Here is a 57,671-nt window from a genome sequence, read left to right on the forward strand (position 1 = left end):
AAAACATGAAAAAATCCAGCCTTAAATATTTCATGAAATTAAACTATATATTTTTTTCATAATCTTTTTTACCCTTGATATAAAAGGGTTTCTTCTATATTCAAGTTATGAAACAAGAAAATTTATAGCGGTATCATGTCCCTTTCTTGTTTCATAAATTCTCCTAAACCCCTTATATACCATACATTTATACAACATCTTCTCAAATTTCAGGGAATTATAAAACATGAAAATTCATAGCGGTATCATGTCCCTTTCTGTTTGAAAAGATGAATCACCCCAAGCGGTATCACGTTCCTTTTATAAATACCAAATTTCATATAAATCCCTTTAACATCAATGTTTATTGACGATTTTCATGTAAATTATAATAAATAGAAATATGAAAATCCACAGCCCTATCATGTCCCTTATATTTTTGTGAAAATAAGCTTCCAACCCCATTAGAACAACGTTTATTAGTATTTTACAACTCATTTTCTTATTTATTCGGAACATGAAAATCCATAGTGATATCATGTCCATAAAAAAAATAGAACAAAACCCGAAACCCCTTGGTATGAAAGGGATTAACGTACATTTCATTTTTTCATGTTAGCTCTTAAAGGGGCCCATTTCATCAACTTTTAATTTGCTATAATTAAAATCGGTATATTTTATATTGTACGGATATGTATATTTTAATTTGTATAGGAGGTGAAAAAGATGAGCAAATCATTTGTTATTCGTAATCAACGTAGTCTAGATGGACAATCTACTAATGCGGTTATAGTTACATTAAAATCTTGGCAAGCACTTGTTGATGCATTGGAAGGAAAATACTATAGCTATAAAGACACATACCTTGAAGATATTATTAATCAAATGTCGTATGAAGAACGTATTGCGGATATCGATGGATTTATTGCACAAGCAAAGCCATCTTTTTCACGTCATACTATTTCAAAGACAATGGAAAGAAAACATAAATTGTACGGTATTACAAATGCAGATCTTGAAGTATTCCTTTACCTTCATAAAAAATGCTATACGAATGGTATTATTCCAAACGTAACAGTACATATGCTTTGGGAAGACTATAAGCAATACAAAGAAGAATTGGCATGTATACAGCATTCTCAATTCTATATTGCATTAAAAAAATTAAGCCTACATAACATTATTACGATTGAAAATGAATTAGATAGTCGATACACAATTAAAATAACTCATTTTATGAATGAAGAAACAGAAAAAGCAAATCCTTATGTTTACATTAGTCCTGTAGTCTTTACAAAAGCTTTCTTTGAACTTTCAGTAGCATCTAAGAAGCTATTCTTAGATATTGCTATGCAACAGCATAGAGAAACTACATTAAAACGTTCTTTAGACAAACAGGATGAAAGAGGTAATAAGACTCACTTTGGTGGGATGTACCGCTTTCTACATAAGAAGTATCCACATCAAATTCGTGCAGTTATGAAAGAACTAACGACTGTATTGCCTTGTACAGGAACTCCACTATTCAAAATCTGTAAACTACAAAAAGGGGTTCAAAACAAGAAAAAATACACGACTTTATTTTTATCTATTCATTCAGACTTCTTATGTGGAAAAGAATCAGGCGAACTACAGTATCGTGATCCTTTTACTCCAAAGGTTACGTATGCCCGTAAAGCCCGATTTATTGAATCTACACTACAAGAAATGCATATTGGGGAATTTACACGAGACATGAATAAATTTATTCATGTACTTAAAAATACCTGTCATCGACAAATTCGTAGTGTAATACATAGTTTGCGTGACATGATTGATCGCACTGAAAAATATCCAAGTAAGTTAGTATATACACTGAAAAAATTATTGAATCAAACATCACAGTATCATATTCTTGATACCGCAGCTAAAGAAGGGGTTTATCCTCTTATTACACAGCACGTACCAGCGAAACAAAAAGAACAAGCTATATTTGATTTCGGATTGCATTTCTCTATGTACTCTCGCCGAAGCATCAAGAAGCTGTTCCGTAAAACATTTGAGTTATTAAAGAACAAATTTGCCGTACCTGTTACAGAGGAATCTTACCATCGTAATTATCTAAGATATCAAGAAGAAACATTATTTAGAAAATACGCTTATGAACAAGGTGCAAATCTAAATGCTTATATGGCTTTAGAAATAGAAATGCGTGAACTTCTAAAAATAAAAGGACATAAGGAACGCTTTATTCCTAGCGATGTACGTGAATTGTTCATTGAAAAGATAGATAAATTACCAAAAGAAAAGCTAAGGGTAATTGAAGTACCTGGTAGCATAAATTTAATTACCTTTATACGTGCCTTGGAACAGCTGATACGTGCTGGAATTCAAGTAACATCAACTGAACAGGTATTAAAAGTAATGGAAGAAATGTAATCATTTTCAGCTCTCTATATTTGAAAAAAATCAAAGTAGAGGGCTATTCGTGTTGGCTCTATCATTCAAAGTCTTTCTATTAGATACATTTATATACTTTTCTAAAAGATTCTATTGAAAATAGAGTCTTTTTTTATGCACTTCTATACAATAAAAGTTATTCATCATTGTTAATTTCCACAATAGTAACTTGCAAAGGCATCCAATACCTATATGAATAGAGACTTTACTCTACATAAAATCATAATAAAAATTAATTTTTTAGTGGATATGTTTATAAAAAGTATCAGTTGTGAATAAATATATCATACTATTGTTGCTATATAAGGGTTCTATAAGTAAATCTACTAAAATTCATCAAGTTTTATGTGATTAAATATGAATAACTGAATTAAGTGGATTAAATTATGATTATTGTGTATAGATTGTGTACAAATAACTACAAATTGGGGACAACTATCGAGAATATCTTCTTATTTACGGGTGAATAAATATACTTATCAATGAATTATTTTTCTTCATTTTTTATGTAGGAATAGTGGTAATATTTTATGATTTTATGTAGAAATGATAGTACAACAAAGTCTATCTTCACATTCCCATTACATACCATTTATGATTTTTTACAGTAGGGCATGTTAAAAATACTGTCATAGCAAGCTTTATTCTATATTTTATGAACCTATATAAGTTTTATCTTTATATTTTAAATATATATAAGATATATATTTATATAAGATTTTAAGAAGAGGGGGAATATTTTAGATAGGATGGGGACAACAAATATATTTTTATTTTAGGTAGCTGGTAAAAGTTACGGAAAACAAACGGAAGTTGTACCGGGTTGGTTACGTGAACAAGAAGAACAGGGGGCAATGCAGCAATCACAACAAACTCAAAACGATGAATCCGAAGACAATAAGAAACGTTTTGATGAAATATTAAAGGGGAGTAAGATATGAAAAATACAGGTGTTACAAGAAAAGTGGACGAGCTAGGGCGTGTAGTAATTCCGGTTGGGTTACGCAGAACTTTAGGGATTACTGAAGGTGCAACATTAGGTTTTCATGTTGAAGTGGAAAATGTTATTTTAAGAAAACATGAACATCATGCTTTGTAACAGGTTAAGTTGCTCATATTGTAAAAAAAGTTATTTTCCATAGCCATGGATTTGATTCGGCTCATTGTCCAGGAGAAGCAGAAGGGAACACACATAAATTCGCTTTAGAGCTAGGTGACATCTTGTACTACATTTCAATCTTAGCAACAAGATACCCAGAAAAATTTAGTCGAGAAGATAGTTAAAACGTACAGATGTGAAGTAAGAGCAAATTTTAATTTTATTAAAAAGAAGGAACGGAGGAATATGTAAAAGAGTTTGAAAGGTCCATAAAAAAAGAATTCAGTAAAACTCTGAATTCTTTTACACGTATTTTATTTGTTAATCCATTTAGAAATAATAGGATAATGAAAGTCTTTGTCCTGTAACACATATAAAATTCCTTTTATAGGTCCGAAAATCAACAAAAGAAACAGTATTAGATATAAAGGAGCTGTTCTGAAAATACTCAAAGCGTTATTTGAAATTAGGTCTAAATTAGACAAAGATAACATTAAGATTCTGATTATGAAAAGATTCCAAATCACTGTAATTATCCAAATGGACAGTTGGTATAAAACAGCTTCAAGGATATTTTTTCGAATGTCTTGTGATTTGCATATGAAATAAAAAATCAATGGTATATAAAAAATTGTGACGCTAAAGAAAATAAGAATAAAAAAAGATAATAAGGTAAGAAAATGCATAATTAATTTTATATTATTTTCTTTTCTTGAGTTAGGATCATTAAGGTCCTTCTATATAAATAAAATTTGTTGTACCTATAAAAATATAAGCTGTAGGTAATTATAACATAAAAATTAATTGTAATAGAATACTACATCGACAAGAAAACGGTTCTGAAAGTGAAATTAGCTTAGGAGATTTAACTTATTTTAAAGACGATACTATTCGATCAAGGAGGTGTTTACTTTATCCGAGGTGATTCTATACAAAGTTTTAATAGCAGATGTTCTTAACTATCACGAAATATCAGTAAATCAAAAACGTGGGCACATCAAAAAAGAGCATTATCGAAAGTGCTCTTAGAAAATACATTTTATATTCTGTTTTGAGCTACGATTTTAATATTCTCTGGTAGAATGATATCTTAAATTTTTTCTTTTAAATCTATTTGGAGCATTTCTTCAAGGTGTTCAAGTGAAACTTCAAAGTTTATATATTCCGCATTCGCAATGTTTAATAAAGAATAATTTTCATTTTTTTTAACAACAAGATATCGTGATTGTTCTGTTATTACTATACACCCTTGTTGAATTCCTAATTTGCGATTATCTTCAAAAGTCATAAATAAATCTCCTAACATTTTTATGTAAGAACTAAAATCAACAAAATCCTTATTTAAAAACAAGAAGCCCTAGAGTTAGGGCTCTAGGGCTTCTTGTTTTGGTATTCTCACATGGTTTCTCAAAAAGAATAGAACATACTGAAGATAACATGTGAATGTTTCATAAATGTATCGAAAAAGTGAACAAAATTGCTATTGCAGAAGAAGCAGAAATGAAGTTTCTAATATTTAAGTGTGCAAAAGGTATTATTTATAGTGTATAAAATGCACATGGGGCACCTAATCATTCTTTTACCGGAAGAAAAGAATATATTATGAACTTGGTTGAATGAAAAAATGAAAATTTTACTTTAAGCGAAGTTAATGAAATATATTTTGAAGGTTATATTAATGATTGTTATCTCGATGGACACCTTAACTTTATAAAAGTCCTAGAAGAAAAACACGATTATGAGGAATAGTAAGTTATAAAAGTGAACAAAATCGTTATTTAAATAAAAGAAACCCCGATTGTCTGCGGGGCTTCTAAGGGTAATCGTCAAGTAATGACGTACTCGACTAAATAACCATACCATGAATTTTTTGGTAGAAATACTGGTAAATGTGTCCATGTGGGTAAGGTCATCATTTTGAACAAAAACGGTATTTTAATAGAAAAAATTTAAAAAGAAGGACCCACATTGAGGGGGTGGGTCCTTTTAATAAGGCTAGGCATGTATACTAAACATATAGAGATTAACTATATATTACCAAAAGTGGATTGGGATTTCTATGTGTTAATTGTTGAGAAATATTTAATGGGAATTTCATTTTATAAAAAAGAGAAGCGCTTGACCAAAGCGCTCCTCCTAATACGATGCTAATACAAAATACCTATCCGATTACAATGTATATGCGTTATTTATTCAATGAGTGCTTTTATAATTAAAATTTGATTTTATAGAAAATCAACAAAATAAAACGAGCACTTGTGCCAGAGTGCTCGTTTTATAAGATGACGTCATTCATTATGTTATGTTTGTGAGTCATGAACAATTAAATGAGTCGAAAAGTAAGGTTCGAAATAGTGTATGTATCTGTTAATAAATAGGTGCTTGTACTAAAAAGCAGCTAGCAAAAGCTAACTGCTCAAAAACTTGTTGGAAGCTACCTAGGGAAGGTAGTCCAGTATTAGTATTGACAGGATATTGATTTTTATTCCGGGGGAGAGGAAAATGTTAATTAAACCAGATAAACAGCATGTATCACGGTTTTGGATACCGATTGATTTAGGTTTTGCTCGCACACTAGAAATGGTGGAAGGTTTATATATAGGGGAGCATAATGGAGTACATTTAGTAACTCATTTTAATGAGAAAACTTGTATGCATGTCGTATCGGAATTGACTACTGGATATGGGATAGCGAACTCATTTGAAAAGTGGTTTGCGATTGAGAAAGCAAAATGCAGAATTGATACGAATAAAAAACGTGTTCAACTATGGATAAAAGGAACTAATGCAAATATGGAGAGTTAAATGAATTAATTCCAACAAAATAATCCTTTTAAGTGGTATTTAAATATTTTTTGTAATTTTATAGCAAAAAATATTTTTATCGGAATTGGTAGGATGCCCTATTTTACTGTCGAAATGGTACATTAACAAGAAGGAGGCACAGTATATGCTATATCACTTAATAAAATTAGGGGAAACATTAGAATCTGAGGTAAAACAATCTAAAGGTAGATTATATTTTGATTCAGTTAATTTTGGAGTTTGGGTTTCAAAGAGCATTTTGTATATAAAAAATATCATAAAGATACTTTAATAGTAAATAAAATGAAGAAAAGTTATAAAGAAATAGACTATGCAAATAATTATAGATTTTACAAACTAATGTTCAGTATATTAAAAGTAATATAAGAGGAGGCAAATGAAGGAATAGAGGAAGTTAAAGCATAATAAATAATTAATTGAAGGGAAAGTAAGGAAATTATCTTGAGTAGAGGAATGGAGTACAGTCCGGCTAGAAAACTAGAGGACACCAATTTTTAGGACAGTAATAATGCTGTTTTAAGAAATGGTGTCCTCTTTCTTATTTTGTAAGGGAGATGGAGAAAATGAAAGCACTAAGAGATCCATTACGTGAATGGGGAAAACAAACTAAACAAACAAAGAAGAAAAAACAAAAGAGAATTTTAGCACGCGTAAAATAGAGGACTTAATGGGGATACATAAAGCTTGTTATGAGCGTAGACGTGGAGCCTTAAGAAAATAAAAGGAGTGGTCTGAAATGGCTAAGCAATTTGGAATGATACGTAAGGAAATGAAAGTCACACCTTCTTATGAAATGAGAGAACATGGACCTCCATATGCAGTTGGCAAACCGTTAGAAAATGTAGGAATCTCTAATATTTAACAAAGCAAACGTGAAGAATGGTTAGAGAAAATGGTATTTCGAGTTAAACAAGCATTAAGTCGATTTGGAAACAGTACAGCTGGGAAAAACCAGAGGGAAATTATAGTTAAACGATATTTAGAAGACGAAGGTGTATGTGATTATATGGTGTATAACGAAATTGGCATGATTGAGCGTACGTATCGACGTGTGAAAGCAAGGGCATTCTATAAGCTTTTGCTCTTAGATTAGAAGTTTATGAGATAGAGAAGCAATACGGGGGTGATGACCTGTGAATTTTGCCCAGCCCATACGTGATCCAGAGCAAATACAACAAATCAAAGAATATTTAAAAGAAAAGAATATACGTAATTATATCTTGTTTGTAATGGGGACTAATACAGGCCTACGCATTAGTGATATTTTAAAGCTGAAGGTTGGAGTTTTAAAGGGAAGCCATATCTCAATGCGTGAAATGAAGACAGGTAAGCAGAAACGAATTCAGATTACTGGAGCATTAAGAAGAGAATTGAAATGGTACATTGAAGAGATGGAAGATCATGAATATCTAATCAAGAGCAGACAAGGAAAGAATAGAACAATAGGAAGAAGTATGGTATATAAAATACTTAGTACTACAGCAGCAGAGTTTGACTTAAACGAGATTGGAACACATACACTACTAAAACATTCGGATACCATATGTACATGCAGACAAAAAATTATAGCCATTACTAATGGAGATATTTAATCATTCAAGTCAACAAGTATCATATACAATATATAGGAGTAAACAAAGATGCAATGGACAAAGCAATGACTAGGTTTAAAATCTAATCATTGCTTTTTTCTTTTTAATCCTATACAGTAACTCATTTTTATTGTGTTGTGTAACTCAAAAAAGAAAGTGTTATGAAGCTATGAATATCAAGGGCAGTAGCGTTTGGCTTAGTTACACAAAATAGAACATATGGGTAAGTCATTTGCTGGAATCATAGTATGAAATAGTGGATACAAATAAATGTAGAACATAAGGGGAGGAAATCTAATTCATGTTAAATGAAGAATTATTAGAGGCACTAATTAAATATTGAAGGTTTAAGGGGGAAAATCCTGATATCTTACAAGTAAATCGAAGGTATTTTAGAAGCCTTCTAGAAAAATTGAATTATCCAGAGTGGCTTATTAAAAAGAAAGAAAAAGAAACAGAAATGAAAACAAGTTTATTAGGAGTGGCAGTTGAGCTAACAGATGCAGTGGGAAAATTTGAACTGTGAAGAAAGTTGGCAGAGTCGTGACTGCTTTTTGGCAGGAGATGTGCCGGTTGTTTTGGAATTATCATGTTATATTTGTATTGTGAGAAGTGGCGGAAAACACAATTCACTATGTTGTTTCTAAAAATTTAAACGGTTCGTAATGACGGCACATAAAATCCGAAACCAGCAGATGGTACTGATTGAATGCTACCGTGATTAAGGAGAGCTTTTGCTCTTCTTAATCATGTTTGCTGTTTAGCTGAATATAATAACATTAGGTGAATGGAAGAAAAGCAAAATGTTTAATACCTTAAATAAAATGTTAGCAACTATGAATAAATGGTGATTTTATTGAAATCAAATTAGTGGAAAGGCAGGGATAGTATGAAATACTTAGAAGTTAGCATGAATGGTGGATATAAACATCAAGTTCATATGCCTCTAGAAGAGTTTGAAATTTGGATTACAGGTAAAGAGGGGTTGTTACTTAATAAATTAATTCTTGTTGGAGACGTTATGATTAATCCAACTAATATCTCTATGGTTAGAGAAAAAGTAAATGATAATTTTGAAGTTCCAGGGGTATACAAACCTAAATAATACGTAAAAAAGCATCCATCAGGGTGCTTTTAGTCAATTTATAGATTGTTTCCCTAATGAAGATATTGTTAATTCTGCTTACTTTAACATTGATGGAAAAGTTCCAATTGATAATGGTGTATTTATCGAGCTGGAACTTTGACAACCAAATAAAACACCCCGACTTTCAACTGCTAGAGAAAGAGTTCAAATCATTAACAATACTTGGATCAGAGCTATTTGTACAGCTAAAGCCCCGGCAGGAACTGGCTTTGTAAGGTTTCGACCATACGTACAAAGGAATGGTAGAGCTTGGTTCTGTATGACCATGCTGCAGCGAGGTAAAGTCGCCACAGAATTTTGGTTACATCCGAAAGATCAAAATGATGCTGATAAAATGATTGAAGATATTGCTAATAGAGTAGCTACTAAGGATTACGATAAAAAAGTAACAGAGTTAGAAAGAAGTATCAGAGCTACTGAAAAAGGCGTTTCAATTATTATTGGAAAACAAGAAACGTTTATAAATGAGACGTATAATGCCTATGTAAAGAAAACAGAATCTAGGTTAGAAGTGTTAGATGAAGGGAGTCTAGCACAGATTTTAAAGGATGGCATCATGACTTCTATCAATATGTCACCTGGTAAAATTACAATTGATGCTGAAAAACTTAATATTAATGCCGATACAATAGTAAATGGCTAATAGCAAAAGGAATCACCATTGATTTCATTAAAATCAGTGGTGATAAAGTAACAATTGATAAGAATGGTATTATAGCAAAAATGCATGAATTCTTTTTGAAGATGAGCGTGGGCAGAAATTTTCAGTAACACCAAGGAAGAATCTCATTCCAAATCATGACTTTTCACAAATTTCTTTTCAAACTTTTAATAATTATTTTTTGAAGATCGAATACAGTCCTACATAGACAATTATGTATAATCCATATATTGAAAACCAGTGGTTAATCCGATGCGGATAGATTTGTCAAATTGGATTCGATTTACATTATTTGAAGGGGTCAAACCGGGTAAGAAATACACATCGTCTGCTCATTTCAGAGCAACTACCAATGATAATCGTGTAAACATTACAAACAATCCAATCATGAGAGCGGTATTCGGTAAATATAACGGTGACATTCCTGTGGAGCTTGGACGAGCATCAAAAACTTATGATGCACCAAGCATTCAAACTGGGAAAATAGTAAGATATGCTTTAACCTTCAGTGTGCCGAGTAACCATGAAGAAGGAAATGGTTATGTTTATATTGATTTATTTGGCGAGGGTCTCATAAATAATATGCAAGCAATTGCTGTATCAGGTGTTCAGTTGGTGGAAGGTGACGTTCCTGCCGTGTATAACTGGGATACAACAAATGGACAAGTAATGAACGGTACACTTCCTTTTTCTACAATTGCACTTGGTACAAAAGATAATATTATTTGGCACAATTATGTGAACAAATGAAACTATACAAAATTCAAGCGTTCTTATGAAAAGTATGTAAAACTTTTAACGGGAATTTTAAAAGCTAGCAAGATATCTGTAGAAAAAGGATTGTGGACACATAGCGATGTAACACATCACCTTGGCAGTACAAATCATAAAGATCCAATTGATTACCTTAAGTCTCATGGTGTTTCAGAAGCTCAATTTAGAGCAGACGTACAACGAGTATACGACAGCAGTAACATATGGGATTGCCTATATTGAAGGTTACAACGTTAACTTACGTAAAGGACCAGGTACAAGCTATTCTAAGATTCTTCAATTAAACAAACCAAAACCTTATATTGTATGGGTTGAAAAGGGTGGTTGGTTAAATCTTGGTGGAGATCAGTGGATTAAGAACGACTCTTCTTATGTGAAGTTTAATAAGAAAAGCACAGTGGATTCTTCTATTGTAGGGAAGCGTGTTATTTCAAAAGTTAACAACCTACGTTTCTATGATGCTTCATCTTGGTAGGATAAAGACGTGGCGGGTTCTGTAGATGCAGGATTAGGATTTACAATTGATGCGAAATTAAATGTAAATAGTTCACAACAATATAAAATTCACAATAGTAAAGGCAAAACATAATATGTAACAATAAACGAAGCCTATGTGTATGTGAAGTAAAGTAAAAAGATGAAGTGACCCCTAAAAGTTAGACACGGTTATTTCATTAGGCAGCTTGATAAAAGTGAGTCCGGTATTGTACCGGGCTCATTTTTAATTTTGCCTTAATCCGTTTCGTATTATAATAATCTATATATTTTTCTAATTCTATTTTAAAGTGCTCTACATTTTCAAATTCTTTTATGTAGAGGAACTCCGACTTCATAATCCCAAAGAAATTTTCTATTACTGCGTTGTCGTAACAGTTGCCTTTTCGAGACATACTCTGGACGATAGCTCTTAATTCAAGTGTCCGGACGTACTGTCTCATTTGATAATGCCATCTTTGATCCGAATGCATCAGTAGCTGGTGGGTTTCAGGTAAACGTTCCAATGCTTTCTCTAACATGTCTGAAACAAGCGAATACGTCGGTCTAGAACCAATTGTATAGGTAATAATTTCATCATTATACAAATCTAATACAGGTGATACATACAGTTCTTCTCCAAACAATTTAAACTCGGTGATGTCTGTTACCCACTTTTGATTCGATGCATCTGTATGAAAATTACGCTCTAAAATATTAGGTGCAATTCTACCGACTTTTCCTTTATAGGATTTATATTTCTTCATACGCACAACACACTTTAACCCAAGCTCTTTCATAATGCGCTGAACCTTCTTGTGGTTCACTTTCTGGCCACGATTCGTTAATTCATCACGAATGCGACGGTAACCATAACGACCTTCATTTTCCTCATAAATCGCTTTAATCTCAGCTTTCAAATCGGCATCTACATCTGGACGATTCATTTTCTTTACTAAATCATAATACGTGCTTCGAGGAATAGTAGCTAGCTCCACGAGTGCCTTCACCGAATATTTATGCCTTAATTCATAGACTACTTGCGCTTTGTCTTGTTTTGTGATTTTTCCTTGTTTTGAACTAAGGCATTTAACTTTTTTAAGTACTCATTTTCCATCTCAAGCTGTTTAATGCGTGCTTCAAGTGCTTCGACTGACCCTTCAGTTAAAGGTTGTTTTAATTGTTTATTTGAATCTTTTTTCATGGACGGACGCCCCTTTTTCTTAGATTGAAGAGCATCAATTCCTTGTGTTTCGAGCTGTTTTTTCCAAACAGAAATCGTTGAAGGGGCAGGAATATTAAAGATAGCTGCCGTCTCAAATAAGGACATACCGTTTTCAATCATAAAGTTTAGTACGTCTAAGAAAAGCTTCCAGACCATTCTGTTTATATTGGTTTACCCAATTCAAAATGATTGTGTCACTTATACCGAGCGATCTACCCATTTCTCAATAACTTTCATTTCCGTTCAAATAACGTAGAACGATTTGTATTTTTTCATCAGCTGTAAATTTAGCCATAGAAAAACTGCACCCCAATTGTTAGACTGTGTCTAACAATTGGGGTGCAGTTCAGTGAGGAATGCTCTTTTTTACAGTATAAAGAAATATATCTCTAATTTGATTTGTCATTGTATTATATGTAGCACTCGGAAGTAATATGAACATGAAAAATAAAAAACCAGAGCACTTTTGACCGAGGAGCACTCGGGCTACATGGGATGCTTACTATACAAGAGGAACACTTGTAACTTTTCTATATATAATAGCATCATGCCAGGAACAATTTATTACATGTTATTAAAATTTCAATAAAATAAAAAAAGAGCATTCCTGGTTGGATGGGTGAACTGCACCCCAATTGTTAGACACAGTCTAACAATTGGAGGTGCAGTTTTTCTATGGCTAAATTTACAGCTGATGAAAAAATACAAATCGTTCTACGTTATTTGAACGGAAATGAAAGTTATCGAGAACTGGGTAGATCGCTCGGTATAAGTGACACAATCATTTTGAATTGGGTAAACCAATATAAACAGAATGGTCTGGAAGCTTTTCTAAAACGATGTACAAATTACACACAACAATTTAAACTAGACGTACTAAACTTTATGATTGAAAACGGTATGTCCTTATTTGAGACGGCAGCTATCTTTAATATTCCTGCCCCTTCAACGATTTCTGTTTGGAAAAAACAGCTCGAAACACAAGGAATTGATGCCCTTCAATCTAAGAAAAAGGGGCGTCCATCCATGAAAAAAGATTCAAATAAACAATTAAAACAACCTTTAGCTGAAGGGTCAGTCGAAGCACTTGAAGCACGCATTAAACAGCTTGAGATGGAAAATGAGTACTTAAAAAAGTTAAATGCCTTAGTTCAAAACAAGGAAAAATCACAAAACAAGACAAAGCGCAAGTAGTCTATGAATTAAGGCATAAATATTCGGTCAAAGCACTCGTGGAGCTAGCTACTATTCCTCGAAGCACGTATTATGATTTAGTAAAGAAAATGAATCGTCCAGATGTAGATGCCGATTTGAAAGCTGAGATTAAAGCGATTTATGAGGAAAATGAAGGTCGTTATGGTTACCGTCGCATTCGTGATGAATTAACGAATCGTGGCCAGAAAGTGAACCACAAGAAGGTTCAGCGCATTATGAAAGAGCTTGGGTTAAAGTGTGTTGTGCGTATGAAGAAATATAAATCCTATAAAGGAAAAGTCGGTAGAATTGCACCTAATATTTTAGAGCGTAATTTTCATACAGATGCACCGAATCAAAAGTGGGTAACAGACATCACAGAGTTTAAATTGTTTGGAGAAAAACTGTATGTATCACCTGTATTAGATTTGTATAATGGTGAAATTATTACCTATACAATTGGTTCTAGACCGACGTATTCGCTTGTTTCAGACATGTTAGAGAAAGCATTGGAACGTTTACCCGAAACCCACCAGCTACTGATGCATTCGGATCAAGGATGGCATTATCAAATGAGACAGTACGTCCGGACACTTGAATCAAGAGCTATCGTCCAGAGTATGTCTCGAAAAGGAAACTGTTACGACAACGCAGTAATAGAAAATTTCTTTGGGATTATGAAGTCGGAGTTCCTCTACATAAAAGAATTTGAAAATGTAGAGCACTTTAAAATAGAATTAGAAAAATATATAGATTATTATAATACGAAACGGATTAAGGCAAAATTAAAAATGAGCCCGGTACAATACCGGACTCACTTTTATCAAGCTGCCTAATGAAATAACCGTGTCTAACTTTTAGGGGTCACTTCAGGGAGGAATACTCTTTTTCTGTATTACAGTATCGGCATTTTAATTATATGAATCCACTATATACAATATGACTTAAAAATAATAAAGACACTTTCCCCAGCTGAAAGTGTCTCATGTGATGATTCTCTAGATGTATAAATAGTATATCCAATATTAGTGAAGGATAGAACTTATTATTGACCGATAAATGTATATGTTAACTATTTTTTTACAAAAGAATAGTTTTATTAAAATTTCCAATAAAAAACCAAAGCACTTTTGACCGAGAGGTACTTTGGTTACATAGGATGATTACTATATAAGAGGGAATCGTGTAATTTTATTTTATGTAGTAACATGATGAAATATGAGAAAAACACTCCTGATGTTGTCAATAGGAGTGTTTTTCTATATATAAAATGGCATCATGCCAGGAGCAATTTATTATATGCTTTTAAAGTTCTTAACATGTCATCAAAATAAAAAGACACCTTCTAAAGTTGAAGGCATCCCAAATGTGGTGGCTCTCTAGATGTATAAATAATATATGCAAAATAAGTCATTTTTATGTGAATTAAAATTTACTTTTAGATAGTGCCTTGGGTATGGGGTTAACTATTTTACTTAATAAACGGGATCCCTAAATATAGACTGAACAACCTTCATACAATCGTCCTCCTTTAAGTCAAGTGAATTATATGTCTTATCGGAAAGAGCATTTGAAGATCAATGTACACCAGCAAATCCGAAATTTCCATTGATTTTAGAATTGAAAGAAGTATATAAACAAGCATATAAAGGTGTGTAATAAGTTAAGTAGATATAACTTTTTTAGTTCATAGATTATATATTTGATATTTGTAAATATATTGTATATGGGTGTTAAGAGAAAATAAATCTTATAAACAGCTGTGTTCTAAATAGAACAACTAACAAAAACGCTGCCTAGATGACCTGTATGTAGGTGAGAAGGGAGTGTACAAAAACTATGTCTAAATTGTAAGAAGTTAGATCAAGTAATTGAAAAAAGGTGAATTAATATCGCTTTTTTAAGCAGTATGGATTCAATCATGAAAAGGTACTTTGTTATAGTAGAGAATTAGATTTATTACTTTATGATTTGATGAAATCTAATGAAAATAATAAATAAATCAAATTTATATAAAAAAGAAATTAAATATAAATATTTAAGATATATTTTAAATAAAAAGTGCTTTCCTATAAATAGGAGAGCGCTTTTTTATCTCAATTTCATCTATTTTGGTGAGAGATTTTTTATCTCCTGATAACTCACAAACTTAAACTGAAGTAGAAAAAGGAATGAAGTAATCTGATGGTAGTAATCACCTTAGTGATTTCAATGTATACATGACGAATCAGCTTGTATTTATTTCCTCGATAGGATTTTACATAATATTAATTTTTTGCGAAATATTAGTCTGTAATTAATTAGATTTAAATTATTATTCACACTAAATGACTACCTTTGTGTAGTTTATTTGATTTGTAAGATAGTTAAAAATACTAAATTAAAGCACAAAGACTCGTTATTGATTGATATTTTATAAAGTTGTATTTATATGTGTCATAAAATAACATCTAAATATAATTATAAATAGGATAGAGGGAGGACTATGTAAAAAGTAATAAATACAAGTTCATGAACTGTTTTAACTCGTAAGCACATGCTTAAAGAAACGAAATAAATTTATCAAGGAAATGAGAGGGAGATAATATGGGGAATAATTCAAAATATAAAACCAGAAAAATACTTGCAGCTACTGCTACAGTAACTATGCTTGCCACTGGAATGATTTCTTCTTCGGATGTCTTTGCAGAGGAAAGGCAGCAGCAAAAATTATCGAAATCACTGCAAGAAGAAAAATCAGTTAAATCAGAAAACAGGACATTTACAGTCCCAGGAAAAGGGGATGTTGAGGTACTAAAACAACAGGAAAGAAAAAGTATGGCATTTAGTCCATATGAACCAACTGGTTTATATGCAAAGCCAAATGAGCAAATAACAATTAATGTAGAAGGAAATCAAGATATTCAAGCATACATTGGAACGTATTCGTATGATGCTTCTTGGAGAGAAGATTCTAAGATAAAATCATTTACATTAAAACCTGGTATAAACACAATCCAATCTCCAAATGGGGGAATGATTTATTTTTATAATAAACAACAAGGTGGTACCATTCGAACAACAGTCACAACAGGTGGGACGACTACTCCTTTCTTCGAACTAGGAAAGCATACGAAACAAGATTTAATAAACATGCTGGACCAATATCCAAATGCACATGCAGTGGAGTTAAAAGGAGAACGTGTATTAATTACGGCTAGCCCTGCACGTGTTAAGAAATATTTGTTGGGTTCTAATACAGATCCTGTACAACTCTTAAAAAAGATGGATGAAGCTACTCAAATTCAAGACAAAGTAGCTGGATTATCTGAAGAACAAGTAGATAAACATTATGTTCATTACGTAGAAGAAAATCATTCTCCCGATTATTATATGTATGCATATCCTTATCGAACTGCTTATGTAGGAGATGCAATCCAATACGTGTTAGATATTAATAAATTTATAAAAGATGGCTGGGGTCCCTGGCATGAGGCAGGGCATTTGAGGCAGCAATCACCTTGGAAATTTTATGAAATGACAGAAGTACAAAATAATATATACAGCCTTGCAGTAGAAAAAGCATTTACATCTAATCAACCTTTTAGATTGCAACAAGAGGGTGCTTATACTAAGGCGTTTCAATACTTAGAACAATCTAATAAAAATTATGATGAAATTAGTGATGCTTTTGTTAAGCTTGTTATGCTTTGGCAACTACAGTTAGCATATGGAGAGGATTTCTATCCTAAATTGCATCAATTGTATAGAGACATGCCTTCAAATGAACTTCCACAAACTGATGAAAATAAAAAACAATTATTTATGATTTCAGCATCAAAAGTAGCCAAACAAAATTTGATTCCTTTCTTTGAGAAGTGGGGATTACGTCCAAATAACGATACCATTCAAAAAGTGAATGCATTAGGATATCCAATTTTGACAGCAGAGATTTGGAAAGGTACGGATTCTAACCCAATTAAACCAGATATGCCTAATGGAAATAATATTTTAGAAGGAAAACAGTTTGCATGGTCACTAAAAGGAATTAGTGATTTCGAATTTGCTAAAATCAATTTCAATAAGTCGACAGAAGAAATGCAAATCGACTTAAAAGCAGGCGTACCACATCATTATTTTAATGAAACATACGCGAGTATTAAAGTACAAAATGCATCGGGGAAAGTAGTATATAATAAAGGCATTTATGGAAACAAACAGCAAAATGCTGAATCACAAAAGGTACCAGTCAAAGTAGGGGATTATATCGAGTTAACACATCTAGAAGGTGTGCAAAGAGCAACTCTCACAAATGTAGATAATAGTAAACAAGAGAGCTTTGGAAAAAAAGCCATATACGAAATTACAAAAGAAGGTTTGAAAAAAGTAGAAAAAATGCCAGAAGCAACAATTTTGGATGGAAATCAATTTGCATGGTCGCTAAAAGGAATTAGTGATTTTGAGTTTGCTAAAATTAATTTCAATAAGTCGACAGAAGAAATGCAAGTTGATTTAAAAGCAGGTATACCACATCATTATTTTAATGAAACATATGCGAGCATTAAAGTACAAAATGCATCAGGGAAAGTAGTATATAATAAGGATATTTATGGAAATAAGCAACAAAATGCTGAATCGCAAAAAGTTTCAGTCAAAGTAGGAGATTATATCGAGTTAACACATCTAGAAGGTGTGCAAAGAGCAACTCTCACAAATGTAGATAATAGTAATCAAGAGAGTTTTGGAAAAAAAGCCATGTACGAAGTTACAAAAGAAGGCCTGAAGAAAGTAGAGAAAATGCCAGAAACAACAGTTTTAGATGGAAAACAATTTGCGTGGTCTTTAAAGGGATATAATGATCGAGAAATCGCAAAAGTAGAGTATAACAAAGCAACAGAAAAAATGCAGATTAAATTAGAGGCGGGAGTACCCCATTCCTATTTTACTAGTACGTATGCAAGCATTAAAGTCCAGAATTCATCCGGTAATATTTTGTACAATAAAGAAATTATAGGAAACAGACAACAAGCTGCTGAAAGCCAAACCGTTCCAGTCAAAGTAGGGGATTATATTGAGTTTACTCATATAGAGGGAGAAGCACAAAAGGAAAAGACACGCGCCACACTTACTAATCTTGAGAATAGTAAACAGGAATATATAGGAAAGAAAAGAATATATCAGGTTACCTCTATGGGATTATTAATAAAGTCATAGATTTCACTATAAAACTTAAATTATTGATTTATATAATATATATAAATCTTAACTATTATACGCATTAAAAAATGTTCAAGAGAAAATAGATTGGCGGGTATAGTATGAACATATTCAAAAGGTTTCTAATTTCATCAATTGCAATGACAACATTTGTAGGAACAGAGCTAATACTACAAAATGATAGAATTCATAATAAAGTTTACGCGGAATCTTATAATGTCACATACAAAGAAACAGATTCTAATAAAAGAGATTCACAGGACGAAAGATTAATTGTAAAGTTTAAAAATCAAATTGACTTACCTTATGAAGATGGTATTGAGAAACGAATAAAAAATGAGAATTATGATAACAATTTAAAGAAGTTATTTTCCGAAAATACGGAACTTACTTTGAATCGGTTGTTCTCATCTGTAAATCCGATAGATATTGAAAAGTTATCAGTACACTCTAAATCATTTGCTAATCAATCAGCTAATAATTTATTAAATTATTATATTGTACAAGCTCCTAATAACATAGATATAGAATTATTACTGAAAAAATTTGAAACATCTCCTCTCGTAGAGGAGGCTTATATACAAGAAAAACAAATTTTGACACCCCCTGAAATACAGTTACCGGATTTACCTGTTAATCCGTACGATGATCCTAGATTTAAAAATCAAGGATATCTTGAAGCGGCACCAAAGGGAATTAATGCCCCGCATGCTTGGAGCATTAAAGGTGGTGACGGTAAGGGTACTACTTTTGTGGATATGGAATATGGATGGTTATTGAACCATGAGGATTTATTCAATAAAAATATAAAGCTTATGTCTGGACAAAATATAAGTCAGCATAGAGCTCATGGTACTTCTGTATTAGGAATTGTTTCATCCGAAGATAATCAAATTGGAAATATTGGAATTGCACCAAGAGCAAATGTAAAAGTAATATCCCAAATCAGGGATAATGGAATTTATAATACAGCAGATGCCATTTTAAGCGCTGTACATAATCTACAAGCAGGAGATATTCTTTTATTAGAGGCACAAGCTTCGTATGATGGGTATGGGGATAAATATTTACCTGTAGAAGTACATCCAGATATTTTTGATGCGATTCGTGTTGGTACAGATAAAGGGATTATTATTATAGAAGCTGGCGCAAATGGTTCAAACGACTTAGATGATTTTAAAGATCGTAATGGAAAAAAAATCTTAAATCGAAATAGTCCAGACTTTAAGGATTCAGGTGCTATTATGGTTGGGGCGGGATCATCAACTGTTCCACATAAACGTTTATGGTTTTCAAATTATGGAAGTCGAGTAGATGTATATGGGTGGGGAGAAAATGTTGATACAACATCAGCAAATCCAAGTCAAAATACTACAAATTTATATACATCAACATTTAGTGGAACATCAAGTGCTTCACCAATTATTGCTGGAGCAGCAACTTCGATTCAAGGTATTGCTAAAGAACATCGAAGTTCTCCTTATACCCCAGCAGAATTAAGAAATATCTTAAGTAATCCAAATACAGGAACAAAATCTCAAGATCCGTGGAATGATAGAATAGGCGTCTTACCTGATCTAAAATCAATTTTAGATAACTTAGGTTTTAATTCAGATATACCGAATTCTTCTAATATTTTAGAAGGAAAGCAGTTTGCATGGTCACTAAAAGGAATTAGTGATTTTGAGTTTGCTAAAATCAATCTCAATAAGTCGACAGAAGAAGTGCAAGTCGATTTAAAGGCAGGCATACCACATCATTATTTTAATGAAACATACGCGAGTATTAAAGTACAAAATGCATCAGGGATAGTAGTATACAAGAAAGACATTTATGGAAACAAACAACAAAATGCTGAATCGCAAAAGGTTCCAGTCAAAGTAGGAGATTATATCGAGTTAACACATTTAGAAGGTGTGCATAGAGCTACTTTTACAAATGTCGATAATAGTAAACAAGAGAGTTTTGGAAAAAAAGCCATATACGAAGTTACAAAAGAAGGTCTGAAGAAAATAGAAAGAATGCCAGAAGCAACAATCTTAGATGGAAATCAATTTGCATGGTCATTAAAAGGATATAGTGATAGAGAAATTGCAAAAATAGATTATGATAAAACGGCAGAAAAGATGAAGGTAAAACTAGAAGCAGGTGTACCACATTCCTACTTTGCTAGTACGTACGCGAGTATTAAAGTCCAGAATTCTTCTGGAAATGTTCTGTATAATAAGGAAATCGTGGGAAATAAACAACAAAATGCTGAAAGCCAAATTGTTCCAGTCAAGGTAGGGGATTACATTGAATTTACCCATATAGAAGGAGATGCAACAAAGGAGAAAACGCGAGCAACTTTAACTAACTTTGAAAATAACAAAAATGAAACCATTGGAAAGACAGCAAGGTATCAAGTTACAAAAGAAGGCCTGAAGAAAGTAGAGAAAATGCCAGAAACAACAGTTTTAGATGGAAATCAATTTGCATGGTCTTTAAAGGGATATAATGATCGAGAAATCGTAAAAGTAGAGTATAACAAAGCAACAGAGAAAATGCAGATTAAATTAGAAGCGGGAGTACCCCATTCCTATTTTACTAGTACGTATGCAAGCATTAAAGTTCAAAACTCATTGGGCAATATCTTGTACAATAAAGAAATTGTAGGAAATAGACAACAAGCTGCTGAAAGCCAAACCGTTTCAGTCAAAGTAGGGGATTATATTGAGTTTACTCATATAGAGGGAGAAGCGCACAAGGAAAAGACACGCGCCACACTTGCTAATCTTGAGAATAGTAAACAGGAATTTATGGGTAAGAAAAGAACATATCAAGTTACTCCTACGGGATTATTAATAAAATAGATTAAAAAAGAGTTAACTATTGATAATGATGTATGATGAATTCTATAGGCACATTAGATATTATATATATATAGCTATTCAAAAAACAGGTTATAGATAATGTTCTAAGGATGGACACATCTATTTTTGTTTAATCACGTTATACTTTTCACAAATGAAATGCTACAACATCAAAATCTAGTTTTATGACATCCTTCTGTTGCCATAGTCTATAAAAGGTCAGTTCCATTGGGGGTGACTTTTTATAGTTTTAGTAGAAAGTTATAAACGTCCATAATTTTTGGTTCTGGTGCAAAAATAGTGGGATATGAAAGACGGGTAAAAGATTCCTAGCGGAATTGAACGTTATGCTGTTAAACCAAAGAGTCCATGGATAAGATATATCTGCCTTTGAACAGAATTTTCTCCTTGGAGAGTTTGTCCTTTTTTGATCATATGCATATCTTCTATTCCAGCAATCATTTTTGTAGCTGTATGCAATGATTTTAATCCAAGCATATTCCGAATCCACTTTTTGATAAACCAGTAATCTTGTTTATTGATATTGTTTAAATATTTTTTTACACGAACAGTGCATACCGTGTGGTATGCACTGTTCGTCTTTTAGTTCCCTTATCGCAACAGGATAGGCCTTATCTCCATCAACAGTTATAGAATGAGATTCTGTGGCATGACAAGAAACCAAAGCTTTCTTTAGAAAACGCTTGGCAGCTTTGGCATCTCGTTTACTTCTCAAATAAAAATCAATTGTGTTTCCTTCGGAATCTTGAATATTTAATATTTAATTATTTTGATCATCCCCTTTGTTCAATAAAATGACTGTTTCGTAATATAAATTTTGATATTTATTTTAAATATTTATATTAGATTGATTGTATTTTCAACACACATTATTTCTAAAAAAAAGGTGATTTAGATTAGCAATTATAGTAGATTAACTACTAGTTTTTTCGTTCAAAGTATGATTCTTTTTCTATATAAATCCACGTTATGTGGGGGTTAGCCCTCACATGACTAATTAGCCCTCAAATTCAAAAACAGAAGGGAAAATAAATACAATATTTAATTTTTTTGAATAGATTTTCTCCAATCATAAAAAGATGCTGGGAACCTAGAATTTCGACGTTGTTTTGTAATAGTGGTTTTTTTATTTGAATTCTTTTCTTCAAGAGATGTTAGTTTTAATTGTAATTTTCTTAACTGTGCTTTTAATTCTTGATGTTCTATTTTCAAATCTGTAAGTAAACGTAGTATCATATCTGATTTATTCATAAATAACCTCCTGATTAAGATAAAATAAAATATGTAGCTTACATATTTATTGTGACAGAAGACTACTCTGTAGTATTGGTACACCAAGGAGGAAATAATATACCTATACATACAAACGTATTTAATATGTATTTCATAACATATTAGGTATACATTCAATTCATTTGAAAAGTTGGTGAAAACATGGGTCAATTTAATAAGTTTAATAAGTGTAATAATTTTCCTTTTCCTTGTGCTTTCCCTCCTGCAGGAGAAGGACCAACAGGAGGGACAGGTCCAACAGGTCCAACAGGTCCAACAGGTCCCGGTGGAACAGGAATTGGTGTAACAGGTCCGACTGGCCCAACAGGCCCAACAGGACCCAGTGGAACGGGCATAGGTGTAACCGGCCCAACAGGACCTCAAGGAACTCAAGGACCTCCTGGAGAAGAAGGCCCGACAGGACCTCAAGGAGTACAAGGAATTCAAGGAGAACCAGGACCCCAAGGAGTTCAGGGAATTCAAGGAGAACCAGGACTAGAAGGCCCAACAGGACCCCAAGGAGTACAAGGAATTCAAGGAGAACCAGGACCAGAAGGCCCGACAGGACCCCAAGGAATTCAGGGAATTCAAGGAGAACCAGGACCAGAAGGCCCGACAGGACCCCAAGGAATTCAGGGAATTCAAGGAGAACCAGGTCCAACAGGTCCAACAGGTCCCGTAACTTTTGCAAATTTAAGTAGCTCTTCATCCCAAATCATTCCAAATCTAGGTGTTGTTACATTTAATACTACTATTCTTAGCAATGTTTTAATTAATGGAACAAATGATACCTTAACAATTGTTGATTCAGGTGTATATAAACTTGAATACTATCTTTCTACAGCTCCGGCTTCTATAGCACCAATTAGTTTTGTAATTTCTTTAAATGGTAGTACAGCGACTTTATTTAATATAATAGTTGCTACGAGTGGTGGTGAAATATCACTAGGAGCAATTGGAACTTTAAATAGTGGGGATACCCTTCAATTGGTGAATTTTAGTGACAATCCAACCACTTTACCTAACCTATCAGCTAGTGGTTTGGGTAGACAAAATGCAAGGTTTTTAATATATAAGATTTTTTAGTGAAGATAGTTTTGAAGAGTTTGTTAAAGGATTTTTCTTCAAAATTTTTAATAGAAAAAAAGTTTAATTAATTGCGATTAATCCTCTGAAACTATTGATATAGGGGGAGCAACACATTGCTATCAAGCTAAGGTTAGGAAAGGTTAGTTTCAGAAGAACTCTTCATCTTTTTCTAAAAAACTAGTATAGATCATTGGAAATTATGCATATCAAATAAACCCTAACGGATTTCATTTTTTTATTAGGCCGCTAGATTGTCCAACATAGTACAATTATATATGACACCTAATATATCAAAGAATGTTTTCTTTTCGTATCGATGCAATTTTCGTCCGTTTCGCTGTAGGAGGTTAAACAGACGAAGAAGAATCTTTGATAATTCTTGGGTGTCTTTTCTGACGATTAGTCAACCTGTATTTTTAGGTTTTTACTGGAGTAAATATCAGGAGGAACAAATACTTATTATCATGCATACCAAAGATCCCTAATATATACTCGTTTTTTTACTAGGGGTGAGATATGATATGATGAATGAAACTATGATATTAGGCCGTTAACCGATAATCATAGTTTATATCATGTGTAATAAGTTGAAAGAGGAGCTTCAAGAACTTGTTTACACATACAATGGACGCAACTTTATGACATTTGTTATAGGGTTGCGTTTTTAATTTATCGTAATACTCAACAATGTGATTTTGTTGGTAACGTCGTTGTTTAATCATGTTCTGAATGATGAGGAAAAGGAGCTTCCGCAAATGTTTATTTCCACGTTTATTGATTTTATCTTTAAAAAAGGTTTTACCTGATTGAAAACGGCGTATATCAATACCAGCAAATACATTAAGTTGCTTGTTATTGTTAAAGCGAGTAATATCTCCTATTTCAGCCATCAAGCGTACTGCAGTATTCGGTCCAATCCCAGGAAGACTGAGAATGATATTGTATTCTGCACGTTGCTTGGCTCTATATACCATCTTGTTAATACAGCATTCTTTTTGGTAAAGAAGCTCTTGATAGCGTCTTGCGTATAATTTGAGTTGATCACATAGAACATCGTTCTGAGAAACAGCAGGATAGGAAGTTTTCGCTATTTCCAGTATTTGAATCGCTTTTTTCTCCGCTGTAATATTTGATAATTTTTTATTGGTGTTGGCACGAATACGATTTTTTATAATGGTTTTTGAAAGACCTAAAATACAATCTGGGTGGGGGAATAGTTGAACAAAATTTAAAAACAAATCAGATTTACTGGTAAACATTCTCTCCAACTCAGGAAATGTTAATTGGATTACTTTATGCATACGACCACGAATTATCGATAATTCACTATCCAGTTCACTATATAATCTAGAAAGCGATTTTAGCTGGTAGAATAAATTATCAGTTCCGGTAAATACCCTTCGGGTAGCTGTAAAATGAGTGAGAGCTAATCGGTGTGCGTCGCTCCGATCGGTCTTATGAATCCGTAAGGAATCACATTGTAGCTTGGCTTCTAATGGGTTTAATAAACAATATGTATACTGATTATCTTGCATAAATCGTTCTAACTGCCTGGAATAGATACCTGTTGCTTCGAATACGATTTTAGGCAATTTACCGGTCTTATCTGTAAGCTCATGAATCTTTTCTTGTAGCTTTTTGAATTCAGGTTTGGAATGCTTGATTTCACTTTCAAATACACATTGTTTCTGTGCATTATAAATTCCCATATAACTTTTACCCATACTGATGTCAAACGCAATTACGTGTTTCATAAAGTTCCTCCTTAGGTGGAATTGAAGCCTTCAACTTACACTTATCGATTCTCATTTCTTATACACGATCTCGAAGACCAATATACTAAAAACTGATTCAAATAAGGTAAGTGAAGAAGATCAGTTTTGTATACGGATTCAGGATCCTAAGACACCCACGACCTTCTCTTCACTTCTACTATATAAAAAATAGTAGTGCGAACCAATGCCTTGGTCTGCACTACTAATCTTAGTATGTTTTGTATGTATCGAAACAGAAGTGAAAAATAATATTTAATCATATATATGGATTTATATTTACTCAGCTCTTGTTTCTTCTTTGTGAGAAGTAAATTCCGTATTTGAAACATAATAGAGGAACAGAGTAAAATGGCAATCAATTGTCCATATAATTGGTATTCCAATCGTTCTCGTTTTATCTTTTTACAATGATGAATGTGAAAGAATGACTTCCACGTTTTAAATAAAGTTTCGATTTGCCAACGTAAAGAATACTAATCATATACTTGTCCCATTGGGACAATATCCGTAGGGGTGTTTGTCATATATATATTGATACCACTGAGTCGTTTACTACGAGGAGAATACTTCATCCCTTTTTTCTCTTACAGTTTGATCTTGTAATCGTTTTTGTTGTTGCTCTTTTGTTAGCTAATGAACAATCAAGCGAGTTGGTACTTTATCAGTCATTCCTACAAAAGCATCGAATATTTTACATGTTTGTCCTGGTTGATGAGAGCTCATTAAGACCTCCATATCTATCTGTATATACTTTGTCCCTTTTTAATTCTTCCATCTTGAAAATAATCAGGGGTGGAATTTTTTTGATAAATACGTGTATTTGACTTAATAGGAGAGATATAGTAAGCCTTTTTATCTTGTATATATTGAAGGTCTTTCAAATGAAAATAACCTAAATCTCGAATACATAAATCATTCGCTGCCACAGTTGGGACACACAGAGAACCGCAGGTCCAATCATGTTGTCTCCCTGTACCTGGATAAACAGATGAAAATACATCCGGGAGTTGAAGTGCAGTTGAATCTAAAATACGGATACGCTTGAAAACAGAAGTGTATGGAGAAGAAATCGGCATAGATGCAGCCAATTTTTGGATTAGTTTTTCACCTACGCTGTAGTTATCTTTGCTAGTAATAGGGACACGTAAGATTTTATTTTGAGAGGCTAATTCCCACCAATTATTTTGATAAGAGAGTGCCTCCTCTTTTGTGTTAGTGTCAGCTACAACTAAATAATTATCATCTGCTGAAATAACATATCCAGTGAAAGGTATCTTGTATTGGTATTTGTTCTTTGTTCTTCGTTAATAGGAGTAGGGTTACTTATAGAATCTGCCGAAGTTGCGAAAACCAAGCTAAAGTAGGGAGTGTGGTGAGTAGTTCAAGAAAATTTCCTATTTGCATGATTACCGAATTTTTATGTACAATAAAGGAAAGAGAGTTTCTTAGACAGGAAGAGGAAAGTCATGACCAAGTCATTAGTAAATTTACGAATTGATTTTGCTTTTAAGCAATTATTTGGGACAAGTGGTAGTGAGGATATTCTTATCACATTTTTAAATGCCATGCTAAAGGATTCATTAGAATCACCTATTATGTCACTACAATTAGAGGATCCACATTTACATCGAGAACACGAGGATGATAAATTATCAATTTTAGATGTCTCAGCCACACTAGACACGGGTACTAAAGTAAACGTAGAAATTCAGTTGAATAATAATCACGACATGATTAAACGAAGTTTGTATTACTGGGGTAAATTATATACTTCACAGTTGCAAAAAGGGATGCCGTACAGCTCTCTTCGTAAAACAATCACTATTAATTTGTTAAACTTCGTACTTTTCCCCGAATATGAGGAATTTCATACAACGGGAAAGCTATGGAATATACAACAGCAAAAGCAATTTAGTGATGATATAGAGATTCATGTTATAGAGCTTCCAAAATTAATGGAACAATGGCGGGAAGAGAAAGTTAATCCGTGGGAAGATTCATTTGTTCGTTGGCTGTTATTACTACCGGCAAATGAAGATGAACACTTAACTCAAACATTGGAGGATATTGCGATGAATCAAGATCCGATTTTACAAAAAGCAATGAATAAGTGGGAGCGAATGAGTCAAGATTCGACTTTCCGACAAGCCTATGAAGCGAGGGAAAAAACCCTAATGGATGAAGCTGCAAAGTTTGCTCACGCAGAGGAGCAAGGAATCAAAAAAGGTATTGAAAAGGGTATTGAAGAAGGAAAAAAAGCCGAACGAATACAATTGGTATGTGGTATGTATAAAAACGGAATGTCTGTAGAGGATATTGCGAAATTCACGAAGTTACCTATAGAAGAAATAAGAGAAATTATCCAATTATAAATAAAAAAAGAACACCTACAAATACTGTAGTGAAGTGACCCCTAAAAGTTAGACACGGTTATTTCATTAGGCAGCTTGATAAAAGTGAGTCCGGTATTGTACCGGGCTCATTTTTAATTTTGCCTTAATCCGTTTCGTATTATAATAATCTATATATTTTTCTAATTCTATTTTAAAGTGCTCTACATTTTCAAATTCTTTTATGTAGAGGAACTCCGACTTCATAATCCCAAAGAAATTTTCTATTACTGCGTTGTCGTAACAGTTTCCTTTTCGAGACATACTCTGGACGATAGCTCTTGATTCAAGTGTCCGGACGTACTGTCTCATTTGATAATGCCATCCTTGATCCGAATGCATCAGTAGCTGGTGGGTTTCGGGTAAACGTTCCAATGCTTTCTCTAACATGTCTGAAACAAGCGAATACGTCGGTCTAGAACCAATTGTATAGGTAATAATTTCATCATTATACAAATCTAATACAGGTGATACATACAGTTCTTCTCCAAACAATTTAAACTCGGTGATGTCTGTTACCCACTTTTGATTCGGTGCATCTGTATGAAAATTACGCTCTAAAATATTAGGTGCAATTCTACCGACTTTTCCTTTATAGGATTTATATTTCTTCATACGCACAACACACTTTAACCCAAGCTCTTTCATAATGCGCTGAACCTTCTTGTGGTTCACTTTCTGGCCACGATTCGTTAATTCATCACGAATGCGACGGTAACCATAACGACCTTCATTTTCCTCATAAATCGCTTTAATCTCAGCTTTCAAATCGGCATCTACATCTGGACGATTCATTTTCTTTACTAAATCATAATACGTGCTTCGAGGAATAGTAGCTAGCTCCACGAGTGCCTTGACCGAATATTTATGCCTTAATTCATAGACTACTTGCGCTTTGTCTTGTTTTGTGATTTTTCCTTGTTTTGAACTAAGGCATTTAACTTTTTTAAGTACTCATTTTCCATCTCAAGCTGTTTAATGCGTGCTTCAAGTGCTTCGACTGACCCTTCAGCTAAAGGTTGTTTTAATTGTTTATTTGAATCTTTTTTCATGGATGGACGCCCCTTTTTCTTAGATTGAAGGGCATCAATTCCTTGTGTTTCGAGCTGTTTTTTCCAAACAGAAATCGTTGAAGGGGCAGGAATATTAAAGATAGCTGCCGTCTCAAATAAGGACATACCGTTTTCAATCATAAAGTTTAGTACGTCTAGTTTAAATTGTTGTGTGTAATTTGTACATCGTTTTAGAAAAGCTTCCAGACCATTCTGTTTATATTGGTTTACCCAATTCAAAATGATTGTGTCACTTATACCGAGCGATCTACCCAGTTCTCGATAACTTTCATTTCCGTTCAAATAACGTAGAACGATTTGTATTTTTTCATCAGCTGTAAATTTAGCCATAGAAAAACTGCACCTCCAATTGTTAGACTGTGTCTAACAATTGGGGTGCAGTTCAAATAATCCCTGGAGTATAATTATTAGTTGGTGTATCGTCAGGAAAATAAGAATTTACAACATTAAATATTTATCGTTTTCCGACAGAAGACTCCTTACCCAAAAATATGAAGGTGTGAAACACCAATTTTAGGTGGGAGATGAATGTCGGTTGGCATAAGCCAACATGTTTGCTACCATTTACTTGTACAGATTGCTCTTCGAAAACTGAAGATATGAGGTTGGTTGCAGAAAAACGTTGCAACCGTAAAATCTTCAACGTTCTATCGCCCCATGTTTGCCGAAGTTGCGAAAACCAAGCTAAAGTAGGGAGGGTGGTGCGTTAACGTATAAGATATTTATGTTCTCACCGTAGGGACTACGGATGGAGCCTGCTAAGATAACCGGTGGATACCTCGGTGTTCGCAGGAATATCCCGCTTCAAAAAGTCCGTAAGGACGTTAAGTGGTGAGTAGTTCAATAAAGAACTATACATGGATTCTACCTTAAATACATGCTTTATATTCCAGCATTATATTGTTAATAATTGTGTTGACGGGCAAAATTCCCTCGACTTCATTTACTCTTGCGCCTGCAAAAACAAGGCCGTTTTCACAAGAACCATCCATAGAGGTTATCAAAGAATCTAGCGTGCAGAAACGATAAGAACAGTTTTTTAAGCAATTTATACACTTTTATCTTTTTATTATCAGCTATTAATTTAGTGAAGTTATTTTTAATTGGACGACCTTGGAGACTGACAGTTGTTTTGACTAATATAGTATCTTCTAATCGAGCATTTATATATTTTTCTTTAAAGAATAGATTTGTCAAAAATGAAGTGGGATGTAATCATTAATTATTTTAAGTGGGGATATGAACAGAGCTTAATAGAGATTTATATCCTATTTAATAAATGCAATCTTGGTATTTTAAGTGTTAAATAATCAATAGTTATAAAGGAAAAAACCTATGTTTTTAGTAATCTACACAATTTCATTAACAACAATAGGATGCACAGCATATTCTAGAGGTTTTAAATATCAATATTCCAAAAATCTTTATAATCAATATGCTTATCAGATTTTTTTAATATTCTAATGATCTTAGTTGCAGATGTTAAAGTGGGAATACGATCCTTTTTATTTGCTAAATTACTTATCAGAGATTTACTTAATCCAGTTTTTTGTACTAGCCATTGTTGTTTAATTCCTCTGTGATCTAAATACTCACCAAATGGAGTTCTTTTTTTGCCTAGGCCAAACATAAAGAATCCCTCCTAATTAAGAATAGCGTATAAATAGTTTGTACAATTTCCCATAAATTTAAACTTTTGTCCATAAATATGGCGAATGAGTAGAATGGACCATCCACTTATATAGTTTGTTCGACCTTGGCACTAAGCATATAGCTCTGTTTTAGAGATGATGAAAGGAAATGTTAATAAAAAATGTGAAATTAACGGATCAAACAAAGGATATGTAAAAATTTTGCCACCTTTCGGTGGCTTTTTATTTGTGCAGGAAATCTACATACGTTTCTTTTATCACAATTTTAGTTTTTTAGAAGGAACTGGATAAAACGAAGTAAACTATAGATAAAAAGGTGAGGGGATATATAAACAAGCGATATATCAATAATGTAAAAAAGATACTTATCAGATGGTAGCGTCTTTTTTTATCTTTCTATGCAATCATAAACCATTTATCTCGAAAAAGTGAGTGGGGAAGAGAGCGAAGGGAAATCATAACGCATCAACCTATTTCAATGATTTTTTTGTCTTTAATTAAATTAGCCTTTATACTGTCCATTGGAGTTAATTACAATGGTAATATAAAAAAATAAACAAGGGAACAAATGAAACTTGTGTCATGTCTATATATTGAAACCATATTAGAAGTGAGGGCAGTTTTATGTTTATTCAAATAAGTTTGAGGTGTGAAAATGGAACAGAAGTTTATGGGAAAATTTAATCATAATGAGCTTGACTATGTTATTGAAGATTATTGGCAAGATGTATGGAATTATTCATTTATTATTACAAAAGATCCACACTTATCAGATGACATCACGCAAGATGTCTTTATAAAAGTTTTGAAACATTGGCATTCGTTTCGAAAGGAGTCATCTATTAAAACGTGGATATTAAAAATCACAAGAAATACGGCAATAAACTATTTGAAATCCTCTTATTTTAAAAGAATATCTTTAGTGGGTTTTTTTAGTGACGACAAGCAGTCTTCCTCGGCAGAACAAGAGTTTTTTAAGCAAGAGGAACTAAATGAAGTGTGGGATGTTGTATTAAAACTACCTAAAAAACACCGTGAAATACTAATATTGGACGCGAAATATGAATTATCTTATGAAGAAATGGCTGAAACATTAGGTGTATCCATTGGAACAGTCAAATCTAGATTAAGCCGAGCGAGAAGTAAAGTTTCAAAACTAATAGGGGAGGGTAGAAGTGATGAACAGTAAAAAAAATCCTGACTGGTATAGTAAATTGAAAAAAGGCCCAATGGAGCATCGGAAAGATCAAGAAGAATTTATTTATAAAATAAAGCAATCTATATATCAAAATAGTGAAGTAGATTCTGTAACAAATAAGAGATCATTTCGTAAAAAAGCATTGCCTGTTGTAGTTGTGTTGGTTTGTACAATGTTATTTTTTATTGTTCAACAACCTTGGCCTGACGATAATAAATCACCGGTAGAAAGTAGTACTCAAATTAAGCTGAAAACAAATGATGAATCTGCTCAAGATCCATCATTAAAACAATTTATGAATGATTTATCTCAAATCACAAATTCAAAAAATGAAAATGATTTGTATAGAGCGTTAAATGATGAAGTTCTATTTAAAGGGAAGAGCTATAAAAAGGATGAATTAAAGTTTGATGAAGATATTTTTCATGAGTTGCAAGTCGCCCTTACAATGGGGGGAGAATTTGTGAATGATAAGAAGAAAGTTTACAAAGTGCCAAGTGGATCGACAGAAATTAATCAATCAATGCAAGAATACTTTATATATGCAACTGTTACTGGAAACAAAACGAAAATTTTAGCTGAACCAAAACGAGAATCAAAAGTTTTAAATGAAGTATCTAATGAAATGGTAAAAGCTTGGATCCCGGAAAAAGTTCAAAATGATGGATATATAAAAATATCGACTATTAACGGTGATACTACTGGATATGTACAAAAAAAGTATGTTTTAAGTGATATTAAATATGCTTTCATGTTCGAAAAGAATCATGAAAGTATATGGAAAATAACGAATATAGAATCTATATGGTAAAAGAGGAAGGTTCACTTTAATGAACCTTCCTCTTTGTTATTATTTTCTTTTTGAAGTGTATGCCAAGACTCTAAAATTTCTGATGTGATGAGAGCAGCAATGTTTTTTTCTGAATTACTACCAGGAATAACGACAGAAACGGCAATTTGTGGATCTTCGGTAGGAGCATATGCAATGAAAAGAGAATGATTTATCATTCTTTCTTGCTCATTTGGAAAACCTGTAATACCTGTTTTACCTGCGACGTCAAAGGGCAACTTTTTAATTTCCTCTATATTTTGACTCATTCCACCTTGCACGACACTCCAAAAGTTCATCGGGTAACGATTTGAACTTTCTAAAATGGGTTTAAACTTTTTTGTTTCCTTACCATTTTGATCAATAATAGCACTTACGATTTGAGGTTTATATTTATCACCTTTACTTGCCAAAGTTGCTGCATATTGAGCAATTTGAAGAGGGGTGTGTACTTCATTTCCTCCCCAAGAGGCATTTAATAAGGCGGAGATACCATTTTCAAACTTGTTTGTTGGATGAAATTCATATTGTCCGTCTTCTTCAAAGGGTAAATCAATCCCAGTTTTAGAACGAAGGCCGAATTGCTTTAAATACTCTGTCCATATATGTGCAACTTTTTCTATATTCCCATTATTTTGGTTGAATAAGGGTATAGCTACTTTTGCTGTCATAAATGTGTTAGATGAATTAATAATAGCCTGCCTCGGTGTAATCTCACCTGTTGGCGTTCCAGGTGCATTCGTAATGTTATTTTGATTATCATATTGAAAAGTACCTTTATCTAAATAAGTATCTTCAGGTTGAAAAAGCTTTTCGTTTAATCCAATTAAAATAGTAAGTGGCTTTATAGTTGAGGCCATATTTACATAAGATTCACCATACTTTAATTTTTGAATTGCTTTATTTTGCGAAAGTGATTTGATGTTTTCTTTTTTAGATGATACTTGTTCATATAATGTATTTGGATCAAACACTGCTGAGTTGGCCATAGTTAAAATTGCGCCAGTTTTCACATCGGTTACCACAACATAACCAGCATTAACATCAGTTATTTTCTTGATTTGAGATCTTAATGATTCCTCTGTTTTTTGCTGCAACTCAGAGTCTAAAGCTAGCCGGATATCTTTTCCTTTTTGTACTTTTTGCATGTTCCATAAGAACTTTTTATTATTCACTTTAAAAATAAGAGTCTTTCCGGGTGTTCCTTTTAAATCATTTTCATATTGTAGCTCAATCCCGCTTTTTCCAACGGGTACATTAAGGGCATTTTCTACATACCCAATTACTTGTGAACCAATTCCACGCTTAGGATAATATCGAATAACTTTATCTTTGATTATTACATTATTGGGTTTGTTTTTGTTTATGAATGCAAGTTCATTCTCAGTTATGTCAGAGTATAACGGTATATCATTCATAGTCTGCTTTTTACAAGATTGTTGTAATTGAGATTTTATGTCCTCTGTAGAAATGTCATGTTGAAACTCGCTTGAAAATTGATTGAAAAAAGCCAATGTATTTGATGCATCATGATTCGATAGGCTTTCATCATTAGAAGTGCAATATAGAGACTTAACTTTCTTATTTGTAGCTAGTATTATACCATTTTGATCGAAAATTTTTCCTCTTTCGGCTGAAAAAGTTGCGATAGTAATTGAAATGAATTTGATTTTTAATAAAAGTAGTAAAATCAAACCTACAATAGAAAGAACTGCAAAAAATCTCCATCTTTTTGTATGTAACATATAGCCCTCCCTTATGTAGCTTATTTCATCTTATAGTTAATTATTTTTTTTGTAAATGTGGAATAACCTTATTGCTTAGGTTTTCTATTAAGTATTACATCATGAAGAAAGGAATAATCAATATGAAAAGTTACTAGCAAGGGTTCTGTTGCAAAGTTTAAAAAACATAAAAAAGTTGCTAAATGAGGAACAATGTTTAGGAAGTAGCTAGTAATTGGTGAAGTTCCTTATTTGTTGAAAAGGCGGAGTCTTTCTGAAGACTTCGCCTCTGTTTATATAAAGCATGAATGGTTTCGATTCCTTTTATGGTACGAGAAGCATGACGAAGATTTTGAAATCCTGCGGATTTAACAAAATGTCGCTTAATATGTCTATGGTCCTGTTCAATGAGATTATTGAAATGTTTGATGGTACAGTGTTTTGTATGATTATAAAAGCCATTTTTCTTCCAGTTTAATTTTGTTGAGAAAACTTTGTAGCAGAACCATCTGTAGTATATATTGAGTTTAGGGCTAGTTATTGTAATGATTATTATAACAATTCTTTAGTTGTGAGAAAGAATAGATTTGTAAATTATTATTCTATAGTCATAAAAGACATCAATCTGAAAAGAAAGATGTCCTTTATTTAATAGTATTACGGTTTATTTAATTACTTTCCATAAAGCTAATGAGAAAATCCAATTTGGATCACCATAACCTTGATAATTTTGAATTGCTTCATAGATTTTACCTTGATGTTCTACTTTGTCTCCTTTTTTATAGGCAGCACACGAATTCCATACCTTATACTCAGAAGATGGGTTATCTTTTGTTGTGATTTTAACTTCATTACTCGCAACTGAAACTTTTCCTTGAGTATCTATAGCTTTCACCATATACCTATATTCTGTACTAGCCAGTAAATTCTCATCTGTATAATGAGTTGAAGTACTTGTACCTATTTTGGTACCGTTACGATAAATCTCATGCTCTTTTATACCACCATTACTTGTGGATTTTTCCCATATTAAATGAACACTGTTTGTAGTAGTTTCTGATGCTTGTAATCCTGCTGGAGCTGCTTGTTCTGGATTCTCTTCCTTTGTGGTAACTGAAACTTCATTGCTACTTTTTGATTATTTCCTGCTGCATCGACAGCTTTAATTGTAAAATTATATTTTGTATGAGCTTGTAACCCCGTATCTTCATAACGTGTTGTTTTTGTTGTTCCTACTTTTTTTCCATCACGATAAACTTCATATTCTTTCAAACCAACGTTATCTGTAGAAGCTTCCCACTGTAACTCAACAGATGTTGTTGTTGCTTGACTAACAGAGCGTAGGTTAGAAGGCGCTATTGGAGCTATTACGTCAATTTCAGTACTACTATTAAAAGCAGAAAATAGTTTAGAAAAGGCACCATCGTCTACATCGGATAATCCAGAGGCATCTCCAGTTGCCTGAACGATTCGCCAACTTTCAGTAGTCTTTTTATCACGAGACACTGACCACATACTAATTTCCCCAATACCTTTTTCTTTAGCAAATTGGAACAATTCTTTTACATTATTTAATGTGAAAGTTTCATTTTGAGTATCGTTCTTTCCTATCATAGGTGTAACAGCAATCATTTTCCAAATGTCAGAATCTTTAATAGTATTTTTATATAAATTGGTTTTGTTGTCCGTAATCCATAGTCATAATATTAATAGAATTTAAATCTACATCATGTTTTATAGCGCTTTGGATCACATTTATACCATCATTAGTTAGACCATAAGGCATTACTGGTAAGGTATAGTCAATCTTTACATCTTTACCCTCGGCTTTTAATTCCTTTTGTAATAACGCAATTGCTTTTGATCTTCTTTCGATAGATTCTGGGTGAGCAACTAAGGCTCCTTCAATATCAAAATCCATGTGTGTTAAATGTAATGTGTTAATTACACTCTTATAGGCATCTTTTAATTTATTCACATCTGTGATAGCGGCAGCAAGATCTGCACCTAATCCAGGGATATTACCAGCATTTGCTCCACCAAAGGATACCTTAACATCTCCACCTATTTTTCTAATTTGTTTAATTTGATCATCTAAGTTACCATCTCCAATTGGGGCATGACTTCCTCCCCATACTGGATTTCCATTTTTATCAGCCACTATAAATGAAAGAGTAAAAAAGCTAGTATTTGTTTTTTGTGCATATTTTAATAGATTTTGAGGATTCATTCCAGTATCTACATATGGTGCAAAAACATGGCTTGGCCAAGTTATTCCTTCACCAAATAAATCATTTGGATCGCTATTGTCGGGTATATATTCTGAACCAGTATATAATTCCCATCCGTTAAATTGTTGGGTAGGTAATGTACCTGCATTTACCCAATATAAAGTATGATAAACCTTCCCTTCATATGTAACGTAAGATTTACCTGGATAATCTCTGTTTTTATTCCAAAATGGCGCTACTTGTTGTTGGGACTCAGCTATATTTTCTTGAGCGTATGCAAACGGATGACTAATGGCTAGGGATGTGGGAATTATCATAGTTAATGCTACAGCTGTTTTTGCAAGAGTACGAAATATGTATTTTAAAGAATTATCGCCGTAACTCCCGACACTGTTATTAAAGTATGAATTTCCTTATTAGCTTTAGTTAATGTTAAATTTTTCACATAATAATTAATCTTACTTAGTAGGATAACAACATACAAAAAATGAAAAAACTTAGAGGTAAATATAATAATATTCATTCAAAAATAATATATTTCTTCTCATAAACTACGTAAAAACGAGCTAAAATGAATAAATATATACCATTTTTGTAATTTGGTAATTAATGGTAAAATATAAGTAATATAAATGTACACAAAAGTGTCGATTCTAATAATCTAGTTTGGCTAAAAAGCTTATATCTTAAATAGAAAACTAGATACATTTTGACTATATATAGATAAATTTTTTCATTTTTCGGTAGTATAATGAGATTGTTTTTAAAAAAATGTAAATATTATGAATATATAGGAATGTTCATCTGTTTTTGGGGTTATTAGGGATTTATTTTATCTATAAAAGAAAATTAAATATTAATGTATAATTAAAAGTTCTGGTGCGAAAAATGTTAGGGGAATTGCAAAAAATCTCTACATCTTGGACATACTGATGCTATTACTCTAAAAAAAGTGTGTGATCGGTATGAAAAAGGAAAAAATTTTCATATGGAAGCACTATCAACCTACTATTATCTTATTAACGGTAAGATGGTACCTATGGTACAACCTAAATTTTTGTGATTTGTTGATGCGGATATTCTAGAAAAAGATGGACAATCCATGGCCAAAAAAGAATAGAATATTTAAAATCACATATTATAAATTTTTAGAGGAAGCATCTATAGCGGATGCTTTTTTCTTTGCTATATAAGATTTATATAATAAATGAGAAATTAACTAAGCAGACAATTGAACCCTGCAACTCAAACAACCATACTCATATCTCACAAATTGATTCATAACTAAAATAATTAAACAAACATTTGTTTAATTTTATATAAATGATTTCTTCATTTATAAATTTCTTAGCGTACAAATTCATCAAAATGATATGGTGATCCCAATTAGGATGACGTTTTTTTAAAGTACTGTTATATCTGAGCTTAGGTGATTAGTTATAACTGTCTAGGAGTTTTTGTATGAGAACATAGTGTGTTAATATTTCGTCATTTTTATATATTTTATGTGTTTTTTTTTTTTAATGTATTAAAATCTGTTTTTTCTCATACATTCATTTGATTATTCTTCTTTTTAATTGAATTGAAATGTATCCATTTCCTTATATAAATGAGTATATTTATGTTAAATTGTGTAAATATGTGTAAATAGATAATATGAATATGTAAGTATCTAGAAATATAGCGGAGGGATATTATGAAAAGGTGACAGAAACGAAAAAACAATTATTTATGATTAAAGCATCAAAACAAAATTTAATGGCTGAAAATTGGAAAAGTACAGATTCTAATCAAATTAAACCAGATACACCGAATTCTTCGAATATTTTAGAAGGAAGCCAGTTTGCATGATCGCTGAAAGGGATTGGAGATTTTGAATTTGCGAAAGTAAATTTAAATAAATCAACAGAAGAAATGCAAATTTATTTAAAAGCATGTGTACCACATAACTACTTTGATAGTACATATGCAGGTATTAAAGTGCAAAATACATCAGGTAAAGTGGTATATAACAAAGGAATTTATGGAAATAAGCAACATAATGCTGAGCAAGTAAAATTCGCGGTAAAAGTAGGTGATTTTATTGAGCTCACACATTTAGAAGGTGCGAATAGGGCCACTATTACAAATATGAAAAAACATTCATGAAAGTTTTGGGAATAAAGCGGTGTATGAGGTTACAAAAGAGGGATTGAAAAAAGTAGATAAAATTGTTAATCCGAAACCAGATACAGAAGCTCCCACACAGCCACAAGGAATATATGCAAGCAACATTACTTCTAATAGTGCAGAGCTAAAATGGAATCCTTCTACAAATAATGTAGGTATAAAAGAATATCAGGTATTACGTGATGGACAATGGATTCAAACGGTACAAGGGATAACATTTACTGATCAAAACTTAACAGCTAATAAGGAATATAAATATACAGTGAAGGCTGTAGATGCAGCTGGAAATACATCAATTCAAAGTAACACTCTTTTGGTAAAAACAACAAAATGCATCTTATGAGAAATGGGATCCAAAGAAGGCATATACAAAGGGTGACAAAGTAGAACATTAAGGGAAAGTGTATGAATCTGTTCAAAATCATCAAGGAAATGGTGACCCGGATTGGATATTTGCTTTAACGTTATGGAGCCCGCTTATTTTGAATTTTTAAGTTGATGGCATGGGAATTATTTTATATAAATGAGAATCATGCAACAGTCAAAAGTCAAAAATAAAAAGGAGAAATTATTTTGAAAAAGATTTCATCTTTATTATTAACTATGCCTATTATTTTAGGAAGTATTGCTACGATTCCGCATACAAAGGTTTCAGCTGAAACAATGTCATTCAATCAAGAAACATTCACTTTAGAAACATTGAATCAACAGACAGATCAAGCCATTGCAAATGGTAATTTTGAAGCCCATTTGAAAAATCTCACAGCATATTTGAATGGAAATGTTGGGGGTATGACTGAAGAGAATTTGAAAAAGAAGCTTGCAGACCCAGTATTTGCAGCAGCTTTAGCTCAGTGGCAATTTATATCACAATCAGGTGCTACAACAATGGATGCATTTGCAAAAAAAGATGCTGACCATCAGAAATTTCTTGGCTGGACGATGAAAAATACAAGTGTGATGAATACCTATCTTGAAGGTGGTAGTCCAACGGGAAAAAATTTTGTAAATGCACTTGAGATATGGAATACAATCTGGAATGCGGATGCAAATTCTCACGAAGGGTTGTATTTAAAACTAGCGATAGCTACATCGTTGGCCCATGCTGAACCTATAAAATATTGGACAAACAACCAACCTATTAATCCATTAACAAGGTACCAACATTATAAATCAGCAGATCAAAATAATGAGTTACTTCCTTGCTTTAGAACATATGATGTTTGGCATTTAAGATTAGTAGTGAATACTTGGTCACCAGAAGAAGATTTAACTTGGGCAAGAAATATGATTAATACGGAACATCCAGAACTTAAAAACCAAGATAAGGTAGGGGAAAGTGCGTATTTGATTGATTATGTAACCCATAACAAAGATGGAGTTAGCATTCAAGCTGGAAATGATGCATTCTACGGTTTAGGTTGGAATCTTTCTTCCATTTATAGATTTGGCGGGGTATGCGGTAATATTTCGAAGTTTGGTACGCAAGTAAGCCAAGCATTTGGAGTGGCAGCTATGCCTGTTGGACAACCTGGACATTGTGCACTTATATGGAATAACAAGCCATCTTCTTGGAATTTAGGATATGATATATCTGGATGGGGGCAGTCGAGCCGTCATGATGCAACTGTTATTCCTTGGTCAGATAATAGCCCGACAAATCAAGTGCCGTATATGCTACTATTTGAAAATGCTGAACGTGACCCAGTAAAACTAGATCAATCAGAGCGATTACGCTGGTTAGCGAAAGCGATGACTTCAACAGATAATAAAATTGCAATTTATAAAATAGCCACCAATATTTTACCAATCAATTTTTTAGTATGGGAAGATTACGTTTCCCTTATGTTACAAAACCCAAATGTAACAGATGCTGAGTGGAAAGAATTAAATAACAGTATCATTTCCGTTTTTGCGAATGAACCGCGACCGATGATGGATCTTATTACTCAAATAAAAGATCATGTATCAATTAGAGATGGTATCTTAGAAGGAGACCAATTTGCATGGTCACTGAAAGGGATTGGCGATTTTGAATTTGCGAAAATAAATTTAAATAAATCAACAGAAGAAATGAAAATTGATCTAAAAGCAGGTGTACCACATAATTACTTTGATAATACATATGCAAGTATTAAAGTGCAAAACACATCAGGTAAAGTGGTATATAACAAAGAGGTTTATGGGAATAAACAGCAAAATGATGAAATACAAAAAATTCCAGTAAAGATCGGCGATTTTATTGAACTTACACATCTAGAAGGCAAAGAGAGGGCAACATTAATAAATTTAGAGAATAATAAACGTGAAAACTTTGATAAAAAAGCAATTTATGAAATTACAAAGGATGGCTTGAAGAAAGTAAATCAAATTGTTAATCCGAAACCAGATACGGAAGCTCCCACACAGCCACAAGGATTATATGCAAGAAACCTTACTTCTAACAGTGTAGAGCTAAAATGGAATCCTTCTATAGATAATGTAGGTGTAAAAGAATATCAGGTATTACGTGATGGACAATTGATTCAAACGGTACAAGGAACGACGTTTACTGATCAAAATTTAACAGTTAATAAGGAATATAAATATGTAGTGAAGGCCGTAGATGCAGCTGGAAATACATCAATTCAAAGTAATATTCTTCTCGTAAAAACAAAAAAACAAAATACAACTTATGAGAAATGGGATCCAAAGAAGGCGTATACAAAGGGAGATAAAGTAGAACATCAAGGGAAAGTGTATGAAGCTATTCAAAATCATCAAGGAAATGGTGACCCAAATTGGATATTTGCTTTGGCATTATGGAAGCCACTGTCATAGGGGACTGATGGCATTCCCAAAAACTTAAGAACGGAGACAAAATAAATTGATGGACATGTATGGCAACCCAACTTAGCGTAGTTAATGAATCGGTTTTTTTTTTTTTTGTATTATTGTAACAATTACACCATCTAAAATTAAAATACAAGTTTATGCCATAATTCACGAATAAACAAATTTCAGATGCCTAAGAACTTACATTTTCTCAATATCTATTTTTTTCTATTAGTTATATATTTTAGTTAGGTTACGGTAGTAATCTAACTAAAATATATTAATCAAAGGGGACTGTAATATGGCAACCCAGATTTTATTAGTTTTAATGTTATGAAAGATATATCTGCTGGTACAGATCCCATTGTTTTTCACGATGGATTAAGCGGTAATAAAACAAGTGTAATATCCGCGAGATCATTGTATATTGCGAATCCTAAAAATGTATCTGAACCATTTACGGCAAGTGTATACGCCATTTTTTAATGCAAAAAGGAAGAAGCTCTTTATCAATTTCTTTCCTTTTTATGTCTATCAGATATTTTCAACTGAAAATATCTGATAGACATAAAATATGGCCTTTGCCCTATTTTTGTACGTATCTTGTTTCTAGCGGACATACCAATCTCTTCAAGGCCTGATACGATCAAAAAAAGAAAATTGTACGTTTAGACATATATTAGACATAAATTAACCGATTCCCTGTACGTTAAGGAATTGGTTTTTATTTTTTAAAGGTTAGTTTCTTCTATTATAAATAATTGTTTATGGATTTAATGTTGTAAGGCTTAATTAGGAGAGATTACCCGTGTCATGTCAGAAAGTGTAAGTTTTTTTAATAAATGCATTAAAAGAAGAAACACAGAGTTTTGTTATTTTTGTACTTCCTCAAGTTTTCGTTGATTAATTGCTCGATAAAGAGAGCCTTGTGATATTCCAGTTCCTTCTACAATTTCTTTTATGGAATATTCTTTACTATCATACATACGTAATGCAATTGAGAGCTTTTCTTTTTCTAATTTTGGCCTACCTAACTTTTTACCACGCTTTTTACTTGCTTCTAGTCCTTCTTTTACTCGTTCTGCAATCAAATTCCTTTCTAATTCAGCGATAACACACATCATCTGTAGCATCATAGCCTTTGTAGGTGTTCTTGTATCCATATTCTCTTTCAATGATACAAATTGAATTCCTATTTTTTCAAACTGCTGAATAATGCTTAAGATAGCCAATGTTTTTCGTCTTAAACGTGAAATACTTTCAACTACAACAGTATCTCCTTTTCTTATCACATCAAACAAATTTACAAGGCCTTGTCTTTCTCGAATTGTTCCAGTAAATTTTTCTTTGATGATTTTTTCGCATCCGTATTCAGCAAGAGAATGAATTTGACGATCTAAATTTTGATCAAAAGTAGATACACGTGCACAACCAATAATCATTTATTCTCTCCTGTACAATCGTATAAATTCATTGTACTGAAGGTTGATTTATTGTAAAAATATTTGGGAATATTTTTGGAAATCTGAAAAACCTTATAAATATGGTACGCAAAGTTACAAAAATATTGGTTTTTGGTAATGTTTCTTTTAATGGATTTGTTTATAAAATACATATGAAATTAATCCTGGTTAGTTGTAAATAAACTTTTGACAAAACCTAGCTTATATTTTCATTAAAATTTGAAAAGTTATTAATTTATAGTATGTATAAGGCATATAATGAATAAGTTTTTTAGAGAGAAGGGAGGGGTATAAATGTCAAAAGGAAATGATTCAGAAGGATTAAATCCAAATGCCTTCATATCTGATGGAGCATTTGACCCTAACCTTGTAGGACCTACGTTGCCACCAATTCCACCATTTACATTACCAACTGGACCAATCGGATCTACTGGGCCTACTGGAGAACCAGGATCAAAAGGACCAACAGGTCCACAAGGTGTACAAGGAATTCAAGGAGAACCAGGACCAAAAGGACCAACAGGCCTACAAGGTGTACAAGGAATGCAAGGAGAACCAGGACCAGAAGGACCAACAGGCCCACAAGGTGTACAAGGAATGCAAGGAGAACCAGGACCAGAAGGACCAACAGGCCCACAAGGTGTACAAGGAATGCAAGGAGAATCAGGGTCAGAAGGACCAACAGGCCCACAAGGTGTACAAGGAATGCAAGGAGAACCAGGACCAGAAGGACCAACAGGCCCTACTGGTGAGGGAATTATTGGACCGACAGGCCCTACTGGACCAGCTGGGACTGGTGGCGGTAGTTTAACGGGACCGACAGGTCCGACTGGGCCAGCTGGAGGTCCAACAGGCCCTACTGGCTCAACAGGTCCAACAGGCCCGATTGGAATTACTGGACCAATTGGTCCTACTGGATCTTTAGGTCCAACAGGTCCACAAGGAGTTCAAGGAATTCAAGGAGAACCAGGTCCTGAAGGACCAACCGGATCTCAAGGAGTTCAAGGAATTCAAGGAGAACCAGGATCAGAAGGACCAGCAGGACCTCAAGGAGTTCAAGGAATTCAAGGAGAACCAGGCCCAGAAGGACCAACAGGACCTCAAGGAGTTCAAGGGATTCAAGGAGAACCAGGCCCAGAAGGACCAACAGGCCCTCAAGGAGTTCAAGGAATTCAAGGAGAACCAGGCCCAGAAGGACCGACAGGACCTCAAGGAGTTCAAGGGATTCAAGGAGAACCAGGACCAGAAGGGCCAACAGGATCTCAAGGAATTCAGGGAATTCAAGGAGAGTTAGGACCTACGGGAGCTACAGGGCCTATGTTACCTGGTGATAATATTTTTGTAGCAAATAGTTCTGCAACTATTACAACTGCACCATTTGCTCCACTTCCTATGCTTTCTACTATAACTGTTAATGGTACTTCATTAGCATTGGCCTCTCCAGGTGTTTCTGTATTAACAGCAGGAACTTACTATATAATTGCAAAATGTACTATACAAGCACCAGCAACTCTTGTCGCAGCTATTGCCCTTGCTGTAAATGGAGCCGCTATACCAAATACTAGTTCTTTAACTGGTGTTGCATTTTCGCAACTTCCAATACTAGGAACTCAAATTATGACATTTGCAATTGTTAATATCCCAGCAAATGCGACGGTAACTGTCATTAACAACAGTAACAGTTCTGCTACATTTGGAAATGCTAGTTTGGGTATATTTAGAATAGGTTAGTTAGTAAGGTTTTGTTGTAAAATTACGGTAAAGAAATTTATCTTCCCAAATGACTAGCTGATAGGAAAAGTAAAATTGTTGGTTTCAAATTCACTACTTGAAAAATATCTCCACTATCTAAATTACAAATAACTGATATCCCTAAAAAGACCTTCTTATATAAATAAGAGGGTCTCTCCTTTAGTACCGATCTTTAAAACTAATCTCTCTAAAAAAAATGAGAAAAAAAGCAACATCGAATTTTTGGATTTCCAACATTTTTTCGTGATTGGAAAACATCCATTCAAAAAATAAGTACTAAATTGAATCTTGAATTTGATCAAAGAAATCTAAAAACCTAAAAACCTGCTTCTTTAAGGGTATTTAGAACGACGTTTTACAAATTTGCAATATAATAAGGGATCACCATACATGCCTATCAACTTAAGGTTAGAAACGCCACGATTTTCCGCTGATTGAAATGAAAAACTTTTAAACAGTATAATCTTCTTAAAAAAAAGCATACGAAATAAACCCTAACGGGTTTCATTTTTTTACTTATGCAGTTTTCCTTTGCTTTCTATATCTACTATACTCATAAATAACACCCATGATTTCAAAGACTGTTTTCTTCTCATATCTGTGAGATTTCCGCCCGTTTTTCTGTAGAAGGTGGAACAGGCGAATCAAAAGCTTTGTTATTTTTTGGGTGCCTTTCTGTATAGCTTTATATTCACTTAATTTTTTTGCTTCTTCTGCAACAAAAATTGGCGCATTTTAAACATAGTAGAGTGACCCCATGCCCATCAACTTAAGGGTTTTCACTACCCCCAAGTGTCAAAAAACGTTATTCTTTCTAAAAAGCTAGCTAGAAAGGATGATTTTTTTTATGAATCTTTCGATTCAAGATGAATTACAACTATTTTCTGAAGAGCTATATCGTCATTTAACCCCTTCTCTTTTGGAAGAACTCGCAAAAGAATTAGGTTTTGTAAAAAGAAAACGAAAGTTTTCAGGAAGTGAATTAGCTACCATATGTATTTGGGTAAGTCAGAGTACATCGAGTGATTCACTTGTTCGACTATTCAGTCAATTACACGCAGCCACAGGTACTCTTATGAGTCTAGAAGGACTCAATAAGCGTTTTGATAAAAAAGCTGTTGAATTTTTAAAATATATTTTTTCTGCATTATGGAAAAGTAAACTTTGTAAAACATCAGCCATTTCAAGTGCAGCACTCACATATTTTCAACGCATTCGTATTTTAGATGCGACGATTTTCCAAGTACCAAAACATTTAGCTCATGTATATCCTGGATCAGGTGGCTGTGCACAAACAGCAGGTATCAAGATTCAATTAGAATATGACTTACACAGTGGACAGCTTCTAAACTTTCAGGTAGGTCCAGGAAAAAATAATGATAATACATTTGGAACAGATTGCTTAGATACCTTACGGCCAGGTGATTTGCGTATTCGTGATTTAGGCTATTTTTCATTAGAAGACTTAGATCAAATGGATCAACGTGGCGTGTGATATATATCAAGACTTAAGTTAAATCATACCGTCTATATGAAAAATCTGTTTCCGGAATACTTTCAAAATGGGACAGTCAAAAAACAATCACAGTATATCCAAGTGGATTTAGAAAACATTATGCACACGTTAAAATCAGGACAAACATATGAGATAAAAGAGGCGTATATTGGTAAGAATTAAAGATTATTTACAAGAGTAATTATCTACCGATTAACAGAGGAACAAATACTGGAACGTAGAAAAAAACAAAGCTATACCGAAAGTAAAAAGGGAATTACGTTTTCAGAAAAGAGTAAACGATTAACAGGTATCAACATATATGTTACGAATACGCCTTGGGAGATGGTTCCGATGGAACAAATCCATGATTTTTACTCCCTTCGTTGGCAGATAGAAATCGTATTTAAAACGTGAAAATCTTTATTTCAAATTCATCACTGGCAAACTATCAAACAAGAGCGATTAGAATGCCATGTGTATGGAAAGCTCATTGCCATTTTTATATGTTCCTCTATGATATTTAAGATGCGTCAACTTCTGTTGCAAAAGCACAAAAGAGAACTAAGTGAATTAAAGCAATTGGGATGATTCAAGATCATCTACTCCTGTTATATCAAGTAATACAGAGAAACACCCAAGAAATAGCAAAGGTCTTAATCCGCCTGTTTACCCTACTACAGAAAAATGGCCGGAAATCTCATCGATATGAGAAAAAAACTATCTTTGATATTATGGGTGTTATCTATGAGTATAGTGGATATAGAAAACAAAAGAAAGTTGCATAAGTAAAAAAATGAAACCCGTTAGGGTTTATTTCGTATACTCATTTTTAAGGTGATGATACTGTTTCAAAGTTTTTTCATTACAATCAATGGAAAACCGTGGCGTTTCTATCCTTAATTTGATGGGCATGTAGAGTGACCCCTATTAGAGAAAAATGGATTAACTTATAAAATTCATAAGTACTATTTATATTCGAACAATGAGGGAGCTGTCCAATATTACTATATAATAACAACTGACAATACAATTATTGATTTGTGTCTCTCTGATTTTCCGGAAATCTTCGCTGTCCATGAAGGATTTAGCGATAAACAAATTAGAAAAATATATAACTGGAACTTATAAGTCTATATAAGTAACAAATATAATTAATGGAGGAATGAAGAATGAAAATTGCTGTATCGGAATGGAAAACATTGAAAAAAAGAGACAAAGTTAAAGCTATTGCGCTATGCGATGTTAGAAAGTAAGTATAAGTATGCAAAATAAAAGTTCTTCATTTGCAAGAAGCAAACAAAGAGCAAAGTCATGAGTGACCGTAGAGAAAAGGGGCGTGTAGGATGTAAGAAGGTCGTATTTCCTTTCAGCAAGGGTTTAAAGAATTTCTTATTATGATTGTGTGTTTTTGGTTCATTATGTTTCTCATGTATGGTGAAAGCCTGTTACAATAGAATGAAGTCGAAAATCTAAATACCCTTAGGTAGCTCTCATAGGTTTAAGATCTATGGGGGCTTTTATAATAAGGAAACATAAAATTTCACGTACCGTAATGTTTAATAAAAAATATAACATATAATCAATAGTCTACGTTTAATTTTGTACCTAATTAATCCGCTTAATGGATTTGGTCTCGTCTGTTTTGGATACTATCTTATGTGAAATGGCGATTTTATTTTTATATCGGATAGATTTCTTGCGAAATATGTACCTAGAGCCGTATTTCAATTTAAATATGATAGTATTACACTTAGTATGAGCCTTATATTTTATTATTTTGTACTAATCATGGGGGTATGTATATGCGTAAATTGTTCAGTGAAAAATGTGTACTAGAAAGAGAAACAAACGAAGGTTCATCGTATTTTGTAGTACCAGAAGAGAAATTTCAGAAGTATGTGGTGCTATGGGGATATTTAATCCCACATGGAGTTTTCAATAAGCCTAATAAATGGGTAAATACGTATACGATCAACCCATTGGATAGATATGTTTTAGTAACAGAATTCAATCCAGAAGAGTATGAATATATGATTTACGAAGAAACAAGGGTTGCTAGAAAATTGCATCAAATATTAGAGTCTTATGGAATAGATATTAATAATGAATTTGAAGAGTTCGTAAAGTTAAAAGAGATTCCAAAAGCAGCTATAAGCAAAGTGAAGGACTGTTTATTAGAAAAAGAGTGTATGAATGAATATCCAGAAGACTTTCCAGTAGTAGACGGCTATGAATATATAATTGAGGGACAGAAAACGAAACTTTTTGTTGAAACTGAAACTTATCATAATGATGACACACTATATGACCAAACAGGGAATTTTAATCATAGTTATATCGTTGAAACTTATCGTAAGACAGTTACAAATGGATTGATTTATGTGTTTAAAACGCATGACAATGAATGGTATCAATATTATGCAGCAGACGCTAGTAAAGACTGTTGGATAATGAAAGAAGTTTATGATGATGAGTTAGAAAATTTACCAATTTCATCTTATGAGCTAATTGAAACAGAGCAACGTGAGATTCCAGAAGAAGAATTAACGCCTAATATTAGCTGGAAAGAATTAAGAGATCCGAATAATGAATGTGATTTCTATTACTCTGATAAAATGTTTGCAATGAGTTTCTTAGCAAATGAGGGAAGATATAATGTAGTAAACATTGACGGGGAATGGAAAAGATATAGTGAAATGGTCTTTAAAGGAGAAGAACCATTTTCTAAATGGGATGATTTAGTATATATTGGGACGTCGACACAAGGAGCAATTGAAGGGAGGCAATTTACCCAAGAAGAAATGATGCAATTTGCAGTGTATATGCGAGAAAAAAGAGAGAAGTCATCATTGCATTAATCAAAAGAAAAGCTGTTATATAAATATTAAAGATTTCATTAAAATAAGGTATAGTCTAGATTTTAATTATTTAATGGAGGAGAAGTTATGGAACGAGTCGATGTAGTATATGCGCTTATTTATGATGATACAAATAGAAAAATTCTTATGGTTGGAAACAAACGTGAAAATGGTAGTGAATGGAGCCTCCCAGGAGGGGCAAGAGAAAGTGGGGAAACATTGGAACAGGCAGTTATCCGTGAGACATTTGAAGAAACAGGGTTAACAGTTGAAATTAAAGATATATTTGCTATTAATGAAAAGTGTTTTCCGCATGCACATGCTGTAATATTCACCTTTATAGCTAGAATAGTCGGAGGAAAAATATCTATTCAAGACAAAGATGAAATTACTGATATTAGTTGGATAAACATAAAGGAAGCTGAAGAAATTATGTTTTACTTTCCTAATGGCGTTCAAAATTTATTAGAAAAAGGACTAGTAGCTCCTTACTACTTCCAAACTAAGTAGAACAAAAAGAGCAATTACATAGTTTAGAACATTTAGAAAGCTAATTCTATCTATATATTAAGAAAGAATTAGCTTTTTGGTATTTATTATTCTTAGCGTGGGTTTTTTCCAAAATGCTGGCGGTACCCCATCGCTATCAACCTAAGCTTCTTAATTACCCCCATAATGAAAATTTTATATCTTTGCCAATTGTATTCCTCTACACTCGAAGGACAAGTTTTATTACCATTATGACAAGTTAACTTGTCATAATGGTAATAAAACTGTACAATAAACATATAATTAATAAGGGGTGGTTACAAATCATGCAAAAAGAAGAGATATTAAGAAAATACAAAAAAATGGGGAGAGATGAACGTAAAGAACTTATAGAATTAGATTCATCTAGTTACGGCTTAATAGCTGTACTTGTTTTAGTCCTATTTTTCGGTTCTTGGAAATTGATGCATGGTATTAAAAGTTACGAATTAATTTCAATTTTTTCTGGTTATATAGCTAGTACAAGCTTTTATAAGTTTAGAAAGTTAAAAGAACAAAAATTTCTTATTGCAAGCATTTTAGCTATAATGAGTACAATTGCAAGTGTCATAGTTTTCTTTCTGGAGGGATGATAATTGAAAGATGAATTAGTACTGCAAAATCGTTTGAAAGTAGCAAGAGCTGAGAAAAAAATATCACAGGGAGAATTAGCTGAAATGGTAGGAGTATCTAGACAAACAATTAGTTCTATTGAAACAGGACAATTTTGTCCAACTGCAAAGTTAGCATTAGTACTCTGTATAGCGCTAGATAAAAAATTTGAAGAATTATTTTATTTTTGATTAATTGGTGTACTAGAGATCGAAACAAATCTCTTTCAATCTAGTTTTTCTTATACATAAAACAAAAAATACGCTATCCTTGCTGTATCATCATAGGAAAGGGTGGCTTTTTTGTATGTCTATTTCTGTATCTGATGAATTACAACTATTTGCTCAAGAAATTCAAAATCTCTTATCTCCAGATTTTTTAAGAAATCTTGCTAGAGATGTTGGTTTTGTACAACGGACCAGTAAGTACCAAGCAAAAGATTTAGTAGCTTTATGTGTATGGATGAGTCAAAATGTTGCTAAAACCTCTTTAACTCAGTTATGTAGCTGTTTAGAAGTATCAACAGAAGTTCTTATCAGTCCTGAAGGACTGAATCAACGATTTAATAAGGAGGCCGTGCAATTTCTACACCAAGTGCTAGCTGAACTTCTCAGTCAAAAGTTATCTTCAACCAAGCTGCTCTCTTCTCCTTACAATTCTAATTTCAAGCGTATTCGTATCCTAGATTCAACTGCATTTCAACTTCCTGATGTATTTTCATCTGTTTATCCAGGTGCAGGAGGGTGCAGTCATACAGCGGGGGTGAAGATTCAGCTTGAGTATGACCTATTAAGTGGACAGTTCTTACATATTCATACAGGTCCAGGTAAACAACATGATTGAACCTATGGTTCTCTGTGTGTCCCAACTGTGACAGCGAATGATTTATGTATCCGTGATTTAGGTTATTTTCACTTGAAAGATCTTCAGCATATACAAAATGAAAATGCTTACTATATCTCGCGTATTAAATCCAATACACGTATTTATCAAAAAAATCCCAGCCCTAATTATTTTCAAGATGGAAGAATTAAGAAAGGTACAGAGTATATCCAGATAGACATGGAGGTTTTAATGAACTCACTTCAACCGGGACAAACATGCGAAATACCTGACGCTTATGTAGGAATGATTGATAAAGTACCAACTCGTGTCATTGTTCATCGGCTAACAAAAGAACAACAAAAAAAAACGATTACAAGATCAAACTGTGAGGGAAAAAAAGAAAGGAATGAAGTATTCTTCCCGTAGCAAACGACTCAGTGGTATCAATGTATATATGACAAACACGCCGACAGATATTGTCCCGATGGGACAAGTACATGACTGGTACTCTTTGCGCTGGCAAATTGAAATTTTATTTAAAACGTGGAAATCGTTCTTTCAAATTCATCAGTGTAAAAAGATAAAACCAGAAAGATGGGAGTGCCATTTGTATGGACAATTGATAGCCATTCTACTCTGTTCTTCTATCATGTTTCAAATGCGGCAATTACTTCTTATAAAAAAGAAACGAGAACTAAGTGAGTATAAGGCCATATATATGATTAAAGATTATTTTCTACTTCTTTTCCAAGCTATACAGAAAGACACCCAAGAGCTATCAAAAATTCTACTTCGTTTATTCAATCTCCTGCATCAAAACGGGCGAAAATCTCACAGATATGAGAAGAAAACAGTCTTTGATATTTTAGGTGTTGTTTACAATTGTACTATGTCTGATAATCAAGCGGCTTAATTCAAAAATGAAACCCATTAGGGTTTATTTCGTATGCAAATCTTTCTTACGATTAGTCAACCTGTATTTTTAGGTTTTTACTGGAGTAAATATCAGGAGGAACAAATACTTATTATTATGCATACCAAAGATCCCTAATATATACTCGTTTTTTTACTAGGGGTGAGATATGATGAATGAAACTATGATATTAGGCCGTTAACCGATAATCATAGTTTATATCATGTGTAATAAGGTGAAAGAGGAGCTTCAAGAACTTGTTTACACATGCAATGGACGCAACTTTATGACATTTGTTATAGGGTTGCGTTTTTAATTTATCGTAATACTCAACAATGTGATTTTGTCCGTAACGTCGTTGTTTAATCATGTTCTGAATGATGAGGAAAAGGAGCTTCCGCAAATGTTTATTTCCACGTTTATTGATTTTATCTTTAAAAAAGGTTTTACCTGATTGAAAACGGCGTATATCAATACCAGCAAATACATTAAGTTGCTTGTTATTGTTAAAGCGAGTAATATCTCCTATTTCAGCCATCAAGCGTATTGCAGTATTCGGTCCAATCCCAGGAAGACTGAGAATGATATTGTATTCTGCACGTTGCTTGGCTCTATATACCATCTTGTTAATACAGCATTCTTTTTGGTAAAGAAGCTCTTGATAGCGTCTTGCGTATAATTTGAGTTGATCACATAGAACATCGTTCTGAGAAACAGCAGGATAGGAAGTTTTCGCTATTTCCAGTATTTGAATCGCTTTTTTCTCCGCTGTAATATTTGATAATTTTTTATTGGTGTTGGCACGAATACGATTTTTTATAATGGTTTTTGAAAGACCTAAAATACAATCTGGGTGGGGGAATAGTTGAACAAAATTTAAAAACAAATCAGATTTACTGGTAAACATTCTCTCCAACTCAGGAAATGTTAATTGGATTACTTTATGCATACGACCACGAATTATCGATAATTCACTATCCAGTTCACTATATAATCTAGAAAGCGATTTTAGCTGGTAGAATAAATTATCAGTTCCGGTAAATACCCTTCGGGTAGCTGTAAAATGAGTGAGAGCTAATCGGTGTGCGTCGCTCCGATCGGTCTTATGAATCCGTAAGGAATCACATTGTAGCTTGGCTTCTAATGGGTTTAATAAACAATATGTATACTGATTATCTTGCATAAATCGTTCTAACTGCCTGGAATAGATACCTGTTGCTTCGAATACGATTTTAGGCAATTCACCGGTCTTATCTGTAAGCTCATGAATCTTTTCTTGTAGCTTTTTGAATTCAGGTTTGGAATGCTTGATTTCACTTTCAAATACACATTGTTTCTGTGCATTATAAATTCCCATATAACTTTTACCCATACTGATGTCAAACGCAATTACGTGTTTCATAAAGTTCCTCCTTAGGTGGAATTGAAGCCTTCAACTTACACTTATCGATTCTCATTTCTTATACACGATCTCGAAGACCAACATACTAAAAACTGATTCAAATAAGGTAAGTGAAGAAAATCAGTTTTGTATACGGATTCAGGATCCCAAGACACCCACCACCTTCTCTTCACTTCTACTATTCTTAGTATGTTTTGTATAGCTTGATACAAAAGATATACATAATCTTGGATCATTCCTATCGTTTTATATTCGCTTAATTCTCTTTTCTTCTTTTGCAAAAGAAGTTGGCATATTTTTAACATAGTAGAGGAGCACAGGAAAATAGTGATTAACTTTCCATATAATTGGCACTCTAATCGTTCTTGTTTTACATTACGATAATGGTCTATTTTGAAGTTGTTTTTCTGTTAATCGCTTAAAAATAACACGTGAACATAGTTGTTGTTTATCATCAATATAAGCATGTTTTAATTCAAATGTTTCTCCGGGGTGTAGTTGGTTTAAAATCTGTTTCACATCAATTTTTATGTATTCCGATTGTTTCTTAATTGCACCATTTTTAAAGCATTCGTATCTTTTCGATATGTTTTATACGGGTGATAAAGCACGAACCCAGCAGCAAGATAGTACAGGGATTGGTTTATTTATTGCAAAAAATATTGTAGAGCAGCATAACGGTACGACTTCTGCCGAAAGTAATTTAATACGAACAATATTTGAAGTAAGATTACCAGCGGACGATGGTGCTGAATCTAATTTAATAATTTAATAAAAATTTTAAGTTTACCCCACTTTTTATTTAAATAGTTTTTTCTATCCTATACGTAAGTAAGGTTAAGAAGGAAACTAGAAATGAAAAAGTGGGTATTTTTTTGCTTTTTATATTGTGCACAGTATGTGCTGGTATTTTATAGTACCATTATTCCAAAATGGCGTAGAGGTTAAGAGAGTGGAAAAGATGATAAGGTAGCTTCTACGCATACAGAAAAGAAAGAAATTACCAAAAAGCAAATTTATAAAGGTGATCTATTACTAGTTAATAAAGATTATCCAGTTCAGAAAGATAGCATAAAATCCGATATTATAAACTTATTTCAAAATAAAGAGTTAGTAAGAGGCTATGGAGTACTTGATAGAAATCTTCGTCATTGTGAATAAATTTTTGAAGGTCGTAGATGCGGCGAAAAAAGAAGGTGTTCTTCATTTTTTGATCAGTCGTGGTTATCGAGATTTTAAAGAGAAAAGGAAGCTATATCAAAAAATGGGCTCTGATTATGCATTGCCGCAGGATATAGTAAACATAATTTAGGTTGTAGGGTCTACTCAAATGAAAATGGATTGAAGAAAGAGGTATGGAAGTATGGCTTTGTTTTACGCTATCGATAATTTATAGAAGCCTGATAAGGAGGAGTTTTTAATGAAAAAAATGCCGAAAGTCTTTTTATTTAAGGTACAAGCGCTTAAAAATGTAACAACTGATGATTTACGTTTGAAAGGGAAGACAATTGTAATTGACTCTGGTTATGGCGGGGGAGACAGAGGAACAAAGGGAAAGAAATATGGAACAATAGAAAAAGATCTTAGTTTAAAAGTAGCCCAAAATATAAAAAAAGAGAACGGATGCGAAAGTCATTTTGACACGTGAAAAGGATACTAGCTTATTATCAGAGACGAAGCAAAAAGAAGAATTACAAGCACGGGTAAATATAGCTAAAAATCATTCAGCAGATCTTTACATTAGCATTCATCATGATGCTTTTGAAGATACGAGTGTGCAAGGAATAACAACTCATTATGGAGCGAATAAATGGTCAGATAAGAAATTAGCAAAGAGCATACAAAAAGCTATTTTCAATCAAGATGTAGATGCTCGAAATAGAGGCGTTAAAGGTAGTGATTATCTTATTTTAAGGGAGAATTCAACTCCAGCTGTTTTAATTGAGTTAGGATTTACTTCGAATGAAAGTGATGAGAAACGAATGAATTCAGAAGAATTCCAAACAAAAACAAAAACAAAAAAAGGTATTGTTGATGGGATTAGTGGATATTTTACAGCATGAACTTGTTTGTAATTAATCAATTAATGAAAAGATACAATTTTTTCATTAATATAAATAGAAAGAGTTGTATTCTTTAGAGTGAAAATCTTCCTCTTGTCTACAGGAAAGTGTATTTCTTTATTAATTTCGACATCATCTGCATTTTATCTTTCTCTATTAATCTATTTATTGTAAAGGCAAGATTAAACATAATAAATCCATTAATCAAGCCTAAATATTTTAATGGTACAACTTTAAAAACCACAAATAAGATGCTCTATACATCTAGTAATAAGTTGTATTTTCAAGGAATCGATGGTTTAAAAACTGGATTTACAGATGAAGCAGGCTATTGTTTTACAGGAACAGCAAAACAAGGTGAAAGAAGAATGATTTCTGTTGTCATGGGAACCAGTGTAGATGCCAAGCGTTTTATAGAAATAAAAAAATTATTTTCATATGGGTTTCATAAAGTTTATATACCTTTTTTTGAATCTGTAAAATGTATTTTGAAATTATAATAAATAGTTAAAGTGAAATTATATAAAAAACCTCCCGCAATTTATTAGATCGTTACATCACAATACGAAACAGGTTATAAAAGTGGTATCTATAAGGAGTAGATAAAATGAATAGAAAATTAATAGGCGGCTTAGTAGGGGTGAATTTTTTACTTTTCCTGTGCATATGTAATTTTCTTCCAAGTATATTTGATATTGCTAAAAGTAAAGAGAACATTCAAAGTGGTGATGGGGGGGTTATAACTATTACCTTTCCAGATGCTATGGATGTGGTAGTGAATAAGCGTAGAAAACTTCCAAGTAATTATAGACCTAATGATTTAATTGTGCCCAATGTTAAGTTTTCATTTGATGAGATTCTAGAGAAAAATTATATGCGAAAAGAATCTGCTATTGCTCTGGAAAAATTATTTTTCTTAGCAAAACAAGATGGAATAGTATTACATGCCATATCTGGTTTTCGCTCTGAAAAATATCAACAAAGTGTCTATAGGCGAAATGTAGAGACGCAAGGTAAGTTACAAGCTGATAAAGTTTCTTCAAAGCCAGGGCATAGTGAACATCAAACAGGATTAACGATGGATGTTTCTACGGATAGTGTCAATAATACATTAGAAACTCAATTTGCTAACACAGCTGAAGGAACCTGGTTAAAAAATAATGCTCATCGTGCCGGTTTTATTATTCGTTATTTAAAAGGAAAAGAACACATTACGGGTTATTCATATGAACCATGGCATATTCGATATGTTGGTGAAATTGCTAAAGATATTTATGAAAAAAACATTACCTTAGAAGAATATCTGAACATAATAGATTAAACTATTTATCCCCCGTATATAGGGGTTCGACCGAGATACATGTAATTTCGGGTCACATACTGTATTATATTTCTATTATCAGGATTTAGTGTAACAAAAAGGTATTTCATTAATAATGTTACGGATTATTTTTAATTTTGTTACAGCTAATTCAACGGTTAAGATATTTCATATTTTTAAATATAAAACGTAACAAAAACGACCGATTATGTTACAAATAACATCGAAAAACACTTATTGGTAAATAATGTATTTATGTGACCTAGTTTTACACGTATTTCGGCTGAACCTCTAGATACATTCAGAATCTAATTTAAACTAGATTCTTTTTTATTTATGGAAGCGTTAAATATTCCCCACATACTATTTGTAAATAACCCATAAGTTAATCTCCTTACATACTACATGTGGATTCTTTTTTGCATAAACAGTTATATAACCGGGTTATAGAAGTTGTAGCGACATTTCGGTTCACTCATACACATAAGGCGACTAAATCTTTTACTTGATACTTACTGGTCCGTTGCACAAAACTAATATTTCTAGCAAAATCTCGTCAGATATAGAAACAGACAGATAAAAAAATGCCATCTTTTCTAATTTAGCTTGTTTAGAAAAAATAAAGGTTTTTAAGTACTTTTGGGTATTAAAATAGCTTAAGCTAAAGGGCATTTATGATGAAATCACTAAACTGGAAGTTAGATTCCCTAGTACTATGATCTAGTTTTAAACGTATCTCAA

At 32.9% G+C, this 57,671-nt stretch carries 25 protein-coding genes and 29 pseudogenes; 35 read left to right on the plus strand and 19 right to left on the minus strand.

The window, feature by feature from the left end:
- The first annotated feature begins 705 nt into the window (after positions 1-705).
- The 3 genes and pseudogenes from AC241_RS30585 to AC241_RS35495 all read left to right on the plus strand — a co-directional run.
- Entirely contained in the window at positions 706-2,397 is a 1,692-nt protein-coding gene (locus AC241_RS30585) for a hypothetical protein (protein WP_050845540.1), read from the plus strand.
- Positions 2,398-3,355: 958 nt separating this feature from the next.
- Positions 3,356-3,522: pseudogene (locus AC241_RS30590) on the plus strand (AbrB/MazE/SpoVT family DNA-binding domain-containing protein); the annotation flags it as partial.
- Positions 3,523-3,525: 3 nt separating this feature from the next.
- Positions 3,526-3,722 (plus strand): annotated as a pseudogene (locus tag AC241_RS35495) (nucleoside triphosphate pyrophosphohydrolase family protein); the annotation flags it as partial.
- Positions 3,723-3,831: 109 nt separating this feature from the next.
- On the opposite strand, the gene AC241_RS33955 reads toward AC241_RS35495, so the two are convergent.
- Entirely contained in the window at positions 3,832-4,203 is a 372-nt protein-coding gene (locus AC241_RS33955) for a magnetosome magnetite crystal formation protein family (RefSeq protein WP_080990945.1), read from the minus strand.
- A gap of 404 nt (positions 4,204-4,607) precedes the next feature.
- Positions 4,608-4,805: a hypothetical protein gene (locus AC241_RS30600; RefSeq protein ID WP_050845542.1), complete on the minus strand. Its 198-nt coding sequence runs from the start codon at positions 4,803-4,805 to the stop codon at positions 4,608-4,610.
- A 1,214-nt stretch (positions 4,806-6,019) separates the two neighbouring features.
- On the opposite strand from AC241_RS30600, the gene AC241_RS30605 reads away from it, so the two are divergent.
- The 7 genes and pseudogenes from AC241_RS30605 to AC241_RS35500 all read left to right on the plus strand — a co-directional run.
- Positions 6,020-6,322, plus strand: a complete 303-nt coding sequence (locus AC241_RS30605) for a hypothetical protein (protein WP_224414099.1) — start codon at positions 6,020-6,022, stop codon at positions 6,320-6,322.
- Between the two features lie 763 nt (positions 6,323-7,085).
- Positions 7,086-7,480, plus strand: a pseudogene (locus AC241_RS30620) (ArpU family phage packaging/lysis transcriptional regulator); the annotation flags it as partial.
- Positions 7,477-8,021: pseudogene (locus AC241_RS30625) on the plus strand (tyrosine-type recombinase/integrase). The pseudogenes AC241_RS30620 and AC241_RS30625, both read left to right, overlap by 4 nt.
- A gap of 215 nt (positions 8,022-8,236) precedes the next feature.
- Positions 8,237-8,461, plus strand: a pseudogene (locus AC241_RS30630) (hypothetical protein).
- 363 nt (positions 8,462-8,824) lie between these two features.
- Positions 8,825-9,040, plus strand: coding sequence for a hypothetical protein (locus tag AC241_RS30635; RefSeq protein ID WP_050845543.1), 216 nt, complete (start codon positions 8,825-8,827; stop codon positions 9,038-9,040).
- Between the two features lie 22 nt (positions 9,041-9,062).
- Positions 9,063-10,493, plus strand: a pseudogene (locus AC241_RS30640) (phage tail spike protein); the annotation flags it as partial.
- Positions 10,494-11,106, plus strand: a pseudogene (locus tag AC241_RS35500) (SH3 domain-containing protein); the annotation flags it as partial. It abuts the pseudogene before it with no gap.
- Between the two features lie 85 nt (positions 11,107-11,191).
- Here the strand turns inward: AC241_RS35500 and AC241_RS33965 are convergent.
- Positions 11,192-12,511, minus strand: a pseudogene (locus tag AC241_RS33965) (IS3 family transposase).
- Between the two features lie 380 nt (positions 12,512-12,891).
- Here AC241_RS33965 and AC241_RS33970 point away from each other — a divergent pair.
- From AC241_RS33970 to AC241_RS30675, 4 genes and pseudogenes are all read left to right on the plus strand, one after another.
- Positions 12,892-14,246 (plus strand): IS3 family transposase gene (locus AC241_RS33970; RefSeq protein WP_098630116.1). Its coding sequence is split into 2 segments (ribosomal slippage): positions 12,892-13,345 and positions 13,345-14,246, totalling 1,356 coding nucleotides; the frame shifts between segments, so codons are not numbered across the junction.
- 1,102 nt (positions 14,247-15,348) lie between these two features.
- A pseudogene (locus tag AC241_RS35505) lies at positions 15,349-15,411 on the plus strand (stage II sporulation protein E); the annotation flags it as partial.
- 585 nt (positions 15,412-15,996) lie between these two features.
- Positions 15,997-18,603 (plus strand): putative mucin/carbohydrate-binding domain-containing protein, encoded by a 2,607-nt coding sequence (locus tag AC241_RS30670; protein ID WP_050845545.1) that lies wholly within the window; start codon positions 15,997-15,999, stop codon positions 18,601-18,603.
- 104 nt (positions 18,604-18,707) lie between these two features.
- Positions 18,708-21,458, plus strand: coding sequence for a putative mucin/carbohydrate-binding domain-containing protein (locus tag AC241_RS30675; RefSeq protein ID WP_050845546.1), 2,751 nt, complete (start codon positions 18,708-18,710; stop codon positions 21,456-21,458).
- Positions 21,459-21,803: 345 nt separating this feature from the next.
- Here the strand turns inward: AC241_RS30675 and AC241_RS34505 are convergent.
- Together AC241_RS34505 and AC241_RS30685 are read right to left on the minus strand one after the other, a co-directional pair.
- A pseudogene (locus AC241_RS34505) lies at positions 21,804-22,224 on the minus strand (DDE-type integrase/transposase/recombinase); the annotation flags it as partial.
- Between the two features lie 296 nt (positions 22,225-22,520).
- Positions 22,521-22,730, minus strand: coding sequence for a preprotein translocase (locus AC241_RS30685; protein ID WP_050845547.1), 210 nt, complete (start codon positions 22,728-22,730; stop codon positions 22,521-22,523).
- A gap of 183 nt (positions 22,731-22,913) precedes the next feature.
- Between AC241_RS30685 and AC241_RS35800 the strand changes: the two genes are divergently transcribed.
- Positions 22,914-23,837: a collagen-like protein gene (locus AC241_RS35800; RefSeq protein WP_050845548.1), complete on the plus strand. Its 924-nt coding sequence runs from the start codon at positions 22,914-22,916 to the stop codon at positions 23,835-23,837.
- A gap of 241 nt (positions 23,838-24,078) precedes the next feature.
- Here AC241_RS35800 and AC241_RS34510 read toward each other — a convergent pair.
- The 4 genes and pseudogenes from AC241_RS34510 to AC241_RS35945 all read right to left on the minus strand — a co-directional run.
- A pseudogene (locus AC241_RS34510) lies at positions 24,079-24,237 on the minus strand (IS4 family transposase); the annotation flags it as partial.
- 145 nt (positions 24,238-24,382) lie between these two features.
- Positions 24,383-25,594, minus strand: coding sequence for an IS110 family RNA-guided transposase (locus tag AC241_RS30695; protein WP_050845549.1), 1,212 nt, complete (start codon positions 25,592-25,594; stop codon positions 24,383-24,385).
- A 239-nt stretch (positions 25,595-25,833) separates the two neighbouring features.
- Positions 25,834-26,715 (minus strand): annotated as a pseudogene (locus tag AC241_RS33995) (IS4 family transposase); the annotation flags it as partial.
- Positions 26,713-26,969, minus strand: a pseudogene (locus tag AC241_RS35945) (DUF3221 domain-containing protein); the annotation flags it as partial. The pseudogenes AC241_RS33995 and AC241_RS35945, both read right to left, overlap by 3 nt.
- Before the next feature lie 112 nt (positions 26,970-27,081).
- Between AC241_RS35945 and AC241_RS30710 the strand changes: the two are divergent.
- On the plus strand, positions 27,082-27,987 hold the full coding sequence (locus AC241_RS30710; protein WP_050845550.1) for an Rpn family recombination-promoting nuclease/putative transposase: 906 nt from the start codon (positions 27,082-27,084) through the stop codon (positions 27,985-27,987).
- Positions 27,988-28,053: 66 nt separating this feature from the next.
- Here the strand turns inward: AC241_RS30710 and AC241_RS34000 are convergent.
- From AC241_RS34000 to AC241_RS30725, 3 genes and pseudogenes are all read right to left on the minus strand, one after another.
- Positions 28,054-29,408, minus strand: a protein-coding gene (locus AC241_RS34000) for an IS3 family transposase (RefSeq protein WP_155417072.1) whose coding sequence is annotated in 2 segments (ribosomal slippage) — positions 28,054-28,955 and positions 28,955-29,408 — 1,356 coding nt in all. Because the reading frame shifts where the segments join, the coding sequence is not laid out codon by codon here.
- A gap of 539 nt (positions 29,409-29,947) precedes the next feature.
- Positions 29,948-30,266: pseudogene (locus tag AC241_RS35515) on the minus strand (nitronate monooxygenase); the annotation flags it as partial.
- A gap of 211 nt (positions 30,267-30,477) precedes the next feature.
- Positions 30,478-30,708: a helix-turn-helix domain-containing protein gene (locus tag AC241_RS30725; RefSeq protein ID WP_050845551.1), complete on the minus strand. Its 231-nt coding sequence runs from the start codon at positions 30,706-30,708 to the stop codon at positions 30,478-30,480.
- Between the two features lie 677 nt (positions 30,709-31,385).
- On the opposite strand from AC241_RS30725, the gene AC241_RS30730 reads away from it, so the two are divergent.
- Together AC241_RS30730 and AC241_RS30735 are read left to right on the plus strand one after the other, a co-directional pair.
- Positions 31,386-31,919: an RNA polymerase sigma factor gene (locus AC241_RS30730; RefSeq protein WP_050845552.1), complete on the plus strand. Its 534-nt coding sequence runs from the start codon at positions 31,386-31,388 to the stop codon at positions 31,917-31,919.
- Positions 31,909-32,739 (plus strand): hypothetical protein, encoded by an 831-nt coding sequence (locus AC241_RS30735; protein WP_050845553.1) that lies wholly within the window; start codon positions 31,909-31,911, stop codon positions 32,737-32,739. Before AC241_RS30730 ends, AC241_RS30735 begins: the two co-directional genes overlap by 11 nt.
- 11 nt (positions 32,740-32,750) lie before the next feature.
- Here AC241_RS30735 and AC241_RS30740 read toward each other — a convergent pair whose 3' ends face one another.
- The 3 genes and pseudogenes from AC241_RS30740 to AC241_RS35950 form a co-directional block, all read right to left on the minus strand.
- Complete coding sequence (locus tag AC241_RS30740; protein ID WP_050845554.1) at positions 32,751-34,502, minus strand: peptidoglycan D,D-transpeptidase FtsI family protein; 1,752 nt, start codon at positions 34,500-34,502, stop codon at positions 32,751-32,753.
- A 196-nt stretch (positions 34,503-34,698) separates the two neighbouring features.
- Positions 34,699-34,950: pseudogene (locus tag AC241_RS34015) on the minus strand (DDE-type integrase/transposase/recombinase); the annotation flags it as partial.
- Between the two features lie 195 nt (positions 34,951-35,145).
- Positions 35,146-37,029: pseudogene (locus AC241_RS35950) on the minus strand (fibronectin type III domain-containing protein).
- 648 nt (positions 37,030-37,677) lie between these two features.
- Here AC241_RS35950 and AC241_RS34520 point away from each other — a divergent pair.
- From AC241_RS34520 to AC241_RS35540, 4 genes and pseudogenes are all read left to right on the plus strand, one after another.
- Positions 37,678-37,782, plus strand: a pseudogene (locus AC241_RS34520) (IS6 family transposase); the annotation flags it as partial.
- Positions 37,783-38,422: 640 nt separating this feature from the next.
- A pseudogene (locus AC241_RS30750) lies at positions 38,423-39,375 on the plus strand (putative mucin/carbohydrate-binding domain-containing protein); the annotation flags it as partial.
- Between the two features lie 79 nt (positions 39,376-39,454).
- Positions 39,455-41,701, plus strand: a complete 2,247-nt coding sequence (locus tag AC241_RS30755; protein ID WP_050845555.1) for a putative mucin/carbohydrate-binding domain-containing protein — start codon at positions 39,455-39,457, stop codon at positions 41,699-41,701.
- A gap of 297 nt (positions 41,702-41,998) precedes the next feature.
- Positions 41,999-42,181: pseudogene (locus AC241_RS35540) on the plus strand (DeoR family transcriptional regulator); the annotation flags it as partial.
- 386 nt (positions 42,182-42,567) lie between these two features.
- Here AC241_RS35540 and AC241_RS30760 read toward each other — a convergent pair.
- Positions 42,568-43,137, minus strand: a complete 570-nt coding sequence (locus AC241_RS30760; protein ID WP_050845556.1) for a recombinase family protein — start codon at positions 43,135-43,137, stop codon at positions 42,568-42,570.
- Positions 43,138-43,452: 315 nt separating this feature from the next.
- On the opposite strand from AC241_RS30760, the pseudogene AC241_RS30765 reads away from it, so the two are divergent.
- Positions 43,453-44,484 (plus strand): annotated as a pseudogene (locus tag AC241_RS30765) (exosporium leader peptide-containing protein); the annotation flags it as partial.
- A gap of 942 nt (positions 44,485-45,426) precedes the next feature.
- Here the strand turns inward: AC241_RS30765 and AC241_RS34525 are convergent.
- Positions 45,427-45,659, minus strand: a pseudogene (locus tag AC241_RS34525) (IS4 family transposase); the annotation flags it as partial.
- Between the two features lie 98 nt (positions 45,660-45,757).
- Between AC241_RS34525 and AC241_RS30770 the strand changes: the two are divergent.
- The 7 genes and pseudogenes from AC241_RS30770 to AC241_RS30800 all read left to right on the plus strand — a co-directional run bounded on the left by AC241_RS30770 (position 45,758) and on the right by AC241_RS30800 (position 52,144).
- Positions 45,758-47,193 (plus strand): annotated as a pseudogene (locus AC241_RS30770) (IS4 family transposase).
- A 139-nt stretch (positions 47,194-47,332) separates the two neighbouring features.
- Positions 47,333-47,536, plus strand: a pseudogene (locus AC241_RS34530) (hypothetical protein); the annotation flags it as partial.
- A gap of 674 nt (positions 47,537-48,210) precedes the next feature.
- A complete protein-coding gene (locus AC241_RS30780) occupies positions 48,211-49,266 on the plus strand; it encodes a hypothetical protein (protein ID WP_050845558.1) in 1,056 nt (351 codons plus the stop codon).
- Positions 49,267-49,353: 87 nt separating this feature from the next.
- Positions 49,354-49,776: an NUDIX hydrolase gene (locus AC241_RS30785; protein WP_050845559.1), complete on the plus strand. Its 423-nt coding sequence runs from the start codon at positions 49,354-49,356 to the stop codon at positions 49,774-49,776.
- A 305-nt stretch (positions 49,777-50,081) separates the two neighbouring features.
- The gene (locus AC241_RS30790) at positions 50,082-50,387 is read left to right on the plus strand and encodes a DUF6442 family protein (protein WP_050845560.1); all 306 of its coding nucleotides are present in this window, start codon (positions 50,082-50,084) and stop codon (positions 50,385-50,387) included.
- A gap of 3 nt (positions 50,388-50,390) precedes the next feature.
- A complete protein-coding gene (locus tag AC241_RS30795) occupies positions 50,391-50,597 on the plus strand; it encodes a helix-turn-helix transcriptional regulator (RefSeq protein WP_000651002.1) in 207 nt (68 codons plus the stop codon).
- A 115-nt stretch (positions 50,598-50,712) separates the two neighbouring features.
- Positions 50,713-52,144 (plus strand): annotated as a pseudogene (locus AC241_RS30800) (IS4 family transposase).
- Between the two features lie 190 nt (positions 52,145-52,334).
- Here the strand turns inward: AC241_RS30800 and AC241_RS30805 are convergent.
- A complete protein-coding gene (locus AC241_RS30805) occupies positions 52,335-53,546 on the minus strand; it encodes an IS110 family RNA-guided transposase (protein WP_050845561.1) in 1,212 nt (403 codons plus the stop codon).
- Between the two features lie 182 nt (positions 53,547-53,728).
- Positions 53,729-54,119, minus strand: a pseudogene (locus AC241_RS34025) (IS4 family transposase); the annotation flags it as partial.
- Position 54,120: 1 nt separating this feature from the next.
- Here AC241_RS34025 and AC241_RS30810 point away from each other — a divergent pair.
- From AC241_RS30810 to AC241_RS30830, 5 genes and pseudogenes are all read left to right on the plus strand, one after another.
- Positions 54,121-54,318, plus strand: a pseudogene (locus AC241_RS30810) (ATP-binding protein); the annotation flags it as partial.
- A gap of 83 nt (positions 54,319-54,401) precedes the next feature.
- A pseudogene (locus tag AC241_RS34030) lies at positions 54,402-54,929 on the plus strand (M15 family metallopeptidase domain-containing protein); the annotation flags it as partial.
- 46 nt (positions 54,930-54,975) lie between these two features.
- Positions 54,976-55,609 (plus strand): annotated as a pseudogene (locus AC241_RS30820) (N-acetylmuramoyl-L-alanine amidase family protein).
- A gap of 224 nt (positions 55,610-55,833) precedes the next feature.
- A pseudogene (locus tag AC241_RS30825) lies at positions 55,834-56,109 on the plus strand (D-alanyl-D-alanine carboxypeptidase); the annotation flags it as partial.
- Between the two features lie 107 nt (positions 56,110-56,216).
- The gene (locus tag AC241_RS30830; RefSeq protein WP_050845565.1) at positions 56,217-56,930 is read left to right on the plus strand and encodes a M15 family metallopeptidase; all 714 of its coding nucleotides are present in this window, start codon (positions 56,217-56,219) and stop codon (positions 56,928-56,930) included.
- Positions 56,931-57,671 lie beyond the last annotated feature (741 nt).

The sequence above is a fragment of the Bacillus thuringiensis genome, assembly GCF_001182785.1.
Taxonomy (GTDB): Bacteria; Bacillota; Bacilli; order Bacillales; family Bacillaceae_G; genus Bacillus_A; species Bacillus_A thuringiensis_S.

Bases quoted from the DNA above. Each gene is read 5' to 3' on its own strand.
- AC241_RS30585 (WP_050845540.1), top strand. From the start codon at position 706: ATGAGCAAATCATTTGTTATTCGTAATCAACGTAGTCTAGATGGACAA.
- AC241_RS33955 (WP_080990945.1), bottom strand. From the start codon at position 4,203: ATGCATTTTCTTACCTTATTATCTTTTTTTATTCTTATTTTCTTTAGC.
- AC241_RS30600 (WP_050845542.1), bottom strand. From the start codon at position 4,805: ATGACTTTTGAAGATAATCGCAAATTAGGAATTCAACAAGGGTGTATA.
- AC241_RS30605 (WP_224414099.1), top strand. From the start codon at position 6,020: ATGTTAATTAAACCAGATAAACAGCATGTATCACGGTTTTGGATACCG.
- AC241_RS30635 (WP_050845543.1), top strand. From the start codon at position 8,825: ATGAAATACTTAGAAGTTAGCATGAATGGTGGATATAAACATCAAGTT.
- AC241_RS30670 (WP_050845545.1), top strand. From the start codon at position 15,997: ATGGGGAATAATTCAAAATATAAAACCAGAAAAATACTTGCAGCTACT.
- AC241_RS30675 (WP_050845546.1), top strand. From the start codon at position 18,708: ATGAACATATTCAAAAGGTTTCTAATTTCATCAATTGCAATGACAACA.
- AC241_RS30685 (WP_050845547.1), bottom strand. From the start codon at position 22,730: ATGAATAAATCAGATATGATACTACGTTTACTTACAGATTTGAAAATA.
- AC241_RS35800 (WP_050845548.1), top strand. From the start codon at position 22,914: ATGGGTCAATTTAATAAGTTTAATAAGTGTAATAATTTTCCTTTTCCT.
- AC241_RS30695 (WP_050845549.1), bottom strand. From the start codon at position 25,594: ATGAAACACGTAATTGCGTTTGACATCAGTATGGGTAAAAGTTATATG.
- AC241_RS30710 (WP_050845550.1), top strand. From the start codon at position 27,082: ATGACCAAGTCATTAGTAAATTTACGAATTGATTTTGCTTTTAAGCAA.
- AC241_RS30725 (WP_050845551.1), bottom strand. From the start codon at position 30,708: ATGTTTGGCCTAGGCAAAAAAAGAACTCCATTTGGTGAGTATTTAGAT.
- AC241_RS30730 (WP_050845552.1), top strand. From the start codon at position 31,386: ATGGAACAGAAGTTTATGGGAAAATTTAATCATAATGAGCTTGACTAT.
- AC241_RS30735 (WP_050845553.1), top strand. From the start codon at position 31,909: ATGAACAGTAAAAAAAATCCTGACTGGTATAGTAAATTGAAAAAAGGC.
- AC241_RS30740 (WP_050845554.1), bottom strand. From the start codon at position 34,502: ATGTTACATACAAAAAGATGGAGATTTTTTGCAGTTCTTTCTATTGTA.
- AC241_RS30760 (WP_050845556.1), bottom strand. From the start codon at position 43,137: ATGATTATTGGTTGTGCACGTGTATCTACTTTTGATCAAAATTTAGAT.
- AC241_RS30780 (WP_050845558.1), top strand. From the start codon at position 48,211: ATGCGTAAATTGTTCAGTGAAAAATGTGTACTAGAAAGAGAAACAAAC.
- AC241_RS30785 (WP_050845559.1), top strand. From the start codon at position 49,354: ATGGAACGAGTCGATGTAGTATATGCGCTTATTTATGATGATACAAAT.
- AC241_RS30790 (WP_050845560.1), top strand. From the start codon at position 50,082: ATGCAAAAAGAAGAGATATTAAGAAAATACAAAAAAATGGGGAGAGAT.
- AC241_RS30805 (WP_050845561.1), bottom strand. From the start codon at position 53,546: ATGAAACACGTAATTGCGTTTGACATCAGTATGGGTAAAAGTTATATG.
- AC241_RS30830 (WP_050845565.1), top strand. From the start codon at position 56,217: ATGAATAGAAAATTAATAGGCGGCTTAGTAGGGGTGAATTTTTTACTT.